A 56423-nucleotide genomic window follows, 5' to 3' on the forward strand; every position below is an offset into this window, starting at 1 on the left:
TCGATGCGGTCTACTCCTGATCGCCGATAGTAGTTCTCGACCGACGCGGAAAACACGGTGGAAAAACCCTTCCCTCTGGCATGCTCCTCCAGCTCCATGATCTCGTTTATGGCAACCAGTTTGCCCTCACTGTCACGTTCGAAGTTGCGGAGCAGCTTGCCCACCTCGGCACCATCGCTGTCGCGGATCTTCGCTTCCATAAACAGATATCTCTTAGCGTCGTCGGTCCAGCCCTCCTCGGACCAGGCGCGCACGTCGGCGACTCGGTAGGGACCGTATTGACGTTCGAGTCCTTTGAATGCGCGGGTCAGTTCGAGGTCGTCGACTTTGCCGGTCTGCGCCTTGTCGAGGAGGTCGCCCAGAGGCGGCATGTGCGACAAGTCGGTGATGCCGTGCGCCGGCGAGGATGCCCGACTGACGGCTGCGGCGCCGCGGGAGGTCTGGTCTCGATCGCCCAGCGCGGCCAAGACTTCGCGCGCGCCATGCTCGTCGCCGCCATGAGCGTCACGCACCACGGAGGTGACCCCGTCGGAGACACCGTGCAACCCGCCTCTAAGCCCACCGGCCTCCAGGTCTGCCAGATTGCTCAAGTGCTGCCGAAGTCTCTGGAGCAGTTCGGCAGCAAGACTGCCCTTCATAGCGGGCACCCTCGATCATCACCGGCACGGGTCTCGAGCATGGGTCTCGCGAGGCGCCGACGGGCGCTGCGGCCCATCGCAGGGACCCGCCCACGCTTTCCCGATCGCTTTTCCATGCACAGCACGACCGATCACACGATTTGCCCGCTACCTGAGGACACAGTGTAAACATGCCGTCCGGCCGGTTTGTTTTCTGGTGTCGGGAGCACACCAAGCCCAGCAACACCCGCGCCGCACCAACGAGCGCGCAGACGGAACTCACCAAAACCAGCACGGCGATCGACCGCTACCTGCGAAGCAGCTGGCCGAGCGGTTCCGGACAGCTACTTCGGGCGTTCATCCTGCCGTGCGCGCTGCATTCCGGTACCTGAAAGTAGTCGGCCATTTGCTGCCGGTTCGCGCACCGTCACCGCCTTCGGCACCGGAGGATTTTCTTGGCGGCACCCAGAGGTCGCCCGTGATCATCCCGGGAGAGTCACCTCGGCGAGGTCCTTGTCACTGCGCAGCCCACGCCAACTCGGATGACGTAGCCCTTCCCCGGTGTACTCCCGGTACTCGATGTCTCCGACCAACTTTGGCCGCACCCAGTGCACGCCTCCGCCCCGGCGGCGGCCACCGGAGGGAGCGTCGAACGGCATGACGGCGGTGGCGAGTTCATCGAGCCGAGCCCGCAGGCTGCGGCGAGTGGCCATGCTGAAGCCGGTGCCGACGTTGCCGATATAGGTGAGCCGCCCATCCTTGTCGTGCGCGGCCAGCACGAGCGACCCGAACGTCGGCGCCATCATTCCGGTGCCGGGGATCCACCCGACCACGATCGCCTCGGCGGTCCTGCGGATCGGGGTCTTGATCCACACCGGCGAGCGTCGACCCGGGTGATAGGCCGCCTCGATCTCCTTGGACACGATCCCTTCGAGGTGGTGCCCACGCGCGACTTCGAGCACGCGGTCGGCGGCCACCTCCAGCCAATAGGGCGGGACGCTCACCAATCGGCCCGGCAGATGCAACCAGTCCAGGCGGGCGCGGCGGGTCAGATACGGCAGCACGGTGACGTCCCCGCCGTCGATGGCCAGCACGTCGAATCCATAGAACTGGACCGGCACCGACGCGATCAGCTGCGCGGTCGGTCGCGTGACATGCATGCGACGTTGCAGCAAACCGAAGGACGGCGCACCCGAGGAGGTCTGTGCGATTACCTCGCCGTCGAGAATCAACGACCGGCCTCGCGCCGACTCGGCCAGCGCCGCGGCGAGCTCCGGGTAGGAGCCGGTGATGTCGCGCTTATTTCTGCTGTACAAGCGACATACTTCGCCTTTGCACATGGCGAGAGCGCGGACGCCGTCCCATTTCATCTCAATGGCCCAGTCAGCCGTGTCCGGTGGCCGCCCTGCGACGGCCAGCATCGGCGCTGGCACTGCCATCACAAGTTCAGCGTATATCCAGCTATCGATAGAGAGGAGCTATCGACATGACAGGACAGGCGTGCCATTATGCGAACATATGTTCGAGACAGTTCTTCTTTCGGAGACCGGCGAGCGGGCCGACAGGCCGCTGGCCAACCTGTCGCGCGCCGCGCAGCTGGACGCCTCGCGGGCGCGGATGGCGACGATCCCCGGCCGAACCGCAGGCGGGCGGACGTGCTGGACAAGGCAGACAGCCGTCACGTCGATCTCCGGCCCCATCACCCAAACCGGATGAGCGAGTTCGACTCCTGGCGTCCGGTGTATCAACTCAGTGACGGCAGGGTAGTTCAACCAGGGCAGCTCTACCGATTGCGCAGCGGCATCTGGGAGGAGCCGGCACCGATGGCCTGTCCGCGCCGACACCGCCTAGGCCCGCAGCGCGCGCTGGTCGGGTGGCTGGCATGCCTTCCGGCAGGCGGCGGGCACCGACTCCACATCTGCCGCCGATGTGGATACGTCATTCACACGCCGCCGGTCACTGCCAAATGTCAGCACCCGAGCACTCGTTCCACCTGACCGGATGAGAACGCCTCGGCGTGCGACCTTACATCTCCGTCGTCAGCTGGCGCGGGGGAACAACAGCGGCTCATCCTCCGCCGCGGCGCAGCGGCAATTTCCGGCGCAGTCGGTGCATGTCGCGCACCCGTCACACCACGCGGTGAGGTGGTGTCCGCAGTCGGGGTTCCATTCGTCATCGAGTGTGACCAGGTGCGCGATCAACGGGCCGCCCTGGTCATATGGGCGAGGCTCCATACCTGAATCATCACCGCACCCACCGACAAACCTGCCCGATCGCGGTCAGGATAGGTAAAACTCTGCTGTCGAACGTGGTTTCGTGGCTGATACACGCACCACTCCCCATCCGACCGCAGGCTATATGGGCGGCGCAACAGGCGTCTCGACAACGATCGTTCCCGAGAAACCCACGCACGCGCGGCTCCGCAAGGAGAAGCGACCGCCGCCGTATGACAGTTCCCGCCAGAACGGCGCTACCAGAACTTTCCACGCCGATATTCCTCGACCCCCCGAGAAGGACACGCTCATGCGGACCTGCAGGGTTGCCGACCTCGATGCCAGCGATCACTGTCCGTCGGTGAGCGGGTCCAATCGGTCGGAATCCGCGTGGTTCTGGTGATCTTGCGCGTACTGTCCTCGGGTCGCGAGAGGACCGCCACCGCACCGGCGCTCGTGATTACGCCCCTCGCGGCGGCGAGCACGAGATTGCGCAGCCCGGGAATCGTCCTTATCGCGACACCTCGAGTCCCGGATTCAGGGCGATCTCCTCCAGCACCGCGAACGGCAGAGGCTCATCGGCGGCATCGGTGGAGCTGACCTGGATCTGCACCCCGGACCGGCGAGTGACGGTGACGGTGCGGGACGGCGAGCTTCCCAGCTCGCTGGACTCGACCACCGCCCCGTCCGGCAGCCGCCGCGTCGCGCCGTCGTACGACGAATTATCTGGCTCCTGCGGGAGGGGTTGCCCGGTGCTGATCACGACGCTCAACCGCGATTGCAGGCCGGACGTGGTTACTCGAACCGCCTGGCACACGCCGCCGCCCCACTCCCCTGGCAGCAGCGCCCCCAATGGCCGGTCCAGGGTCACACCGTCGAGCGGAATCTGCGCCAGCACCGCACCCCATCGACGAGCCTGCGCCTGATCGATCACCGCGCCGGATTTCGAGAAGCGCAGGCAGACCTCGGGCGAGCTCGACGTTCCGGGCGGAACCGGCGCACTGACGCGCAGCCCTGGGTCGGTCACGAACGCGACGAGTTCATCGATGGCCAAGGGGACGGCTCGGGTACGACCGCTGCCGTCAGCGGCTTGATCAGTGGCGTACGCGTGAACGACGGATCCGTCGGGCAGATAAGCGGTGGCGTCGCGCGAAAGGGTGCGGACCCCATTGATCTCGTACCAGGTGTCATCGGTATCGACGATCGTGCCGTCGGGGAGGTGGCGGCGCTCGTCGAGATCGCCGGCGACGCACGATGGAATCGGTGTGGTGGCCTGGCGAACGGTCACCGCCAGCGCGCCCGCTCGGCCACCACGCAGCAGCGTGGCGCGTGCCTCGGTCGAATCGCCGAATCTCTTGTTCTGCGTGGGATCGCCGATGATCGGCTGGAACACCAGCGAGCGCGTTACCGGGGCGAAGGCGATTTCGACATCACCGGGGAGCAGATCATTCAGCGCCTGCGTCATCGCGACAGCCTTGGGACCGGAGAACCATGGATAGGACGGATTGTCGTATCCGTATTTGTCGGAGTACATCACGCCGAACAATTGCGCTTGCCGCGGAGGTTCCACGACATCACAGCCTGGGATCTGCACCGGAAACGTGACCGGCGGGGTGACATAGGAGTTTTCGGCCCGAGCCGTGGGCTCCGACGGCTCCGGCTCGTGCACCAGCCAGGCGATGAGGTAGCCGGTCGCGACGATCGCGGCGCAGGTGAGACCCACCGTCCATCTGTTCACAGCCGGGGAGGGCTGGGGCGCGTCCCTGTCATCACCGTTTTCCATGTTCTGCATTGTGTCTGCCGGTACCGACATGCTGCACACTGGCCGGATACGGACAGAAAATCACCACCCCAGGCCAGCTGGGCTGACTACCTCGCCCACCTCAACCGGGAATGAACACCACCCGCTTGCGCGCGTGTGCTGCGTGCCACCGAATGCGCGGTAACTAGCCGATGTGAGGGTGGTGCGGGGTACGTGGAACCGATCGGTCGGGGCGTGGCTTATTGCATCATCTGGATGTGTGGGTGCTCGTGTGATGTCGGGCAGACTCGGATGATTTGAGCGTTGTCGTCGGAGACACAGATCCGGGTCGGCCTGCTCGGGCTGCCTTGTATAGGAGCCCGCGCGAGGTTGGCGGCCTGGTCCTCGTACGGGATCCAGTGGTGGACGTCGAAGTTCCACTCCGTGCCGGCGATCGTCAGCAGCGGCTCGGTCGGGGTGCCGCAGGTGGGGCAGGGGTTCGGATATGGATCTGTCATGCCCCAATTGATGTAGCCTCCGACCTTGAAGCCGGGCGCGATACACAAGTTGTGGTACTCGATGCCGAGCTCGTCGATGGCCCACCGGTCCAGTCGTTCCCGCATCTCCCGCCCGAGCTCGAGCGAGCTCGGGTATTCGATCACCTCTTCCGGATGGATGAAGCACGGCTCGGGTACATAGGCCACGCCGTCCACTGCCGCCGGTTCCGGTGGGGCGAGCAGGATGTCGGTCACCGCCGCCGCGGACCGCCAGAACACTGCGGTCGTGGGCATTCCGTCGCCGTGAAATTCGAAGGGGCACCACAACACCTGCAGCAGATCCGCACCCTCGGGTGGACGCAGACCGGGCACGTCACGCAGGTACAACTGGGCGACCGGCAGCATCGCGACGGGCCCCTCGGGGACGTCCATCTTCTCGATCCGTTCGAGGAGCGCCTGCTCCTCGGTGGTGTATCCCCACTCCCTGCTTTCTCTGGCCAATTCGATGCGCCGTCGCAGCCTGGCGTCCGCCAACGACATCAGCGGAATCGGTCCCGCGTCGTGGCCGTCCTCGGAACAGTGCGGCCATGGCTCGCTCGCCGGCCACAACAGTGGGCCGCCGATCGAACTGTCTTGGGGCGAGGGGACTCCCGGACGTGGGTGCAGTCGAGTCGCGGTGCGGGCCAGTGGCGCCAGCTCAGGAAAGACGGCCTCGAGATCGACCGGACGTGGCGGGGTAGTGCGAGTCATACAACGACCAGCTCCTCGAGATCTCTGCGGGAGATCCATTCCTCGCTCCACAAATCCAACCACGGTCTACAGTTCATTCCGCGAACGCTACGACCAGCCACCGACAAGTTCGGCATGCGTGCAGGCCGAGAATTGGTGAGAGCAGCTACTACTCCGGCTCTGCTTCGACATGTCCGCAAATGCCGCGACCCGGGCGTTGGTCGGCCGTCCAAACCTGTTGGCCGACAACGCTTCCCAGCGCGCGCTCCTGCCGCTACCTGCCCTCGTCGTGCTGGCTGGGCCGCGCCCTGATTTTGCGTCCGCACATTGCTCTCCGTCACGGCATCGATGGCGGATCGCAGCGGGGTATCCGGCTTCCCCAGTAGCGACCAAGGATCATGCAGGAATCAGTCGTCGGTCAACTGCTTGCGAAACTCCTGCCGCCAATGGGGGTCCTGACGCAGCCCCACGACCAAGCCCAGGGCTTCCCGGGCCGACAGGTTGAGCGCGTCGGCCAGGGCGCGGGCGGCCATGGCGCGGTCCTGCCAGAGGGACCGGTCTTTCCAGTCGGTGTATATCACCTTGGCCTCGGCGTGCACGCGGCGCAGCCGCAGGTCAAGGGCGGAATCGTCGGTAACGCCGGGGTGATCCTCCTCGCTCAGCAGGGACAGTGCGGCAGTGACCTCGTCATAGGTGTCGAGTCCGGTCTCGGTGGCCAGTGACGACATCTGTGTGGCGAGTACGCGGCGCAGGCGCTCGGGCGTCGCGGCGTCGACGAGGGAGGCAAACCGGTCAGGCACGGGTGTCTTGAAGTTGTTCTCCGGGAGCCCGAAGTTGTTGTCCGGGAGCAGGGGAAGGATCCGCGCGCTGTCGAGTTCCCCCTCCAGGCCGGGCGGTGGCAGTGGGATGCCACAGCGGCGAACGACCGCGTCACACACCGCCAGCAGCCGTTCCCGCCGCTGCTCGGGTGTGGGTTCCGGAACGGGCGTCGGCAGACCGGGGAAGACCTCGAACGGGTCGCGCGCGCCGTGGGGGACGGGCGGTCGGGTGTCGTACCTCGTCACCAGTTCGCCGTTGTCGAAAAGGGACACCGAGGTCGTGCCGTCGCCCCAATAGCTTACGGACACCGCGCGGGTGCCACAGGACACACGGCGCAGCACCTCCTCGCGTGTGCCCTCGAAAAGATGAAGACCTTCCTCGATGCCGAACGCCCAACCGCCGTGGGTTCCCACGCGGACCACCGGCAGCAGCACGCGAGGGTCCTGCCTCTGGTCTGGAATTGCTGCCTCCTCCCTCCACCGTGGGCGCCGGGTCTCGGGCAACGCGCCGAACCGGCGCAGAAGTTCGGTCTCGTCCAAGTCCTGCGCGAAGGTCAGGCAGAAATTGTCGTAACCGCTGGGCCAGGTCTTGTTCAGCGTGGCGTGGGAAGTCGTCCGGCCTGGCGCGGCGATGACCGGGCAGGCGAGCGCGAGGTCGAACAGGGACCGAGGCTCGGCTCGCCGTTCGGGAGCGTACTCCCACAGCAGCATCCCGTCGTCGACGACAGGCACATACGTTAGCCCCACTGTTATGGCGGTTCCGCCCTCGAGAGAGTCGGCGATCTGTTCCAGGAAGGCTGCGAGGCTTTCCCAGTTCCCGAAGCTCGTACCCTCGGACTCCACATGCTTGCCTACCGCGCCGAACGACTCGCCTCGCCGGCAGTCAACGACGAGTGCGTCCACACTGGAGGTGCGGGCGAAGGAGACGAAATCCTGGTGCCAGTAGCCCTCGAATGGCAGGTCCTCGCCGTGCCGGCCCCACAGTTCGTGGTGCATCCGGCCCGAGGAGAGGATCTCGGCGAGGGTGTACGGCTGATAGCCGGGGAAGCTGAAACCCCCCTCCTCGGGGGAGACGAAACCCCGCTCCCCGGGCGAGACTCCGTCGTGGTGGCGCAGATACGCGACCAGATCCGCGGGGAACTCCACCCCCAACTCGGTAGCTGCGGCGCTGATGGCCTCCTGCGAGGCGGGTGGACGCAAAGATGAGAAGGTACGCGGCGCATGCGCGGCGAGCCATGAGTCGATCCGTCGCCAGGACTCTTCAATGGGGCTAACGTGCATCGTCCGATCATCACATCCACCTCCGACACCGGTGCCTGCTCGGAGGCCACGGTCGGTAATGCTCACCTACCGGCAGGCATTGGCCTGTCGGCCCAGAACGCACTGTATTAGCCGCATGGCGCGCGTTGTCGGGGAGTCGATGCCAGCTGGACTAGGCGCGGTAACCGGCCCGGCGCCGATTCAGTGCCGCAGTGTCGTGATGGCGATGTCGAGGAATTCGCGCAGGAGCTTGTCGGGGTGGTCCGACGCGACGACCAAGCATGTCTCAGCCCCGGGGGCGTCGGCGACAGGGCGGTGGACGAGGTCAGGGCGGACGTAGGCACGCGCCACACTCAGGGGGGCGAGTACCAGGCCGTGCCCGGAGGCGATGAGCTCGAACTTTTCTTCCAGAGACAACCGCCGCCTGTTTCGGACGTCGAGCATCCGCTCACCATCGAGATCGGCCAGGGCGAGTTCCTGGCGTGACGCCAGCGGATGGGTCGCGGGCATGCAGGCAACCCTGGGTTCGTGACCGACGGGGATGGTGCGCAATCCGGATTCGTCGAAAGGTTTTCGCAGGTAACCGATCTGAGCTCGACCGTCTCGCAGCGGCGCGTCCGGCTCCCACCAGCGCGCCGGGACGACATCGGTTTCGATCTCCGGGTGACGCATCGCGAATTCCCGGATCGCCTCCGATACACGCAATCCGGGTGCGAAGGCGACCACCAGCCGTCGTAGACCGCGGTCGACATCGTGTACGCGCCGCACCGCCGCGTCGACGGCAGCGAGAATCCCCTGCGCCTCCTCGTAGAGCTGCTTCCCGGCGGCAGTCAGCTCCACGTTGCGGGTGGTCCGCACGAGCAGTGCGCAATCCAATTCCTGCTCGAAAGCCTTGATCTGACGGCTCAGCACGGGCTGGGCGATGTAGAGTTTTTCCGCCGCCCGGCCGAAGTGCCGATGCTCTGCCACCGCGGCGAAGTATCGGAGCTTGCGCAGATCCAGATCCATACCTTCACGGTATCAATCTCCGGAAAGGGTCTTGGACGCCGCGACGAACCGTCACCAGACTCGAAGCATGATCGTCATCACCTCACCCACCGGTCACATCGGCAGCCGACTGCTGGACATCCTGTTCGAAACACCCACTTGCAGTGAAGAATTGCGCGTCATTGTGCGCGACCCCGGTAGACTCCCGGAGGCGATCCGCCCCCGTGTCGATATCGTCACGGGATCGCACGGCGATGCCGATATCGTGGACCGGGCCTTCGCCGGCGCGGATGCGGTCTTCTGGCTGATCCCGCCCGACCACTCCGCGCCGAACCTGGACGCCGCGTTTTCCGGATTCACGCGCGCCGCCGCGAAGGCGCTCACCACCCACGACGTCGGGCACGTCGTGGGCGTCTCGGCGCTCGGGCGCGGTACCCCCGTCGCGGGTCGCGCCGGGCACGTGACGGCATCGCTGGCGATGGACGATCTCATCGCGAGTACGGGTGTGGCCTATCGGGCACTGGCGAACCCGACTTTCATGGACAACCTCCTGTGGCAGGCGGTTTCGATCCGAGACGACGGTGTGTACACCGGCACCGTTGCCGCCGACCGGAAGGCGCCGATGGTCGCCACCCGCGATATCGCCGCGGCGGCCGCTCGCCTGCTGCTCGACCGCTCCTGGACTGGAACGAGCGAGGTCGCGGTGCTTGGGCCGCAGGACCTGACGCCGAACGACATGGCGCACACCATGTCCGAGGTGCTCGGTCGCCGCATCCGTTACCAGAGGCAGTCTCTCGACGACTTCCACGCCACACTGACCGCGCGAGGCGTCGGGGGCGCGATCGCGACCGCCTACGTCGACATGATGCGCGCCAAGAACGACGGCCTCGACGACGGCGTGCCGCGCACCGATACGACCGCGAGCCCGACGAGCTTCCGCGAGTGGTGCGAGCAGATCCTCGCGCCGGCGGTCCTGGCATGAGCGCCAAGACCGTCCTCGTCGTCCGGGCGTCGCGCAACATGCCCGTCGCTCCGGGCGGTTGCGACGACGTCCACGCCGATCACTGTTTCGGCGGACACGAGCAGGTGCGGATTCGAGGTCTGTGGCCAGCGGCGTTGCCTGAATTCCAGCCAGGACACCACGTTGTTGTCGGTGAAGTCGGTGAGCCGGTCGGCGGTTCCGGCGATGCTGATCCGCCGCCCTAGTGCGCCCGTAGCGAGCCCGAGCGCACTGCGAAACGTCGCCTCGCGACTCGACGTACTGTGTTCGACTCGCGAAACGATTCGATCACCATCCCCGGCTCCGCCACTCCCCCAGCTGCGGACGCTCGGTACCGAGGTTGGTGTCGTCACCGTGACCCGGATACACGATCGCGTCGTCCGGGTACCGATCGAAGATCTTGCTGGTCACGTCGGCGTAGAGCGAGTCGAAGTCCTTCGGATTTGTTGTCCGCCCAAGACCCCCCGGAAAGAGGGAATCCCCGGTGAACAGGTGCGCGACACCGTTGTCGTCGATGAGGGCGAGCGCAACGGACCCAGGCGTGTGGCCACGGAGGTGGATTGCTTCGAAGGTCAGGTCACCGATCCCGATAGTGTCGCCGTCGTCGAGCAGGCGATCGGGGCGTATCGGCAGGGCATCGGCGTCGAGACGGTGGGCGGCGGTGGGCGCGCTCGTGGCGGCCGCGATGTCCTTCAGCGCACACCAATGGTCGCGGTGCAGGTGGGTCGTGACGATCAGGGCTATCCGACCGGGCGTTTCCTGCGCGATCAGCGCCTCGATGCGTTCGGGCTCGTTGGCGGCGTCGATGAGCAGTGCGGCTCCGGTGGCGGTGCACTGCACGAGGTAACAGTTGTTGTCCATGCCGCCCACGGACATTTTGACGATTCGGCCACCGGGAATATCGCGCTGCTGCGGATTCGATCCCGGGGACACATGGCCGGTGTATGGGAGATCGATCGTCATCACACGTCGATCGTATCCAGGGTGTCTGCGACAGGTGGGTGCTCGCGATACATTCGTGCCATGCTGCTGCCGCATCGTCGAGCTCGCTGGTCTGTCCGGGCGACGATCACCATGCTGCTCGCGGGTATCGCGCTGATCGGCGCTGCGACCGCGGCGGCCGAGCCACCGACCCGGTTGGGTACCTATGTGGTCGACTCGGCGGAGGTGCTCGACCGCGCACAGTTCGACGATGTGCGCTCGGCCGTCGACCAGTTGTACGCCAACCAACAGGTTCGACTGTGGATCGTCTACGTGCAGGACTTCGACGGACTGGGTGCCGAGGCATGGGCCGAGCGCACGGCGACGCAGTCCGGTTTCGGCAGGCGTGACCTACTGCTCGCCGTGGCCACCCAGACCCACGACTACTGGTTCTACGGCGACTTGCCGACCGGTGTCAGCGATTCCGAGCTCGACGGCCTGCTCACTACGCGCGTCGAGCCCGCGCTGCGGGAGAGCAGATGGGCCGAGGCCGGGATCGCGACGGCCGACGGCCTGGATTCGGCCATGCACGGCGACGGCGGTGTCAGCGGCCGCGCGTTGCTGATCGTCGCGCTGATGATCGCGCTCGTCGTCGGCGGGCTGGTGCTGTATTCCCGCAAGCGGCGCAAGGACCGCAGCACCGCCGAACTGCGGGCCGCGCGGCAGTTGGATCCGGATAACAGCGTGGCACTCGGAGCGCTGTCGCTGGGGGTGCTGCAGGTGCGGTCGCGGGAGGTGCTTGTCGAGATCGACAATGCGATCCGGACCAGCGGTGAGGAGCTGGAGCTTGCGACCGGCGAGTTCGGGGCCACCGCCGTCACTCCTTTCAGCACTGCGCTGACCCACGCGAAAACGGCTGCCTCCAAGGCATTTTCGATCCGCCAGCAGCTCGACGACGACATCCCCGAAACCGCCGACCAGCAGCGGACCATGCTCGTCGATCTCATCGGCACGGTCGGCCGCGCCGACCGGGAGCTCGACGCCCAGGTCACCGAGTTCGACGCGATGCGCGACCTGCTCATCAACGCCGCCGACCGGCTGGACGCGCTGACCAGGGATCTGGTCGAACTCACCGGACGCACGCCGGCTTCGGAGACCGAGCTCACCCGGCTCGCCACCGCCTACCCGCCCGGCGTGCTCGCACCGATCCGCGACAACGTGACCATGGCGCGAGAGCGAATCACCTTCGCGGAACACAACATCGACAACGGCCGCGGCGCACTGGCCCAGCCCGTAGGCAGGCAGGGTGGAGCGGTCGCCGCGATCCGCGCCGCGGAGGCGGCGGTCGGCCAGGCCCGCACCCTGCTCGATGCCGTCGACAACGCGGCCGCGAACATCCAGCAGGCGACCGACGGGCTGCCTGCCGCACTGGAGGAGCTGCGCTCCGACCTCGCCGCGGCGAAAGCCCTCGCGTCCTACGGCGGTCCGGAATTCGGCGCCGCCATCAGCGCGGCGGAGGCGGCATTGGCGAAGGCGACCGCCAACGCCGACAACGATCCACTCGACGCCTTCCACGACGCGATAGCGGCCGACGCCGAACTGGACCGCGCCAACGCGGCGGCGACGGATCGCAAACTGGCCGCCGAGGACCTGCGACGCAGGCTGCAGCGAGCGCTGACCGACGCTCGCACGCGGCTCGATGCCGCGACCGACTACATCACCACCCGCCGCGGCGGTATCGACGCCGACGCGCGCACGCGGCTCTCGGAGGCCCAGCGCAATCTCGATGCGGCCCGGCAGCTCGACGCCGCAGATCCCGCGCAGGCGCTCGCGCACGCGCAAGCCGCCGCCGACATGGCCGGGCGCGCGTTGCAGGAGGCCCAGGCCGGTGTGCGGGCCTGGGAGAGCAGTCAGGGACCGTCCGGCACCGGGCAGGCGGGAGCGGTGCTGGGCGGCATCCTCATCGATGGTCTGCTGCGTGGCGCGGCGAGCGGTGGCAGGTCCGGGTCCGGCGGCTATCGCCCGGGCTCCTACGGCGGCTCTTCCGGGTCCCGCCGGACCAGTCGCGGTGGCCGATTCTGACGAACATCGGGTGGTTCCGGCAACACCCTTGACTCTGACACCGTGTCAGGCCATAGACCAGGAGTCGTCATGTTCAGTATCGGAGACTTCGCCAGACACGGACGGGTATCGGTCCGCATGCTGCGGCACTACGACGCGACCGGGCTGCTACGCCCGGATCGGGTCGACGCGGTGAGCGGCTATCGCTACTACGAGGCCGGGCAGTTGGCTCGGCTCAATCGCATTGTCGCGCTGAAGGATCTCGGCTTCACGCTGGAACAGGTGGGCCGGATCCTCGACGACCGGGTCGACAGCGCCGCGCTGCGCGGCATGCTCACGCTGCGCCGGGCGGAATTGGAGCAGCGGATCAGCGACGATCGCGCCCGGCTCGTCCAGGTCGAAACGAGGCTCCGCATCATCGAGAAAGAGGGCGCTATGCCTGCCAATGATGTGGTGATCAAGTCCATTCCCGCTGTGCGCGTAGCCGAATTGACCGGCGTAGCAGGCGATTTCGAGCCACAATCGATCGGGCCTGTCGTAGGGCCGTTGTTCGAGGAAGTGTGCAAGCGCCTGGAACAGGCGGGGGTGGCGATCACGGGCCCCGCGATCGCGTACTACGAGGAGAACACGACGGGCGACGGCTCGGTGCTGGTACACGCCGCCGTGCCGGTCGATATCGAGCCCGATGTCGCGCGCGATTTCGCTGTCGTCGACCTGCCCGCCATCGCGCAAGCGGCGACGGTCGTCCACCGGGGCAGCATGGACGACGTCTTGGAGCCGTGGCAGGCGCTGGGCCGCTGGATCGACGCGAACGGCTACACGTCGGCGGGCTACGCCCGTGAGGTGACTCTTGAATTCACCGACGATCCGAGCGGCTGGGTCACCGAACTCCAGGAGCCGATCACCACCGCGTGACCGTGATCGGCTCGGCCCCGGGGCTCTCGGTGACGCACGTAGTACGCCGCCGACCTCTGCCGGGCGGCGCGATCGCATGTCGGGCAGCACGGTCACACGTCGGACAGCACGGTCACATGTCGGGCGGCGTTCGCCTGCTGAGCTGAACCTCGGGGCCGACTGTCTTCAGCTCAACCGGTCAGTACGGACGACCTGCCTCCGGACGAATGTCGTCCAGAGGCAGGACCTCAGACCCGAACGGTCACGGTGTGGAAGCCGCTCGGTCCGGCAGGGAACGCCGCGCGATCCTCGCCGTCCTGGATCTCGCCGGAGTGGCTGGTCGCGCGCGCCTGCACAGAGTGTTCGCCCGCAGGCAGGTCGATGGTGGTACGCCAGCGACGCCAGGCGGCAGGGGCGAGTTCGGTGCCGAGATCGACCGCGCGCCACTCCCCCTCGTCGACTCGGATCTCGACACCCGCGACACCATGCGGCGGCGCCCAGGCGACACCCGCGACGGTGGTGGCGCCCGCCGCCGCGCGACCGGGCGCGGCGACGTCGATGCGCGCCTGCGGCGTGACCCAGATCGGCTCCGGGGGCCAGCCGCGCCGCACCCAGTAGTCGACGTGGGTGTCGTCGGTGAGTTGCAGTTCGGCAAGCCATTTCGCACCGGTGTACTGGCCGTAGAGACCGGGAACGAAGACACGAGCCGGGAAGCCGTGCTCCGGTGCGAGCGGTTCGCCGTTCACGCCGACCACCAGGTACCCGGGCCATGCCCCGGAGCGCAGCGGCTCGATCGGCAGCGAAATGGTGTAGCCGTCGACGGCCCTGGTCACCAGCTTGGTCGCGCCGGCTTCCGGGATCACATGCTCGAGCAGCTTCGCCAGCGGGACACCGAACCAGCGGGCGTTGCCTGCCCGCCCCGCACCGGGACGATTGTGCACGCAAACCATCACCGCATCGAATTCCACTGCGTCGGAAGCTAATTCGTCCAGCGAGAGCCGCAGCGGATGGGCGACCATGCCGGTGACCGACAGTCGCCAGCGAGTCGGGTCGATCCGGGGCGGACTCGGATTGACGTCGGCCACATAGAAACTGCGGTTGCGGGTGATCAGCGACGACAGCCCCGGCTCGTCCTCGAGCCCGTCCTGCGGCACCGCGGCGAGACTGCCCATCGGGCCGACCTTCCGGATCGCCTCGTCCCGGCGACGGTCGAGGTCACGATGCAGCGCCCGCGCTGTCACGAAGAGCCCGGCACCCGCACCGGCCGTCGCGAGCGAGCCGATCCATCCGCGCGGCCGCATGCGCAGGCCGACACCGAGCACACCTGTGGCCGCGACCGCACCAGCGACGGTGGCCGCGGATCGGGTCGCCCGCCGCAACCCGAGCGCGCCCGCGCCCGCGCCGAACGCGGCGACAGCGGCGGTACGCGTCCGATCGGGCAGTGCGCCGAGACCGACGGCGGCCGCGAGAACGCCCGCACCGACTCCGATCCGAATGACGGCCTTGTCATGCCTGCCGGACAGCGCGACGGTGGCCTCGACAACCGGAACCGGCGCGGTATCGGTCAGCGCCCGGCCGATGGCATCGATCAGCGAATCGCCCCGCGTCGCGGCGATCACTTCGCCGACGCCGAGCGCCCCGGCACCGACGGCGGCGGCACCGAGCCCACCGCGTCTCCGGTCTCTCTTGCTCCGCACCGTCGCCACACCCGCTTCCGTCATTCACCGCCTGTGCTGTGCTATCCAGCATTCTCCACGAACCCGCCGACCCGACAGCCTCTTTCTCCGACGCGACGCCGGTATGAGCCGCACGATCAGATCGCGCGCCCGAGCCGCTTCCGGCACCGAGCACCATCGGCCGAGTTGCCTGGGGATTTGGACGAGGAGCCGATCCGCACCCTCACTAGCGGCCTGCCGAGCGCCTCGGCTCTGCACTGATGCACAATTGCTACTAGCGGTAGCATCGGGGGCATGCCTGGTAGCGCCGCCGATTTGCTGCGCGCCCATGATCTGCATGGTCACAAATACGCGATTGATTCCGCACTCGCGGCAATTGCCCGCGCATCCAGACCACCGGTCACCGTACTGACGTCCGATCCGGACGACCTGACTCTGTTGTGCGGCAACAGAATCAGGATCGTCAAGGTATAGCGCCGGCCTAGAGCTCATACGTCGAGCGCTTCCTCCGACAAGGCTGTCAGTTCTTTGCGGACGGCGGTGAGGAGGCAGTCGGCGGTGGAGCCGCCGCCGAGTAGACCGACGGTGAGGCGACCGGCGAAGGTGTAGACGAGGAAGGTGACGGCGGCGGAGGCGCCTGCCGAGGAGCGCGGGTGGGCCGAGAGGTAGACGATTTCGTAGTCGGAGAGTTCGAGGTTCGCGGGGACCCGGAAGGCGGGGACGACGCCGGTGTTGGTCACGGCGATGTGGCCGGCCAGGGAGTGGACTCTGGCGGGGCCGAAGAAGTCCGGGAAATGGAGGACCGACTGCTGGGTGACGCCCGCGGCCAGGTCGTGGTGCAGTCGGGACGAAATCCGTTGGGCGAGTTCGATGATTCCCGCCGAGACGTCGATGTCGGCGGCGAAGGAGGCCAGGCCCGCCATGTTGGTGCCCGCGGCGGCGGGGACGGGCGGGGTCAGGCGCGAGCGCATGTCCACGGGGTACAGACAACCGACCGGGACCGGATCGCCTGCGGCTCCGTCCTTTTCGGACGCGTAGGCACGCAGCAGTGCGGCAGTGACCAGCCCGTTGACCGTGACGCCCTGGTGCCGGCCGAGTCCGACGATGCGCGTGGTGGCCGCGCGGTCCAGCACGGCCCGCCGGGGTCGGACGAGCACGCTCGGCGCCGGGGTGGCGGGGTCGGCGGGAACCGACCGCTCCTGCGGCGTGAGCGGCCGCGCGACGTCTTCGAACCCGGAGGGCGTGCGCCGGGTGATTCCTCGCGCCGCCGCCCACCATTCCAGCGGTTGCGGATACTCGTGCGGCGCAACGGTTGTCGTTCCGGACTCGACGTAATCGGTGTAGTGGTCCCATAGCCGCGCCAGCAGCTCGACGCAGTGGCCCGCGTCCGCGATGCTGTGATGGGCGAACAACGTGATGCGCGACCGCGCCGCGTCCGTCAGCACGACGTCCACGTAGACGAGCTGGACCGCCGGATCGATCGGCTCGGCGGGCAACCGCACGGTATCGGGATCACCGAGGTTCGCCCAGACGCCTACCGGTGTCCGCGCCCCGGGACGCAGCAGATAGCCCTTGCCTGCCGCATCCTCCACGATGCGGCAGATCGCCACCGGATAAGCCTGCTGCAACGCGGCGAACGCGGCTCTCAGTGCGTTGATATCCAGATCGCCGACCACCGACACGGAGCGACCGGTGTAGGTCCCGTGGCGTACGAATCGCTCCTCCGAAGGTGCCAGCAACCGCACCACATCGTCCTCATCCCGCAACACACCGCAAGCGTGCGGCAACTGCGAGCAGGGCGCAAACCGGAATCCGCGCAGACTGCGAGAGACTGCATATATGAGTCTCGCGGCACATCTGGAGGAACTCGGCCGTCCGCTGGTCGAGAAACAACTCACGCACCCCACGGTCGCCGGCATCGCCACCGGCGACCTGGCCGAACCGATCTTCCGATCCTGGCTCGAGCAGGACTATTTGTTCCTGCTCGACTATGTCCGGGTGTTCTCCCGGCTGGCCTGGCAGGCGCCCGCGGCGCATCTCGGCGACCTGGTGGATCTGGCCCACGCCACCTACCACGAGGAGCTGTCGCTGCACCGTTCGCTGGCCGCCGAGTTCGGCGCCGACCTCGACGGCGCGACGAAAGGCGCTGCGTGCGTTGCCTATACGGCCTTCCTACTGGAGTCGGCCGCCGATTATGGCGAGGGACTTGCCGCGCTGTACCCGTGCATGTGGGGCTACTCGACACTGGGCGGCATCCTCGCCCGCAACCCACCGGCCGAACCTCGCTATCGCCGCTGGGTCGACACCTACGCCGACCCCGGATTCGGCGCGCTGACCCGCCGCTGCGCCCAGATGCTCGACGAGGCCGACATCGAGCAGGACCGCGCCGAAGAGCTCTTCCTGGCAGGCATGAACCACGAGCTCGCCTTCTGGGACGTGCCGCGCTGATCTGCACAACGCCCAGTTCCGAAGTCGCGCATCGTGATGGCCGACTCGCGCGGTGGCCGACTTCGTCGCCGACGTCCGAAGTCGTCCGTATCGACGAGCCGGGCTTTGTGCGCGGCTTCACTCATCGGTTGAACCGGCCGTTCGGCCCTACCCCATGGGCCGGTCAGATTTCGAACGGCTCGAATGATCGGGAGACACCACCTGGTGACCCACTGCGTAGTCGGCCAGTCCATGTTCCAGCACTTCGACCGCGCGCCTGCCCTGAGCGAGTACGTCACCGATCAGGTCGGGGCCGCGGCGACCGGCGAGCACCTCTCGGTGGATGTATTTCTGCATGGCGCGTAGGACACCGATCAGGGCATCGGCCACTACCCATGCGCTGACATCGGCGTCGGTGGCGCCGGCCTCTTCGGCCAGCAGGGTGGCGAGGCTGTCGGCACTGGCGTCGAAGAGTTGTCGTTGGCGGGTTTGCAGGGTGGTGCTGGCGTCGATCATTCGGGCCACCGCGGACAAGCGTTCGATGGCGTCGGGGTCTTCATCGGCCAGCAGGCCACGAGGCTGAACCACGAATTCGGCGAATGCGGCGAATGGCGACATACCGTGTGGGCGTTCCCGGATCGCCCGCAGGAGGGTAGCGCTGAAATCATCCATGCCACTGAAGATCAGGTCTTCCTTGGTGCCGAAGTAGTTGAACACAGTCTTCTCAGAAACATTTGCAGCGCAGGCGATTTCGGCTACCGTGACGCTGTCGAAGCCGCGTTCGGCGAACAGCGCGGCAGCCGTGTCGACGATCTGCTGCCTGGTCTGGAGTTTCTTGCGCGCCCGCAATCCGAGTTCGGTCACCAGCTCACGGTAGCACTTGACGTACAGTCACATGATTTTTACTGTGACAGCAACTAGGCAGAGGAGGGAGAGCAGGACCATGACGGCCACGGATGACATCCCGGAGCCGGGCACTCGCCCGACCGAATCCGTCGATCAGCCCGATCCCGTGCCAACCACCCGCGGGCCGGGTAGCGGTGCGATGCGCGTCGGTATCGGCATGACCACAGGCGGCTTCGCCTGTCCGGTCATACCACCCAGGTGCGCCGATGCATAGTCCGGTAGCGGCGACAATCAAGAAGTCTGCCCAGCGGCTCGAGCACGACGTGTGGCAAGCAGCCGACGCGCTCGCCCACCAGTCGCGAGTCGGCTCGAGAATCGAGAACGTGATCGGGGCGGTGACCGAGTGCGAACACCGCAACTGGGAGGCGCTGGCCGAGATACGCAGAATGCGGTTGGCGGATGAGACCGACCCGCGATGGATCGATAATTTCGGCAAGGTCGCCAACGTGCGCGACTTCGGCGGGCTCGAGACGACCGATGGCAGGAGAACCCGATCCGGTGTCCTCTACCGGTCAAGCACTCCGGAATGCGCCGACGCGGACGACGTCGACAGATTGGTCGACACCCTCGGAGTCCGATCGGTGATCGACCTACGCACAGCTGATGAATTCGCACAACACGGCCATGGGCTGTTGGACAATCGCGCCGATATCGACATCGTCAATTATCCGATCAGCTCCCCCGTTCGGCCGGTCCGCGGCCAGGCAGAATTCGTCAAGCTCTACCAGGAGTGTCTGGAATTCAGTCCGCAGGCGTTCGTAGCGGCCGCGCGCCACATCATCAACGCCGACGGCGCCGCCCTCGTCCACTGCGCCCATGGAAAGGATCGCACCGGCATGCTGATCGCCGTGCTACAGCACGCCGTGGGCGTCCCACGCAAGGCGATCCAGCGCGACTTCGAGCTCACGAATCTACGCCTCGAACAAATCCGGGCGATCGAAGGCATCAGACCACCGCGCGCCGCGGTGCCGCAGGCCATGAAGCAATTCCTCGACACCCTCGAAGGGGTGGGCGGCGGAGCCGGATATCTGCGCACGCATGGCCTGACCGACGGAGAACTCACCAGCCTGCGTGAAGTGCTGACAACCGACTCGATCCGATGACGGTCGCTACCGAATTTCGCGTCCTTGGTGAATCTCACGTCTCACAAACCGTCTCATAATTAGTCCCCCGCCGCGTGCGACTCCCCGCGCACCGACAGGTGCCGATAGAGGGTCGCACGCGAGACGCCCAGCTCAGCGGCGATGTCATCGACGGTATACGCACCGGACGCGCGCATCTTCCGTGCGGATTCGACCATCGCTTCGCTCATCATGCCCGGCCTGCCTCGGAGATTGCGCCGATCCGAACTCGACTGCGGTGTCGCCGCGACGACCGGTGCGCCGGTCGAGATTCCTTGTGGCACAGACATACCGAGGAGAAGGCGTGCCCCGTCCAGGATCGCGGCGCGCAACTCGGCGACCGGCTGATCGGCGAAAATGACCACCGGGTCACTGAGGGCGGCATAGACCTGCGCGGCGTTCACCCGCGCGGCCAAGTCGGCGTCCGCGCCCGCGATCAGCTCTTGCGCGCGCAGGGCCGCATCACGCAGCCTGCCGAAGGTCGCGACGTGCGCCGAGAGCGCCTGGTCTCGCATATGCATCTGGAGCAGCAGGCCATGCGACAGCCACAGATCCAGCAGTCCGACCACGACCGCCCGCCGCGCACCCTCGAGATCGGGCCGCCCGCCTGCCGCCGCGAGCACGGCGTCCATCCCGGTGAGCAGCGGCTCCGCCAGCGCGGGAATGATGTCGCTCTTGCTCGGAAAGTGGTAGAGCACAGCTGTTTTCGTCAAACCGAGATGTTCGGCGATCTCCCGCACGGTGACGGCGTGATAGCCGCGTGCGGCGAACATGTCCAGCGCTGCCCGCAGGATGCGGGCGCGAGTGTCATCGGTCATCCGTGAAATTATAGCCCTTGACTGACCTGCGGTCAGGAGCCTATGGTCACGACTGACCATAGGTCAGTATTTATGAGACGCAGGAGCGGACATGAAGAACGAGCGGATTCTCATCTCGGGCGCCAGCATCGCCGGGCAGACACTGGCGTACTGGCTTGCGCGACACGGGTTCCGGCCCACCATGGTCGAGCGAGCGCCGCATCCGCGTTCCGGCGGACAGGGCGTCGACGTTCGCGATCAGGCCATCCAGGTCGCCGAACGGATGGGCGTCATGCCACAGATCCGGGCGGCGGCCGCCGATGTCGCCGGTATGCGGTTCGTCGACGCGCGGGATCGCGGTCTGGCCCGCATCGATATGTCCGGTATCCAGGACAAGTACGGCAGCGGCGAGGTGGAGATCATGCGCGGCGACCTGGTCGGGATTCTGCACAACGCCAACGCCGATCCCGTCGAGTACCTCTTCGGCGATTCGATCCGATCCCTCGAGCAGGACGACGACGGTGTCGCGGTCGCCTTCGAAAACGGCCGGCCCCGGCGCTTCGACCTGGTCATCGGCGCGGACGGCATGCATTCCAACGTGCGCGGTCTCGTCTTCGGTCCGGAATCGCGGTTCGTGCACCATATGGACCACTACTTCGCTTTCGGCAACGCCGATTCGGCACATGGCCAGGACCGGACGATGACGGTGTTCAACACGCCGGGAACGATGGCGGGCGTCTACCGCTCGGGCAACCACGCCCAGGCCAAGGCGTACTTCATGTTCCGCAGCCCACAACGCGACTACGACCATCGCGATCCCGCTGCCGAGCGCCACCTGCTCACCGACGCGTTCGCGGACCGAACCGAGTGGCGGATACCGGAGCTCCTCGCAGGCGCGCTCGCGGACCCCGACCTCTACGTCGATGCCCTCAGCCAGGTGCGCATGGATTCCTGGACGACCGGTCGCATCGCGCTGGTCGGCGACGCCGCATACTGCGCATCGCCCGCCTCGGGCGCAGGTGCCGAGCTGTCGCTGATCGGCGCCTACCGGCTGGCGGGCGAGTTGGCGGCCGCGGGTGGCGATCATCGAACCGCCTTCCGTCGCTATGAGGAAACCCACCGCGAGTCGGTGGACCGCAAGCAGAAGATCGGCCCGAACCTGCGCCTCATGGCGCCCAAGACGCGGATCGGCATGGCGGTACGCAACACCATCGCGCGATCGCCGCTGCTGGAGTCCCTTGCCGGCCTGGAGCGCATCATGGCGCCGTCGACGACCGCCGCGCTGCCCGAGTATCGGCCAGCGCCCTCGACGTCGGCGATCTGATCGCCGATGCGATGACTTCTGCTCGGCCGCCCGGTCTACATACGCAGACGTGTGTTCATCCGAGCCCGAGGAGAATTGTCATGAATCGTCCGACCGTGGTTTCCCGCGACGAATGGCTGACCGCGCGCATGCGGCTGCTCGCCGAAGAACGGGAACAGACCCACCGCCAGGATGCGCTGGCCGCCCGGCGTCGTGAACTGCCGATGGTCGCCATCGACAAGAGATACGAATTCGAGGGGCCGAAGGGGAAGGTCGGCCTTGCCGAGCTTTTCGAGGGGCAACGGCAGCTGATCGTCTATCACATGATGTGGCGCTGGGACTTGGACGCGGGTTGCCCCAGCTGCGCGCTGCTGCTCGACAACGTCGGGCACACCGAGCATCTCGAATACAACGACACCAGGTTCGTCGCCGTTTCACGCGGGCCGTGGGACACGCTGAACCGCTACCGGGATCGGATGGGCTGGACCTTCCCGATGTACTCGTCCTTCGACAGCGACTTCAACTACGACTTCCACGTGACACAGGACGAGTGCATCGCACCCGTCGAATACAACTACGCGGACAAGGCGGAAATGCAGGCCAAGGGCCTCACCTGGCAGACCGAGGGCGAACAGCCCGGCACCAGCATCTTCTGGCGTGAGGACGACGACGCGGTCTTTCACACCTATTCGTCCTATGCCCGCGGCGGCGACATTCTCATCGGCACGAACAACTACCTGGACCTGACCCCGCTCGGCAGGCAGAAGCACGTCGCGGAATTCCCCCACCACGACAGCTACGGCAGCACCGCGACCCACTGCCACTGACCACGCACCCACCTGGGTCGTCATCGCTTGGAGCACAACCGAATCCATCGCCGGGCCGCCAGCCGACATCTAAACGGCTCGGTCGATTCGGTGACTCCGGCCCGCGGTGAAACCCGCCGATCACCGGGCGCACGAGCCCGTCGTGCCGATGTGCCGCCTGTCGAATCACGCTGCCGCCGAACGCGTCAGCATCTAAGCTGGCCCTCGTGGGTGAGGACAGGCTGCGCGCATCGGACGCAGACCGCGAAAAAATCGTCGAGCAACTGCGGCAAGCGATGGATGACGGGCGGTTGTCCCTGCACGAATACGACGACCGAATCCAGCAGGCCTATGCGGCCAAGACCTACGGCGAACTGACTCCGCTCCTGTCGGACTTACCTGTTCGCCAGAATCCGCCGAAGGCGGCGCAGCGCGTACCGCCGTGGGTCGTCATCATGTGGATTCCGTGGGTCGCGGTCAACGCGCTGTGCCTGACGATCTGGGTGGCGACCGGCGCCGGGTACTTCTGGCCGTTCTGGGTCGCGGCGCCGTGGGGTTTCGCGCTGCTGATCCCGACCGCCATCGGGCTGACCGTCGGATCGCAGTCGGCGTCGAGAAGGTGCTGAAACAGCGAGGCCGCCAGCACCCGTGCTGACGGCCTCGACGGTGCTGCTGGTCTCAGGAACCGATCAGGTGCTGAGCGAGGTAGCCCTCGACCTTGTCCAGCGCGATCCGCTCCTGCGCCATCGAGTCGCGCTCGCGGATGGTGACGGCCTGGTCGTCGAGCGTGTCGAAGTCGACGGTGATGCAGAACGGAGTGCCGATCTCGTCCTGGCGACGGTAGCGACGGCCGATCGCGCCCGCATCGTCGAACTCGACATTCCAGTTCTTACGCAGCTGTGCGGCCAGGTCTTTCGCCTTCGGTGTCAGATCGGCGTTGCGCGACAACGGCAGCACGGCCGCCTTCACCGGTGCGAGCCTGCGGTCCAGCCGCAGCACCGTGCGAATATCCACGCCGCCCTTGGCATTCGGCGCCTCGTCCTCGGCATAGGCATCCACGAGGAACGCCATCAGCGAACGGGTCAGACCGGCCGCCGGTTCGATGACGTAAGGGGTGTAGCGCTCGTTGGTGTTCTGATCGAAGAAGCTCAGGTCGGTGCCGGAGTGCTCCGAATGCGTCTTCAGGTCGAAGTCGGTGCGGTTGGCGACGCCCTCCAGCTCGCCCCACTCGCTGCCCTGGAAGCGGAAGCGGTACTCGATGTCGACCGTGCGCGTCGAGTAGTGCGAGAGCTTGTCCTTGGGGTGCTCGTAGAGCCGCAGGTTCTCCGGGTCGATGCCGAGGTCGGTGTACCAAGCCAGCCGGGTGTCGATCCAGTACTGGTGCCACTGCTCGTCGTCACCGGGCTTGACGAAGAATTCCATCTCCATCTGCTCGAACTCACGGGTGCGGAAGATGAAGTTGCCCGGTGTGATCTCGTTGCGGAAGCTCTTGCCGATCTGCGCGATGCCGAACGGCGGCTTCTTGCGCGCGGTGGTCTCCACGTTCTTGTAGTTGACGAAGATGCCCTGCGCGGTCTCCGGGCGGAGGTAGTGCAGGCCCTCTTCGGACTCGATCGGGCCGAGATAGGTCTTCAGCATCATGTTGAAGTCGCGTGGCTCGGTCCACTTGCCGACGGTGCCGCAATGGGGGCACGCGATGACGTCCATCGAGACGCTGTCCGGGTCGTCGAAGTTGTTCTTCTCGGCGTAGGCCTCCTGCAGGTGGTCCTGCCGGTGCCGGTGATGGCAGTTGAGGCATTCGACGAGCGGATCGTTGAACACGCCGACGTGGCCGGAGGCCACCCAGACCTGGCGCGGCAGGATCACCGAGGAGTCGAGGCCGACGACGTCCTCGCGGCTGGTGACCATCGAGCGCCACCACTGCCGCTTGATGTTCTCCTTGAGCTCGACGCCGAGCGGACCGTAATCCCACGCCGATTTGGTGCCTCCGTAGATCTCACCGCACGGGTACACCAGACCCCGGCGCTTGGCGAGGTTGGCAACGGTGTCCACCTTCGACTTGGGTGCCACGCGAGAATTCTCCATCCACTGCGAGTCGGATTGGTAGTGACGGCGCGATCGCGTAGTCACTACGCTGCAAGTGTCACCAGACTATCGGCATCGGCCAATGGGATTTCCACCGCACAGGCGACACTGAGCGGCGAGCCCGTTTGACATGCGCAACTGTGCATATCAAAATGGAATCGCTTTCCAATAAGGAGTTGGTTCGATGACCGCCGAGACCGCCACCGCTCATCCCCACAACCCGTATCGATCACCCGCACCCGCCGCGGTGCCCGCGCGAACCATTCTGGAGGACGCGGGCGAACTGCTACGCGCCCTCGCGGCCCCGGTCCGCATCGCGATCGTGCTCCAACTACGCGAGTCGCCGCGCTGTGTGCACGAGCTCGTCGACGCGCTCGGTGTCACCCAACCGCTGGTCAGCCAGCATCTGCGCATTCTCAAGTCCGCCGGCGTCGTGCACGGGGAGCGGTCGGGTCGCGAGGTGCTGTACGAACTCGTCGACGACCACCTTGCACACATCGTCGTCGACGCCGTGGCGCATGCCGAGGAAGGGTAACTCGTGACGGACAAGACGGTCTTCTCACAGAAGCCGGTGGGCATCCGCAGTACCCGCCAGCGCAGTGCGATCGCCGCGCTGCTCAGTGACATCGAAGAGTTCCGCTCCGCGCAGGAGCTGCACGACGAGCTGCGCCGCCGCGGCGAGGGCATCGGGCTGACCACGGTCTACCGCACCCTGCAGTCGCTGGCGGACGCCGGCCTCGTCGATGTGTTGCGCACCGACACCGGGGAGTCGGTCTACCGACAGTGCTCCACCGGACACCATCACCATCTGGTCTGCCGCCATTGCGGGCGCACCGTCGAGGTGGAAGGTCCCACGGTGGAGGCATGGGCCGAATCCATTGCGGGCGAACATGGTTTCACCGAGGTCAGCCACACCATGGAGGTCTTCGGCACCTGCAAGTCCTGCGCGTCAGCGGGTCGCACCGTCTGATAAGGATCAGGACCACGTGTCGTTCGTGGTCCCCGGGCGGCCTTCGCCTTGTTCCCACACCGCGGGGGCCGGCGAGAATACAACGGTGCCCACCGATATCGAACTCGTGCCCGGACTTCGGTACATCTCTGGTTGAAGGCCACCAGCACTCGGTGGACCGAGCGGTGGTGACCTTCGGGCTGTGCCGAGCGAGTCAGACGGCCGCGACCGGCTCGGGTGCGACGGCCTGCGGGGTGTCCTCGCGGGTGCCGCGCAGTGCGCCGACACCGAGCAGAACCAGCGCCACAGCAGCCCAGATCAGCAGGACCACAAGGGGTTTCGCGGCACCGGCACCGTCGAAATAGGCGACCGAGCGCAGTAGCGACGCGGCAGCGCCCGGCGGCAGCAGCTGCCCGACGGCGCCCCACGGCTGCGGCAGCAGCTCCGGGGCCGAGGTGGCGGCGGAGAACGGGTTGCCGATAAGCAGCATGGTCAGCGCGGCGAGGCCGATGCCCGGTCGGCCGATGGCGGTGGCGAGGCCGACGACCGTACCCGAGACGGCGAAGGACACCAGCCCCGCGACCGCGGCCAGCCCGAGATAGGGACCCGGCACCACCGACATCCACCCCTGGATGATCGCCATGCTGAGCAGGCCACCGGCGACACCGAAGGTCACCAGACCCGCCAATCGGCCGCCGACCGCCGGAATCAGCAGGCTGAGCAGCACACCCGCCGCGATAGCCGACATGACCAGCGGCAACACCATGGCCCCGAAAGCGGCGCCGCGCGGGTCGTCGGAGTCGGCCGCGACCACGTCCTCGACCTGCGTGGCCGGTGCGCCGGAGAGCTGCTGCGCGATGGCGGTGAGCTGCTGGGCGACGGCGGGGCTCGCGCCGGAGGCGATGAGCACCCGCGGCGCGCCGCCGCCGGTGATGATCGCGCCGTAGACCTCACGATCTTCGATGGCGGCGCGCGCGAGGGCCTCGTCGGCCGGGTTCGAGATGTCGAAGGCATCGGGGCTGTGCTGGCCGAGCTTGTCGGCGACCATGGCGGCCTGCGGTCCGGTGACGGCGAGCGGCACGTCGCGCGGCGCGATATTGGCGGCGGGCCAAGCGAATGCGATCAGCATCAGAGCTTGGAGCAGGGCGGCGCCGAGGCCGACAGCGAGCGCCCGCTGGGTGGTGTTCATGTCAATCTCCCGAAAATCGAATGCTCGTTCTCTTTCGATGAGAACACCGTCGCACGGAGTACGAAAGTTGTCAAGAACGGACATTCGTTTTACTTTAGTGACATGCCCAGAGTCAGCGAAGAACACCTGGAACGCCGTCGGCAGCAGATCCTCGACGCCGCGCAACTGTGCTTTGCCCGAAAGGGCTTCCATGAGACATCCATGCAGGACGTCTTCGCCGAATCCGGGCTGTCCGCCGGGGCGGTCTACCGCTATTTCAAAAGCAAGAACGAGCTGATCTCGGCGCTCGCCACGCAGACCATGGTCGTCCTGCGCGCGACCATGTCGGAACTGATCCACGGCGACCCGCTGCCCACCCCGGCCGAGTTGATCGCCACCATCGCCGAGCTGATCGTCGCGCAGAGCGGACCGGAGGGCCCGATCCGACTTGCTCCGCAGGTCTGGGCGCTGGCGCTGGTGCACCCCGAGGCGTCCGAGTACGTCAAGGACGCCATCCTCGCGATGCGCGGGCTGTGGTACGAATACGCCGAGCTGATGCGCGACGCGGGCTGGCTACCCGCGGACGCCGACACCCACGCGGTAGCGACCGCGATGATCTGCTTCGTGCCCGGATTCATGTTGCAGCACTTGATCATCGGCGATCCGGACCCCGCAACGCTGGCCCGCGGCGTCCAGACGATGCTCCCCTACGGCGAACCTGTCGCACAGCCTGCCACGACCTGACCGACCTCCACCGCTTCGACGCCTCCGCGGGCATCGGTTTCCGGCTCAGCGCCTGCCGAGGCGTTCAGCAGCGCGGACCGCTGCCGTGCGGGTGCTCGTTCCGAGCGCGAAGCACAGCCGCTACGTCCGACCGCCCGACCATGTGCCGACCATGCGGACGCCTGCCTCGGCGATACCCGCCCTGGCGAGCATCTGCTCGACCGGACGCGGTCGCCATGCCAGGTGTCGATCAGTCGCACGCTTTCGGCGACAGTGAGATCGGGCAGCAGGCCGATCAGGGCAGCAGGCCCTGCCTGGCCCGGCCCGCCCCCGACAGCACCAGCAGCAGCATGGTCGCCAAAGCCTGATCGTCCAGGCCCGCGGCCGGGAAGGTGTACCGCAGAATCACATCGGCGAGCTGCCCGTGTGCGATCAGAGTGATCGAGCCGAACTGCAGCGCGCTGTTGCGTTCGGCGACGCGCTTGTGCAGCTGCGTTTTCAGCGGGCGATCCCAGGCCAGCACGCAGGTCAGCGTCAGCACGTCCAGTCCCGGCGCCAAGTTGACCGCGCGCAACGAGCACAGCGCGCCTTCGTACTCGAAACCGAGCGAACCCTCCGGGTCGACGCGTACGTCGACGTCGTAGAGCGACATACAGGCGCCGGCCCGCGCCTGTAGCTCCCGCTCCGGGGTGACCGCTGCGTCCATATCCGTGCCGCCGTTCAGTTGGTGCCGCCGTTCATTTGGTCCCACCGAAGCGGCGGTCACGCGAAGCGTACTGGAGGCAGGCCTCCCACAGGTTGCGCCGGTCGAAATCGGGAAACAGGGTGTCCTGATAGACGAATTCGGCGTACGCCGACTGCCAGATGAGGAAGTTCGAGCTGCGGAACTCCCCCGACGGCCGCAGGAAAAGGTCGACGTCCGGCATATCCGGCTCGTCGAGATACTTGGCGATCGTCGCCTCGGTGACCCGCTCGGGGTCGATCTCGCCCGCCGCGACTCGACGCGCGATTTCCCTTGCCGCATCGGCGATTTCGGCGCGCCCACCGTAGTTGACACACATGGTGAGGGTCATCACCGTGTTGTCCTTGGTGAGTTCCTGCGCGGTCTCCAGCTCGTTGATCACACTGCGCCACAACCGCGGCCGCCGACCGGCCCACCGAACGCGGACGCCCATCTCGTTCATCTCGTCGCGCCTGCGGCGGATGACGTCGCGATTGAAGCCCATGAGGAAGCGCACTTCGTCCGGGCTGCGTCGCCAGTTCTCGGTGGAGAAGGCGTAGGCCGACAGCCACTTCACCCCGATCTCGATGCAGCCCTCGACAGTGTCCATCAGCACCGCCTCGCCGCGCTCGTGCCCGGCGGTGCGCGGCAGCCCGCGCTCCTGCGCCCACCGCCCGTTGCCGTCCATCACCAGTGCGACGTGGGTGGGCACCAACTCCGGCGGCAGCTCCGGCGGCCGCGCTCCCGAGGGGTGCTGCGACGGTGGACGGACGGTGCGCCCGGCATCCGGCCGAGCGCTGTTCGACCTGGTCCCGGAAGAGTCTCGACGGAGGATCACGGCCTCCATCCTGCCTGATGCCGCCCGCGCTCCGGAACGCCCTCCACCATCGCAGGCCGAGAGGCATACGGCTGTGCCGACAGTGGCGTGGCGCACGCCATGCGGTGCCGCTCAGACGGGGGATCCGGAGGGGCCGGGGCGGTCGATCAGCCGGTGTGGCCTGCGGCCGCGGGTTGCGGGACAGGCCCGCCGAGCGCCTGCTGGGTCTGCGAGCGCTCGATGAGGGGCAAGGTGCGCAGTTGACGCTCGAGGTGCCACTGCAGGTGGGCCGCGACAAGACCGCTGGCTTGTCTGCGAACTCCGTCGGAGGTGGTCTCGATGTAGTCCCACTCGCCGCGGCGCAGTGCGATCAGCAGATCGAGCACTCCCGGCGCGGGGGTGGCCGCACCGGGCGGGCGGCAGTGCACGCACACCGCACCACCGGCGGCGACATGGAACGCTCGATGCGGGCCCGGGGTCGCGCACCGGGCGCACTCGTCCAGCGCGGGCGCCCAACCCGCGAAACCCATGGCGCGCAACAGAAATGCGTCCAGAATCAATTCATGCGGCCGCTGTTTGGCCGCGATCGCCCGCAAGGCGGCCGCGGTCAGCGCATGCAACCGCGGCGCGGGTGCGCGCTCCTCACCGGCCAGTCGCTCGGCGGTCTCCAGCACCGCGCACGCCGTGGTGTAGCGCCCGTAGTCGTCGACGATGTCGGAGGCGAAGGCCTCCATTGTGTGCACCTGGGTGACGGTGTCGAGATTGCGTCCCGGATGCAGCTGCACGTCCACGTAGGCGAAGGGCTCCAGCCGAGCACCGAACCGCGACTTGGTCCGCCGCACGCCCTTGGCCACCGCGCGCACCAACCCGTGCTGGCGCGTCAGCAACGTGACAATGCGATCCGCCTCGCCCAGCTTGTGCTGGCGAACCACCACCGCCTCATCCCGATACAACCGCACCCGGCCATCCTCCCACGCCCACCCGACACCCACCCTCCGACGCACCCCACCGCTGCACGCCCGCCGAGCGGGACATGGTGGCCACGGCGTCGCGACGGCGGCACGGCCTCGCGACGAATGCGCGGCCACGTCCCGCTCGGCGCTATCCGTTCTGGATGAGGCCGGCGACAAGCAGCATCAGGGATTGCTGGGCCTGGGAGCGGGCGGCGGCTTTGTCGTCGGCGTGGGCGACGATCAGTCCGGCCTCGCTGACGGCGCTGAGGATCAGTTGGGCGAGCACGGGGATCGAGACGTCGGGGATCAGCCCTTCGGCGCGGGCGCGTTCCAGTTCGGAGATGATCAGTCCGAGTCCATGGCGAGCCTCGAATTCGCGCCAGGCCTGCCAGCCGAGCACGGCGGGGGCATCGAACAACGCGATCCGGATCATCTCGGGGCGCTGGCAGATTTCCAGGAAGACGCCGAGGCCGATGGCCATCGAGGTCATGATGTCGTCGGGGCCTACCGCGCCGATGGCGTTTTCGATCTCCGCGGTGCTCTCGATCTCCAGTTGCTCCAGCACCGCGAGGAACAGACCGCGTTTGTCGCCGTAGTGATGGTGAAGCGCGCCGCGGGTGACGCCTGCTTCGGTGACCAGTTCCTCCGCCGAGGTAGCAGCGAAGCCGCGCTCGGTGAACAGGCGGCGGCCTGCCTGCTCGAGCGCGGCTCTCGTGGTGCGGGAGCGATCCTCCTGGCTACGGCGTGGCATGCAGCCGAGTGAACTCCAGGATCGTTTCGGCGAGCAACTCGGGCTGATCTTCCGGCAGGAAGGTGTAGGAGTCGTCGATGAGTGTCATGGTGGCGTTCGGTAGGTCATGAGCCAGGCGTTCGGCGAAGGAGACCGGGAAGAATTTATCCTCGCGGGCCCAGGCGACCAGAACCGGAATCCGGACCGAGGCGAAATGGGTGGCGGCCTCCAGTGTGTAGCGGCGGTGCACCGATGTGATGAAACGCCGCAGATCCTCGCGGATAGCGGCGGAATTGCGGCTCGGCAGCAGATAGGAATCGACGATCTCGGGTGCCACCGGGTACTTGGCCGCCCACCCGAAGGCGATCGGCAGGCGGTGCAGTGCGCGGATGCGCATCAGCTCGGTCAACGGCCGCAGTGAGCCGGGAATGCGCGCGATCAGCGCCAGTGAGCTGAACGGCTGCGGGAAGAAGCTCTCGTAGGAGTCGACAGAGGCCAGCACCACGCGGCCGATGCGGTCCGGTTTACGGGTCAGCAGTATCTGGGTGATCGCGCCGCCGGTGTCGTTGGCGACGATGGTGACATCGGTGAGGTCGAGCTGTTCCAGAAAGGCGGCGATGAGATCGGCGATGCCGGTCGGGGTGAGGTCCGCGTCGGGGACCGGGATCGAATGCGCGCCGAGCGGCAGATCCGGGCTCAGGCAGCGATAGCCCGCCGCGGCGACGGCCGGGACGACCTCTCGCCAGAGATCGGCATTGACCAGGAGCCCGTGCACGAACACGACGGGCGGCCCCTCCCCGGTGTCGTGATATCGAATGCGGCCGCCCGGCAGATCCACCTCATGCGTGCGGCCGAGTGACGTACTGGTTCCCATGGTTCCTCCAAGGTGCTCGCGGTACCGATTCACTGTTACATACATACCGTATGTATGTCTATAGATTCGCGACGAACCCCTGGTCCCGCGCGCACGTAGACCCGACAGATCGCACCGATATGGACGGTTGACCAGATGCGCGCTACCGTGCATAGGCAGAGAATGAGGAGACGGAGCTCACATGTTCGTAGCAGACCCCACCCAATTGCCGACCGACGACCTCGGACTTGCCGACCTCGCGGCCGCGATCGCCAAGGGCGTCGTCAGCTCCGTCGCGGCAGTTGGTTCGGTCCTCGAACGCATCGAAGCAAGCCAGACGACGCTCAACGCCTTTCGTCACGTGCGCCGTGCGGAGGCACTCGCCGAAGCAGCCGAAGCGGATCGGCGACTGGCCGCGGGCGAGCGCCTGCCGCTGCTCGGTGTGCCGATCGCGGTGAAGGACGACACCGATATCGCCGGTATGCCGACAGCATTCGGCTGCGGTGGCGACTTCGCGCCGAAAACCGAAGACGCCGAATCGGTTCGGCGACTGCGCGCGGCCGGTGCGGTGATCGTCGGGAAGACCAACACCTGCGAACTCGGACAGTTGCCTTTCACCAGCGGCGCGGCCTTCGGCCACACCCGCAATCCGTGGCATGCCGCACACACGCCAGGCGGCTCCTCCGGTGGTTCGTCGGCCGCGGTCGCCGCCGGATTGGTGCCCGCCGCACTGGGTTCCGACGGCGCGGGCTCGATTCGAATCCCCGCCTCATGGACGAATCTCGTCGGCATCAAGCCACAGCGCGGCCGAATCTCCACCTGGCCGGAGGCCGAGGCGTTCCACGGCCTCACCGTGAACGGCCCGCTGGCCCGGACCGTCGGCGATGCCGCACTGCTGCTCGACCTCGCCGCGGGCCCGCATTCCGGCGACAAGCACACCCCCGCGCCATTGCGGGTCTCGGACGCGGTCGGCCGTGATCCCGGGCGGCTGCGGATCGCGCTGTCACTGCGAATTCCCTTCACCGCCACCAGGACTGCGCTGCACCCCGAGGTCGAGGCCGCCGTACAGGGCATCGCCACCGCGCTCCGCAGGCTCGGCCATACCGTCACCGTCGCCGACCTGAACTACGGCGTCATGATCGGCGCGTCGTTCCTGCCACGGTCGATGGCGGGTATCAAGGCGAGGCACGAGCAGATGCCCGGCGCCGTCGTCGACCCGCGCACCAGCGCCAACGTCCGCGTCGGTCAATTGCTCAGCGGCCCGGCCCTGTTCGCGGCCCGCCAGGCAGAACCATTGCTGCACAAACAAATCGGCAGCTTCTTCCGTGACTTCGACGTCGTCCTGTCCCCGACCACCGCCACCCCGCCACCCCGCGCCGAAGACATCGACGGCATCGGCGTCAACGCCACCAACAACCTCATCACCGCGGCCTGCCCCTACACCTGGCCCTGGAACGTCCTCGGTTGGCCGAGCGTGAACGTCCCGGCAGGCTTCACCGACACCGGCTTGCCCGTCGGCGCCCAGCTGATGGGCACCGCGAACTCGGAGCCATTGCTCGTTTCCATTGCCGCCCAACTGGAATCGGAACTCCGCTGGGACCGGCACCGGCCCGACCCCTGGTGGTGAACCAACGCGCGAAGGGGTTTACCGCCGGGGTCCTGCGCCACGACCGGTAGTGACCCCGCCGTGCGCCCCCGCCCGCCGGGTGTGGGCGCACACCGTCAGAAGCCGAGCTTGCCGAGCTGCTTCGGATCGCGCTGCCAGTCCTTGGCCACCTTCACGTGCAGGTGCAGGTAGATGCGGACGCCGAGGATGTGTTCGATCTGGTGGCGGGCATTGGTGCCCACCTCCTTCAGGCGCGCGCCGCCCTTGCCGATGACGATGGCCTTCTGGCTGGGGCGTTCGACGTACAGCAACGCGTGGACGTCGAGCATGTCCTCGTTCTCTTCGCGCGGGAGAACTTCTTCGATGACGACGGCAAGCGAGTGCGGCAGTTCATCGCGGACACCCTCGAGCGCCGCCTCACGGATGAGCTCGGCCATCAGGGTTTCTTCCGGCTCGTCGGTGAGCTCACCGTCGGGGTAGAAGGCCGGGCCCTCGGGCATTTTCGAGGCGATGACGTCGACAAGGACTTCGACCTGCTCACCCTTGACAGCCGAGACCGGCACCACGTCGGCGTCCGGGCCGAGTAGTTGCGAGAGCGCCATCAGCTGCTCGGCGACCTGGTCGCGGCTCACTTTGTCGATCTTGGTGACCACGCCGAGGACGGTGGTTTTCGGCGCCATCTGCTTGATCTGCGCGACGATCCACTTGTCGCCGGGGCCGATCTTCTCATCCGCCGGGATGCACAGAGCGATGACATCGACCTCGGAATAGGTGTCGCGCACCAAGTCGTTCAGTCGCTGGCCGAGCAGCGTGCGCGGACGGTGCAGTCCGGGGGTGTCGACCAGGATCAACTGGGCGTGCTCGCGATGCACGATGCCGCGAATGGTGTGCCTGGTGGTCTGCGGACGCGAGGAAGTGATCGCGATCTTCGAACCGACCAGCGCATTGGTCAGCGTCGACTTGCCGGTATTCGGTCGACCGACGAAACAGACGAAACCGGAACGGAATTCAGCCACCGTGCACCTCGGTGACCGCGGCGTCGTCGACGATGTCGAAGACAGCGCCGTCACGATCGGTGAAGACGATCCGCGCCTCGGCCGATACTTCCCGAACCGCCGAGACTCCGGCGTCGGAGAACCGGCCGCCGACAACCACCGCCGCCTCGAATCCCTGCGCGCCGCTGGAGATCGCGGCGGCCACCGCGGCCTGCAGCGCGGTCAGGCGCAGCGACTGCAGTGCGACCTCACCCGCCGCGTAAGTCCGGCCGTCGGTGTCGCGGATCGCCGCACCCGCACCACCGCCGGTGCGGCCCAGCGCGCCTCGCGCAAGAACCACGAGTTTGGTGTCCTCGGCATCCAATTCAGTCATCGCTGTCTCCATCCTGGTCCCGATCGGGCACGGTCTCCCGCTCCGATCCATTGGCTCTGCGTTTGCCGTTCGATTTCTCGGACTCGGCTTTGTCGCTGCGTGATCTCTCGAGTGCCCTGCGCACCACGACGGTGTTCACCCGCACCCGGCCGCGGGCATCCGGGCCACCTTCACCGCGCAGCATCAGGCCGTGCACCACGACCTTCGAACCGGGCAGCGGCACCCTGCCGAGCGCGTGCGCGAGCAGGCCGCCGACGGTGTCGACGTCCTCCTCCTCGATCTCCATGCCGTAGATCTCGGCGAGGTCGTCCACCGACAGCCGGGCCGACACCCGGTACCGGCCGTCGCCGAGATCTTCGATGGGCGGAGTCTCGTCGGTGTCGTATTCGTCGGCGATCTCACCGACGATCTCCTCCAGCACGTCCTCGATGGTGACCAAACCGGCGATGCCGCCGTATTCGTCGACCAGGAGCGCCATATGGTTGCGCCTGCGCTGCATCTCGTCCAGCAGGCTGTCGAGCGGCTTGGAGTCGGGCATGAAGACCGCCGTGCGCATCACCTCGCGCACGTGCACCTTCTTGCTCCGATCCGCGTACGGCACAAGGTCTTTCAGATAGACGACGCCCAGAATATCGTCGACATTCTCGCCGACCACCGGAATACGGGAGTGCCCACTGCGCACCGCGAGCGACATCGCTTGGGCCGCGGTCTTATCGGCCTCGATCCAGACCATCTCGGTGCGCGGCACCATGACCGCGCGAGCCGGGGTGTCGCCGAGTTCGAAGACCGACTGGATCATCCGGCGCTCGTCGTCGGCCACCACGCCGCGCTCGGAGGCCATCTCGACCACCTCACGCAGTTCGATCTCGGAGGCGAAGGGCCCGTTGCGAAATCCCTTACCCGGCGTAATCGCATTACCGATCAGAATCAGCAGCCTGCTCACCGGGCCGAGCAGCGCGCCGATGAACTGCAAGGGCACCGCGGCCGCCAAGGCGATGGAGTAGGCGTGCTGGCGGCCGAGGGTGCGCGGGCCGACCCCGATCACGACATAGTCGACGAGCACCATCACCGCGGCGGTGAACAGCAGCGCCCAATCGTCGTCCCAGAGCGGGATCAGCGCAGCCGCGAGCAGCACCGTCGCACTGATCTCGCACAGGATGCGCAGCAGCACAAGGAGATTCACGTACCGAGGCCGGTCGGACACGATCCGGCTCAGCCGGACGGCGCCGGCCCGTTCGATACGGACCATGTCGCCGAGGCGAGCGAGTGAGACGGTATTCAATGCCGCATCCACGGCGGCGAACACGCCGCCCACCGGGACCAGCAGGACTGCCAGCAAGATGAGGGTCAGCGAATTCACGCGGGGCCCAGCGCGTCACCCGGTGTAGTGAAACCCGCCTTCCCCAGCAACCTGGCGTCGCGGGCGGCGAGTTCGGCGCGGCGCTGCTCCTCGCGCAAGCTCTCGTACCACTCTTCGAGCAGCCGCGCCTGCAGCGCGAACATCTCTTTCTCCTCCTCCGGCTCGGCATGGTCGTAGCCGAGGAGGTGGAGCACGCCGTGCACCGTGAGCAGCGCTAGTTCGTGGTCGAGCGAATGGCCTGCCTTGCGGGCCTGGCCCGCCGCGAACTCGGGGCACAACACGATGTCGCCGAGCATCGAGGGGCCGGGTTCGGGGCTGTCGGGCCGCCCGCCCGGCTCCAACTCGTCCATCGGGAACGACATCACGTCGGTCGGGCCGGGTAGATCCATCCAGCGCATGTGCAGGTCCGCCATGGTGTCGAGATCGACGAGCACCATCGACAGCTCGGCCGCCGGATGCACGTCCATTTGGGCGATGGCAAAGCGCGCGACACTGACGAGGTCTTCTTCGGGCACATCCATACCCGATTCGTTGGCGATCTCGATACTCACCCGATAAGACTACGGCCCGGCGGTTATGCCGTCGGACCGGAGGCTACGTGGCGCTTCGAAATCACCCGGACACCAAGGCCGACGCCGCCTCGTCGAGGTGGCGTCGGCCTTGGCGCTGACTATCGCCGATCGTTGCGGCCCGCGGCGCGGCGCTGCGCCCGGTTGCCCGCATAGTGCGGAGCGACCTGTGGCCTGTTCTCTTCCTCGAACCGGCCGTAGGCGTCCACGATGTCCGCGACCAACCGGTGTCGCACCACGTCGCTGCTGGTGAGCGTGGAGAAGTGGATGTCGTCGATCTCGGTGAGGATTTCGCTGGCCATCCGCAGGCCGGACCGCGCGCCGCCCGGCAGGTCGACCTGGGTGACGTCACCGGTCACCACGATCTTCGAGCCGAAGCCGAGACGGGTGAGGAACATCTTCATCTGCTCGGCCGTGGTGTTCTGCGCCTCGTCCAGAATGATGAACGCGTCATTAAGGGTACGACCGCGCATGTACGCCAGCGGGGCGACCTCGATGACACCGGCCGCCATCAACTTCGGAATGGCCTCCGGATCCATCATGTCGTGCAGCGCGTCGTAGAGCGGGCGCAGGTACGGGTCGATCTTCTCGTTGAGCGTGCCGGGCAGGAAGCCGAGGCGCTCGCCCGCCTCCACCGCGGGACGGGTCAGGATGATCCGGGTGACCTGCTTGGTCTGCAATGCCTGCACGGCCTTGGCCATCGCCAGATACGTCTTGCCGGTGCCCGCGGGACCGATGCCGAACACGACGGTGTTGGCGTCGATCGCATCGACATAGCGCTTCTGGTTGAGCGTCTTGGGCCGAATGGTCTTGCCGCGCCGGGACAGGATGTCCAGGCTCAGCACCTCCGCGGGCGACTCCGAGGCGCCCTCGGTGAGCATCGAGAAGGTGTGCCGGACCGCCTCCGGTGTCACCACTCGATTACGCCCGGTCAGCGCGACGAGCTGTTCGATGACCCGTTCGGCGAGCGCGACATCGGCCGCCTTGCCGGTGAGGGTCACGGAGTTGCCGCGTACGTGGATGTCCGCATCCAGCAGCCGCTCGAGTTCACGCAGGTTCTGATCAGCCGAACCAAGGAACGGGAACACGGATTCTGGAGCGAGTTCGATGCTGGAACGCACGGTCCGTGCTGCGGGACCCGTACCGTTGTCACCGGCACCGATGCCTGCCGTGGGAGTGGATGGGTCGCCGATCTCGCCTTGTGTTCTCAAAAGTGGCTACAGCCTGCTTTCCGGTCTCGACTGCCTTGATGATGAAAGTTTAACGCGCCCCACTGACAACACACAGTGAATAAGTCGCTACCGCAGGGCACCCGATTACCGCCGCGGTAACTGGATTCCCCGTCTGCGCTCCGCCCAATCCTCGGCGAAATCACGGAACCGTCGCACCGCATCCGAGGACGGACCCGCCGCCGACCAGATCAGCCCGACATCCCGGGCCGAACCCGCGTCGGCCAGCGGCAGGGTGACCAGCCCTGGCAGCGGAGCTGGATCTTCGAGCGGAACCACCGCGACACCGAGGCCCGCCGCCACCAAACCCGCGACGGTGACGAGATCGCTCGATTCGAATGCGATGCGGGGACGGATATCGGCCGCGGCGCACATTTCGTCGAAGATCCGGCGCATACCGAAGCCGGGATGCATCGTGATGAATTCCGCGTCGGCGACGTCGGCGAGCCGGATCTGCCGCCGCCCGGCCAACCGATGGTCGGCAGGTACGGCCAGTACGAGCGGTTGATGCAGCAGGCTGCGCCAGCCGATGCCCGCCTCCGTCGGGCGCGGGGAGACGATGCCGAGATCGGCGTCCCCGTCGAGCACCTGCGCGGTCACCACTTCGGCGGCCGCCTGGCGCAGGGTGACCGTGACGCGGCCGGACCCGTGGCGGAAGCCACCGACGAGCTGCGGTACCAACCAGCCACCGAAAGAATGTAGAAAAGAAAGTCGCACAACACCCTTGGCCGGATTGGCCAGATCGGCGATGGCGTGCGCCGCGGCATCGAGTTCGGCTCGTGCGCGGCGCGCGTGCTCGTAATAGATCCGACCGAAATCGTTGAGCGCGATGCGTTTTCCGTTCCGGTCGAATAATTCCACGCCCAGCCTGCGTTCGAGTCGGCCGAGCATGCGCGAGAGCGTGGGTTGGGAGATGTGCAGTCGCTCGGCGGCAGCGCCTACCCGCTCCATTTCGGCGAGTGTCGTGAACCACTCCAGATCGTCACCCAGCACGGCCCGCCCTCTCTATATGCACCCAGTGCATTATCAGACCAATTATTATTCATTTCCGTTCATAAAGGTGGATGGCAATCCTGGAGGCCAGGAGGAGCCATGACCACGACCGCAATCCCCGGTGTCGCACCGTCGCACGAGCGCCGGATCACCACCGCACTCTTCGCCGCAGGGCTGACCACCTTCGCGTCGATGTACAGCGCTCAGGCGTTATTGCCGAGCCTGTCCAGCGCGTTCGGCGCCACGCCCGCCCGGGCGGCGCTCGCGGTGTCGCTCACCACCGGGTTCCTCGCACTGGCCATCGTGCCGGTGAGCGCACTCTCGTCCCGGATCGGCAGGACCAGGGTGATGATCGGCTCCGCCGTCATCTCGGCCGTCATCGGGCTACTGCTTCCCTTCAGTCCGTCGCTCGACGTGCTGCTGGCCGGGCGGGCGCTCCAGGGTGTCGCGCTGGCCGGAGTGCCGGCGGTCGCGATGGCCTATTTGGCCGAGGAGATCGGCGGCGAGGGGCTCGGCGCCGCCATGGGCATCTATGTCGCGGGGACCTCGATCGGCGGATTGGCGGGTCGGCTGATTCCGGCCGTCACCCTCGACCTGACGTCGTGGCGGTGGGCCGAAGCCGCCGTCTCGGTGGCGGCCGCGGCATGCACCGTCTGGTTCGTGCGCGGCCTGCCGCAATCCCGCGGTTTCCAGGCGCGCCCCGCCGGAATCCGCACCGTCCTGAGCGATCTCGGCACTCCCCTGCGCAACCCCGGCCTGCTTGCCCTCTTCGGCATCGCCTTCGTCCTGATGGGCGCGTTCGTCTCGGTCTACAACTTCCTCGGCTACCGCCTGACCGAGCCACCGTTCGAATTACCGGCCACCGTATCGGGATCGGTGTTCCTGCTGTATCTGGCCGGTACCGCAGCCTCCGCGGCCGCTGGACGATTGGCCGACCGCCTCGGCAGGCACCGGGTGCTCGCCGCCTCGGTGGCCACCATGGGCCTCGGGCTGGCACTGACCGTCCCCAACCACCTGACCGCGGTCATCGTCGGGGTATTACTCTGCACCGCGGGATTTTTCGGCGCGCACACCGTGGCGAGCGCCTGGGTCGGCAGCATGGCGACCGGGAACCGCGGTGCGGCGTCATCGCTCTACCTGTTCTCCTACTACCTGGGCAGTGCGATCATCGGCGGCGCGGTGGGGATCGCCTACGCCGACGCCGGTTGGATCGGCCTCGCCGCGTGCGTCGGCGCCCTCATCACCATCGCCGCGGTCCTGCTGTGCACCTTGGCGACCCGGTCACACCGGACGAACCGCCACCTCGACACCACACCGGGGCTACCAGCGGGGAGTTAGGGCGCCCAAGGCTCCGAGGGCTACGGCGGCGGCAGTCGAAGTGCGCAGGATGGTGGGGCCGAGCAGGGTCACCGCGGCTCCGGAGTCGGCGAACGCCGTGAGTTCGGAGTCGTCGAGGCCGCCTTCGGGACCGACGATCAGCATGATCTCGGCGGCCTCGGCGAAGGGCAGCTCGACGAAGCGGGCCGTGCCGGATTCGTGCAGTGCCACCACTATTGCGCCCGAGTCCACGGCCTTGCGGATCGCTTCTAGGAGGTCGCGGGTGCGATGGAGATTCGCGACCTCGGGGATGTAGGCGCGACGGGATTGGCGGGCGGCCGCACGGGCGGCGGCGCGCCACTTGTCGACAGCCTTACCCGCCTTGCCTTCCCAGTTGGCGATACAGCGAGATGCCTGCCACGGGATGATCGCGTCGACGCCTGCCTCGGTCATCAGCTCGACAGCCAGCTCCGAACGGTCCGACTTCGGCAGCGCCTGCACGACGGTCACCCGCGGTGTCGCCGGCTCGGCGAGCACACGGTGGTGAACCATCAGCTCGAGTCGATCTTTCTGCGCCGCGACGACTTCCGATTCGGCGAGCAGGCCGCGACCATCGGAGAGGGTGATGGGCTCGCCGACCCGGGTCCGGCGCACCGTCGCGGCGTGCCTTCCCTCCGGGCCGTCGAGGACCGCGATGGAGCCGGGCTCCGGGATGTCGTCGAGGTAGAAGACCGTGGCGGCCAACGACTATCGCCCGCTGAAGGACGCCCGCAACCGGGCGAACAGGCCGCTGTTGTGCTCGGACTGGGCCGACATCACCTCGGCGCGCTCCCGCTCGCGGGTGCCCTTGTACTTGCGCAGCAGGTCGGTCTGCTTGGCGTCGAGCTTGGTCGGCACCACGATGTCCAGGTGCGCGAGCAGGTCGCCGCGCGCACCGGAACGAAGGCGGGGCATCCCGTGGCCGCGCAGCACCGAGATCTCGCCCGGCTGAGTGCCTGCCGGGATGGTGAGCTCGGTAGGGCCGTCCAGGATGGTGTCGATGACCACGGTGGTCCCGAGCGCGGCGTCGACCATCGGGAGCCGGACGGTGCAGTGCAGGTCGTCGCCATCGCGAACGAAGACATCATGCGGCTGCTCGACAATCTCCACATACAGGTCACCCGCATGCCCACCGCCGGGGCCGACCTCACCCTGCGCGGCCAACCGCACCCGCATGCCGTTGGCGACACCGGCCGGAATCGGCGCGGCGATTTCGCGCCGCGCCCGCACGCGGCCGTCGCCGCCGCACTTGTGGCACGGGTCGGGGATCGTCTCGCCCGCACCGCGACAGGTCGGGCACGGACGCGACGTCAGCACCTGGCCGAGGAACGAGCGCTGGACCGACTGCACTTCACCCGCGCCGCCACAGGTTTCGCAGCGCACCGGCTTGGAATTGCCGTTGGTGCCCGAACCAGTGCACACATCGCACAGGATGGCGGTGTCGACCGTCAGGTGCTTGGTGACGCCGACCGCGCATTCGGCCAGGCTCAACCTGGTGCGCAGCAGTGAGTCGGCGCCGGGCTGCACGCGGCCGCGCGGCTTGCGGGTAGCGCCGGTGCCGCTCATTCCACCGAAGAACGCCTCGAACACGTCGCCGAGGCCACCGAAACCGGCGCCGGAGTAACCCGCGCCGCCACCGGACTCGAGCGGGTCACCGCCCATGTCGACGATGCGTCGCCGCTCGGGGTCCGACAGCACCTCGTAGGCCGCGGACACTTCCTTGAACTTGGCCTGCGCTACCTCGTCGGGGTTGACGTCGGGATGCAGTTCGCGCGCCAGCTTGCGGTAGGCGCGTTTGATTTCCTGGTCGGTCGCGTTCTTCGCAACACCGAGCAGTCCGTAGTAGTCCCGTGCCACTTGAGTTCTCTAGTCCTTGGTCGCAACAGCATTAGTCGGATGCACTCAACTTTATCCGGCCGAAAGTTCGAGGGTAGCAGCGACGTCGGCGGACGCCGCTCCTCTTCAGCGCTCGGCGAGCACCTCACCGATATACCGGGCAACGGCCGCGACCGAGGCGATCGTTCCTGGGTAGTCCATACGCGTCGGACCGAGCACACCCATGCCGCCGAGAACCGCGCCCGCCGCACCGTAGCCGGTCGACACTACCGAGGTCCCACGCATCTGCTCGACCTGGGTCTCCTCGCCGATGCGCACCGTCACGGTACCGGGGTGCTGCGCGGCGGCCAGCAGCTTGAGCACGATCACCTGCTCTTCGAGCGCCTCCAGCACCGCGCGCAACGAGCCGGGGAAGCCGAAGTCGGCGGCATTGCGGGTCAGGTTGGCGGTGCCGCCGAGAACCAGACGCTCCTCGGGATGTTCCACCAGCGTCTCGACCAGCACGGTCGACACGCGCACCAGCACATCGCGCAATCGCTGTGGAGCCCGCTCGGGCAGTTCGGCGACCGCCGCCGAGGCCACGGCCAGCCGTTTGCCGTCCATCGCCCCGCCGAGCATGCCGCGCAATGCGGCCAAGTCGTCGTCGCCGATGAGCGCGCCGAGTTCCACCAAGCGCTGGTCGACGCGACCGGTGTCGGTGATCACGACCAGCAACAGCCGAGCCGGGTTCAACGCGACGACCTCGATGTGGCGCACCGTGGAGGCGGACACCGTCGGATACTGCACCACCGCGACCTGCCTGGTCAGCTGGGCCAGCAGGCGCACACCACGGCGCAGCACGTCGTCGAGGTCGACTCCCGATTCCAGGAAGTCCATGATCGCCCTGCGCTCGGCTCCGGACAGCGGCTTCACCTCGGAGATCCGGTCGACGAACTGCCGGTAGCCCTTGTCGGTGGGAATGCGGCCCGAGCTGGTGTGCGGCTGCGTGATGTAGCCCTCAGCCTCCAGCACCGCCATATCGTTGCGGACGGTGGCGCTCGACACACCCAGGTTGTGCCGTTCCACCAGGGTCTTCGACCCGATCGGCTCCTTGGTCGCGACATAATCCGCGACGATCGCGCGCAGGACCTCGAAGCGCCGATCCTCGGTGCTCGACATCGACCCCACCTCCTCGCTTCGTCCACGGGTACGCCCCGCACTGGTGGCAGAGCCGGAATTCCGGTTCGCTATTTACCCAGTCTAATTGCCAGGCCGCCGATCGCTCGTTCACGGACCTGGGGATACCGGCCGCGCTCGGCCGATACACCGGCTCCCAGCGTTGCACGGCCGACGAATCGTCTTTCGACGGAAGCCATACGGCTGATACCGTGCCCGACATCGTTCGGATGCACGATGATCAGCAGGGGGATCCTGACTCGCGCCATGCACGTGGTCGAACGTCGACCGCACACCGACCGCCGACTTACGAGCGTTGCAGTGATCCCGTGCAGGCAGCGCGGGCGCTGTGATGGCAACCGGCGGCGCTATGACCGGGACCACTGTGCGGCTCATCGAAGCCATCCCGAGCCGGGGCTCGCACCAGCAGGGCTTGATCCGCGCCTCGACGTCGGCATCGCCGTCTCCAGTCCCCGGAACTCGACGAAGAACCACGCGCGGCCCATGGCCGGCATCGCGGGCAACGGCAGCACGATCGCTACTGACACAGCCGAATTCGAGACAGAGGTCCAGCTATGAGTAATCCCCTTGGTGAGCAACAGAATTGGCAAACCAGCAGGCCAGGTCCGCAGCCACACCAGCCGTACATGCAGCCACATCATCAGCACCAGGAGCAGCAGCAATACCCGCACAACCAGCTCACAGTGCGGCAACAACACCCCCCGGCCGGCCAGTATCGAGCCGGCGCGACGCCGACGTATCAGAGCACTCCCCTGCCCGCCGACTTCGTCATTCCGCACGGCGCGACCCCACAGTCGCCGATCCCGCAATATCAGCCGGAGCCCGGGCCGACGGGGATCGTGGTGGAAACCTCGTACTTCCCATGGACCTTCCCGTACGCGTACCTGCTCGCGCTCACGGGGCCGACGATTCTGGTGAACGGGCAGGTAGTGCCCGAAACACGGTGGGGCACTACGCATATCCCCGTCCGGCCCGGCCTGTATCACGTGCGGGTGTACTTACGTAAATCACGAAGGGCCACACTGTTGGGCGTCGCCCCGATGGGGAGCGATTTCGGTTTCGCAGACGCGATGATCCCGGTAACCGAAGGTCACCGCACCAGCACCCACTACCGCGGGCCCATTGTGCCGATCCTGAACGGCGCACTCGCGCCCCAGCAACCGAAATCGCCGGGTAGGACGTGGTTCCTCATCGTGTGGGCCATCGTCGCGGTGCCCATCCTGCTCGCCGTCGTCGCCATCCTCACGAATTGACGCCGAGTGGCACACCGCTGCGAGCACGCCCGCGGAGGTGTGCCACTCGTCCGCCGAATCAGTGCGCGGCGGTTTCGATAAAGGCCGCCACCTCGGCGGGGCGAGAGACCAAGGACGCGTGGGAAGCGTCGATTTCGCTGGTCTGCGCACCCATACGGCTGGCCATGAAGCGTTGGGACGCAGGCGGAATGATGCGATCGCCGCCGGAGACCAGAAACCAGCTCGGCGTCGACGCCCAGGACGGGGCACCCGACGGTTCGAGATTCGCGACAACGGCGATCGAACGCTGGTGGGCGAGCATGTCGGCAGCGGTCGCGTCACTGACGTCTTGAGCGAAGACCTCGTGGAAGCTGCCGGGCGCGACGTATCCGTCGATGTTCTTGCCCGCGACGCCCTTGGGGTCGTCGACGACCGCGACCTGCAGCACCGGCGGCAGCAATCGGCTGCCGGGGAAGCGGATCGGGTCCAGCTCGGCTTGGGCGATCTCCGACTGCACCGGAGCGAAGGCCGCGATGTAGACCAGCGATTCGACCTTCGGGTCGTGCACGTTGGTGATGACGAACCCGCCGTACGAATGCCCCACGAGCACAACAGGTCCCGAGATGGTATCCAGCGTCCGCTGCACGGCGGCGGCATCATTGGCGGGGCCGCGCAGCGGGTTTTCCGGCGTCACCACCCGGTAGCCGTCGGCGCGCAGCAGAGCCGCGACACCGTCCCAGCTCGTCGCGTCCGCGAACGCGCCGTGCACCAGCACGATCGTCGGCTGGTGCTCGGCGGTCGCTGGCGCGGCCGCGACGACGGGCGTCAGAGCGAGAGTCAGCGCGACCAGGCAGGCGCGCACGCTACGGGAAATGGCCATCAGTCCCTACCTATCCGTTCTTGATGAAGTCGAGCAGGTCGGCATTGAAGAAGGTCTTCTCGAAGTCTCCACACAATCCGTGCGGCGCATCAGGATAGGTCTGCGGCCGGCCGTTGAGTGGTAGCCGCGCCGATTTCGCGACGCCCGCCGCGGTCGGGGTAATTGGTCGTCGTCACCGAGTGCGACCGGCACCCGGGGATACTCCACCAGTCTGTGGTGCACGGGCCGGAGACGGGATTCGGGCCGCGTGGGCAGCGTTCTCGGCCAGAAATTTCAAGAGTGGATCATCAGCCAGCAGCCCGGTCGGGTGCGCGCCGAACTCGCTTGGGTTGACAACAGGCACCGATCGATCGCGATGATCGCGCGCCGATGGAGTGTGCGCGATCCATCGCATTTCGCTCGACGCTTCCGAACTGCCTACGACATGTCACCACGTGGGTGCCGGCGAGCAGCGCTGGAAAACGCCGTCTACCGACCGCTGCGCGCGGAACGGGACACCCGGCCTCGGCCGTGTCCCGTTCGCGGCGAGGGTGGAACTACAGCTCAGGGCTGGTGCTGACCCTGGCGAGCTTGCCGGCGAGAGCATCCAGACCGAGCATCGCAAGGAGGGACACACAGTCGTCGGCGTTCTCGGAATGGCTGGCGACTGTCCTGGCCGCGATCGCGCTCTGTCGCGCGGTTTCTGCCTTTTCCGCGGCCCGCGCTTCAGCGAAGTCGCTTTGTTCGTGAATAAGAGTGATGTGTCGTGCCGGGGGCATAAGACTCCTTGGGTTACCTCGGAGCCTACGCGGGTTGACCGAACCGTGATAGTGCAACCGTCGCGACACGCCCGCGACCGGCAACACGTGGGCAGCGCCGGGTGCTCGGTCCGGTTGATGGCGGCACGGCCTGAAAGGCGCGACGAGCTGATGGCCCCACATCATCCCCGATGACGCGGCGCACACGCCACAACAGCCATGCGGCGGTGATCGGCCGCCACCGCGCCGGATGCCGTCGCAGAACGGACGGTCGATCACCGCACGACTATCCGATGCCGGAAGTCGCCGACCCTCACAACACCGAATCGCCCCGGCTCGCAGACACATCCGGGGCGGTATCGTCACTAAGCCGGCGCCGGCTGCTGCTGCGCATTCTCACTGGGCGTCAGGAGCTTCACGATGGCGTCACCGATCACCTTGGCGAAGCCCGCCAGGTCCGTGAACGCCGTACCCATCTTGGTGAGCAGGGTCGCGATCTTGAATCCGTCCCTGGCGAAGCGGCCCATCACCTGAGCGATGACGGCCGGTGTCGCGCCGCCGAGGGTGCAGGCGAGTTCGATGGTGTAGGCGATCAACGCGCCGACCAGGCTGGCGACGATGTCACCGACCAGAGTTCGGACCGCTTTGACGATGGCGGCCGTCTGGTTCATGGTCTCGCCCATGCTCGCGGCAACCCCACCCGCCGCACTGATGTGGTCGATCAGCTCGGTGGCCTTGGCGCGGTAGGCGTCACCACTGGCACCGGTCCACGTCGCTATGTCCTTTTCCAGCCCGGTCTTTAGTCCTCGACCGTGCTGGCGACGGTGGCGAGCTTGTCCGGCAACTCGGCGACCTCACCCGCCAGCTTGCGGATGGCCTCGACCGCGCCCTGCTGGTTGTCGTCGATCACCATCTTGACGAACGGGCGCGGTATCGAGCCGAAGCCGTCATCGGCGGCGCCGATATAGCTCGCGGCTTCGAGCGCCGAGGTCATGCTCTCCAGCAACGTCTTGACCTTCTCGGCGTGGCTGCGTACCTCGTCCGGATCGATCGATATCGCGGTCGCCGGGGATGTCATCGCCACACCACCCCGGACGTGCACCGGTTGGTCGATATCTGGCCGGAATCGGCACCGAACATTGCCTGCCTCCTAATTTCTCAACCTTCAGTCATGGGATTCGACGTAACTCGACGCCGTTCGGTTCCATCGATGTGCCCCGCCCTCGACTGCGGTCACCCTAGGACGCGCCGTGACCGCTGTCCAACACCCACGATGGCCACAGCCCGATGCCCACGGAGACAATGGATTCCGATGCCGGAAACGACGCGGCGCATGCGAACAGCGGCGGCGTGCTCAGTCCAGCAGCGTCCGCACCACGCCGTCGGCGAGCAGGCGACCGCGATCGGTGAGGACCAGATGGTCGCCCGAACGGACGGCGAGGCGGTCGGCGACAACACGTTCGGCCGCCGCGGTTTCCGCCCCGCTCAGCTCGGCCAATGGCAGTCCGCTGCGCAGCCGGACCGCCAGCATCACGCGTTCGGTGTGGCGCTCCTGCTCGGTCAGTTCCTCCCAGCCCGCGGCGGGCAGGCCGCCGAGTGCGACGCGATCGGCATACCGCGCCGGGTGCTTCACGTTCCACCATCGGACGCCGCCGACGTGGCTGTGCGCGCCGGGACCCGCGCCGAGCCAGTCACCGCCGTCCCAGTAGCCGAGGTTGTGTCTGCAGCGCGCGGAATCGCCTGCGGCCCAATTGGATACCTCATACCAGGTGAGTCCGGCCGCACTCAGTCGCGCATCGATGCGTTCGTACCGGGCGGCGAGCACGTCGTCGTCGGGCGCGGGCAGTTCGCCGCGGCGGACACGCCGCGCGAGGGCGGTGCCGTCCTCGACAATGAGCGAATACGCCGAGACGTGGTCGACGCCCGCGCTGAGCACCGCGTCGAGGCTGGCGTCGAGGTCGCCGTCGCGCTCGCCGGGGGTGCCGTAGATCAGGTCGAGGTTCACGTGGTCGAACCCGGCCGCGCGCGCTTCCCTGGCAGCGGCGACAGCCCGGCCGGGAGTGTGCGTGCGGTCCAGCACTTTCAGCACATGCTGTGCCGCCGACTGCATGCCGAGCGACACCCTGGTGAACCCGGCCGCGCGGATCCGCTCGAAGAATTCGGGCGAGGTCGACTCCGGATTCGACTCGGTGGTCACCTCGGCATCGGACTCGAGGGTGAAGTTCGCCCGCACCGCGTCGAGGACCGCGGCGAGCCCGTCGCCGCCGAGCAGCGAGGGCGTCCCGCCGCCGACGAAGACGCTGGCCACCTCGGGAGTCGCCGTCGGCAGCGCGGCAAACCGCTCGGCCGCTGTGGCCAGTTCACCGCGCAGCGCCTCCAGCCAGGACTGCGGCGAGGCCGAGGTACCGAGCTCGCCCGCCGTGTAGGTGTTGAAGTCGCAGTACCCGCACCGCGTCGCACAGAACGGCACGTGCACATAGATCCCGAACGCCCCGCCCCCGAAATCACGCAGCACGAGGTCAGCGGTCTCGGCATCGGTCGCGGTAGCAGCAGAACTCACCCCACCAGTGTGAACGCCGCTTCCTCGGCCGCCGCCTCCGGGCAGCCCGACCGGCCCGCCTGGGGGTGCCGGGATGAGGTCGGGTCTCGAGACAAGTGCGCCCGCGCACCCGGCGTTGACGGTGTCAGGAATCGGCGACCACGGTGTTCTGGTTGGCGGTGAGCAGCCAGCGGCCGTCTTCCTTGGACATGACATACATGGGGCTGCCCTGGCCCGCCTGCCTGCCGTCCTCGTCGAAGTAGCGCTGGACCACTTTGACAGCGGCGACGTCAGGGCGGATGAACAGCACGTGTTCGACCTCGTAGGTCGCGGTGCCCGCACGCATCGCGCCGGGCAACACCTCGGCCGTGAATTCGTCGATGGCGGCGCGGCCGAACAGGCGTTTGCCGCCGCCGGTGGTCCAGAGGGCGTCTGCGCGGAACAGGCCGACGAATTCGTCGACGAGTTCGTTCTGCTGGGAATGCTGGATGGTGGCGACCACCTGGCGGATCGCTGCGATGTCGGTGTCTGCGCCGACGGCTGCTGTACTCATGACACCGAGCCTGCTACCTCGAGTTAACTTCAGGTCAATGACCGTGCGGTAGCTCACAGCGGACCCCCATGGCACATCACCGCCCGCAATCGCGTCGCGAACTATGACAGCCATCACAGTTGCCGCCATCGGTCCAGGGAATTTCCCTCGAATCTGCGGGAAATATGTCCGCACGGTCGGAACGTCCACTCTGACATGGCACAATAGGCGCATGCGCGGATCCGGAGTACGACTTGTGGCACGTCGCCACGTCGACTTCAAGCGCGTCTGTAGCGCCTGCTGTCTGCCCGGTTGTCCCCGGTAGTTCAGCGGCGCGCATTCCCGGGTCTCCCCGGCGATCTTCCGATTTCGATGACATCGGCCCGCTGACACCACAGGCGTGAGTCAGCCCCTCGCGCCTTCAGCACGGATGTTCACCCACCCCGCAGGAGCGACCCCATGACGTCGAGCACCGACGCCGGTCCGACCGATCAGCCTTCGCCGGAGTCCCGGCCCGGGCATCACACCCGTCCGGACCGCCCGGCCTCCGAGCGACGCGTTCGGCCGGACCGGCCACGCGCCGAGGCCGGTGCGGCCCCGCGCGCCCGCACCGGTAAGCCCGTTCGCCGCAAGGCGGAGGGCCAGTGGGCGCTCGGCTACCGCGAGCCGCTGAACCCGAACGAGCAGTCCAAGAAAGACGACAATCCGCTCAACGTCCGAGCCAGGATCGAGAACATCTACTCGAAGCAGGGCTTCGACAGCATCGATAAGGGCGACCTGCGCGGGCGGTTCCGCTGGTGGGGTCTCTACACCCAGCGCGAGCAAGGCTACGACGGCAGCTGGACCGGCGACGAGAACATCGACATTCTCGAGGCCAAGTACTTCATGATGCGCATCCGCTGCGATGCGGGCGCACTCAATGTCGAGCAGCTGCGCACCCTCGGCCAGATCTCCACCGAGTTCGGCCGCGACACCGCCGACTTGTCCGACCGCGAGAACGTCCAGTACCACTGGATCGAGGTGGAGAACGTCCCCGAGATCTGGAAGCGGATCGAGGCGGTCGGGCTGAAGACCACCGAGGCGTGCGGCGACTGCCCGCGTGTGGTGCTCGGTTCCCCGCTGGCCGGTGAATCGCTGAACGAGATCATCGACCCGACGCCCGCGATCGACGAGATCGTGCGCCGCTACATCGGCAAGCCGGAGTACTCCAACCTGCCGCGCAAGTTCAAGTCCGCGATCTCGGGCCAGCAGGACGTGGTGCACGAGATCAACGACATCGCCTTCATCGGTGTGCACCACCCCGAGCACGGACCGGGTCTCGACCTCTGGGTCGGCGGCGGCCTCTCGACCAACCCGATGCTGGCGCAGCGGGTCGGCGCGTGGGTGCCGCTCGACGAGGTGCCGGACGTGTGGGAGGCCGTTGTCTCGTTGTACCGCGACTACGGCTACCGCAGGCTGCGCACCAAGGCCAGGCTGAAGTTCCTCATCAAGGACTGGGGCATCGAGAAGTTCCGCCAGGTGCTCGAGGACGAGTACCTGAAGCGCAAGCTGATCGACGGTCCCGCGCCGGAGCAGCCGACCAAGCCGATCGACCACGTCGGCGTGCAGAAGCTGCGCAACGGGCTCAACGCCGTTGGCTTCTCCCCCATCGCGGGCCGGGTGTCGGGCACGATCCTGACCAAGGTCGCCGACGCGGCGGCGAAGGTCGGTTCGGATCGCATCCGGTTCACGCCGTACCAGAAGCTGATCGTGCTCGACGTCGCCGACGACAAGGTCGACGAACTCATCGATGAGCTGGCGCCTCTCGGCCTGCAGGCCCGCCCGTCGCTGTGGCGGCGCAACCTGATGGCCTGCTCCGGCATCGAGTTCTGCAAGCTCTCCTTCGCCGAGACCCGCAAGCGGTCCCAGGTGCTCGTTCCCGAGCTCGAGGAGCGGCTCGCGGATCTCAATGCGCAGCTGGATGTTCCGGTGACCATCAACATCAACGGCTGCCCGAACTCGTGCGCGCGCTCGCAGATCGCCGACATCGGGTTCAAGGGTCAGCTCGTCGATGACGGCAGCGGGAATCACGTCGAGGGCTTCCAGGTTCACCTGGGCGGCAGCCTCGGATTCGACAGCGCTTTCGGCCGCAAGCTGCGCCAGCACAAGGTGACCAGCGACGAACTCGGTGACTACATCGAGCGGGTAGTGCGCAACTTCATCAAGCACCGCGAGGACGGCGAACGGTTCGCGCAGTGGGCGGTTCGCGCCGACGAGGCCGACCTGAAGTGATGAGCGCGGCGAACAGCAGCGATCGAGCAGAGCTGTGCGACGGCTCGGTACGGGAGATCTGACATGACAACACAGTTGGCGGGCAAACTGTCCGAGGGCGAGCTGCGGGCGATCGCCGAGCGCGGCGCCGCGGAGCTCGACGGCGCTTCGGCCGCGGAACTGCTGCGGTGGACCGAGGACAACTTCGGCACCGGGTCGAACGGAGCGCAGGGCGATCGCGCCGGCTACATCGTCGCCTCGAACATGCAGGACGGCGTGCTGGTTCACCTTGCCGCGCAGGTCCGTTCGGGAGTCGAGGTGTTGTTCCTCGACACCGGATACCACTTCGCCGAAACCATCGGCACCCGGGACGCGGTCGAGGCCGTGTACGGCGTGAACGTGATCAATGTGCGGCCCGAGCAATCGGTGACCGAACAGGATCAACTGCTCGGCAAGGATCTGTTCGCGCGCGATCCGGCGGAGTGCTGCCGGCTGCGCAAGGTGGTGCCGCTGAAGAAGTCGCTCGGCGGCTACAACGCCTGGGTCACCGGCATCCGCCGGGTGGAAGCACCGACTCGGGCCAACGCGCCGCTCATCTCGTTCGACGAGGCGTTCGGCCTGGTGAAGATCAATCCGCTCGCCGCCTGGTCCGACGACGAGATGCAGGCCTACATCGAACAACACGGCATCCTCGTCAATCCCCTGGTGGAAGAGGGATATCCGTCCATCGGCTGCGCTCCGTGCACACGGAAGCCGGAGCCGGGTTCCGATCCGCGAAGCGGCCGCTGGGCCGGCCTCGCCAAGACCGAATGCGGGTTGCATCAGTCATGACCGAAACCATCGTGGGTGAATTTGTGAACGAATCATCGAATACCGCCGAACGCGCCCTTGGCATCACCGAATTCGACACTCTCGCGGCGCTCGAATCCGAGTCGATCCATATCTTCCGTGAGGTGGCAGGCGAATTCGAGCGGCCGGTGATCCTGTTCTCCGGCGGCAAGGATTCGACGGTGCTGCTGCATCTGGCGCTGAAGGCCTTCTGGCCCGCACCGCTGCCGTTCGCGCTGCTGCACGTGGACACCGGGCACAACCTGCCGGAGGTGCTGGAGTTCCGCGACAAGATCGTCGAGAAGTACGGTCTGCGGTTGCATGTCGCGAAGGTCGAGGACTATCTCGCCGACGGACGGCTGACCGAGCGCCCCGACGGCATCCGCAACCCGTTGCAGACCGTCCCACTGCTGGACGGCATCGCCGAGCACCGCTTCGACGCGGTATTCGGCGGCGGCCGCCGCGACGAGGAGCGCTCCCGCGCCAAGGAGCGCATCTTCTCGCTGCGCAACGCCTTCGGACAGTGGGATCCCAAGCGGCAGCGTCCCGAGCTGTGGAACCTGTACAACGGGCGGCACGCACCCGGCGAGCACGTGCGGGTGTTCCCGCTGAGCAACTGGACCGAGCTCGACATCTGGCGCTACATCGCGCGCGAGGACATCGACCTGGCGAGCATCTACTACACCCACGAGCGCCCGGTGTACCAGCGCGACGGCATGTGGATGACGCCCGGCGTGTGGGGCGGCCCGCGCGAGGGCGAGGCGCTGGAGACCCGCTCGGTGCGCTACCGCACCGTCGGTGACGGCTCCAGCACCGGCGCGATTCTTTCCGAGGCGGCTGACAACGAAGCGATCCTCGCCGAGGTGGCCGCCTCCCGATTGACCGAACGCGGTGCTACGCGCGGTGACGACCGAGTGTCGGAAGCCGCGATGGAAGACCGCAAGCGAGAGGGTTATTTCTGATATGTCCGACCTATTGAGGCTGGCCACCGCCGGTTCTGTCGACGACGGCAAGTCCACTCTGGTCGGACGCCTGCTCTACGACACGAAGTCCGTGCTCGCCGATCAGATCGACGCCGTCACCCGCGCGTCGGTGGACAAGGGTCTGGCCACCCCGGATCTTTCGCTGCTCGTAGACGGGCTGCGGGCCGAACGCGAGCAGGGCATCACGATCGATGTCGCCTACCGCTACTTCGCTACGCCGCAGCGGTCTTTCGTGCTCGCGGACACCCCAGGGCATGTGCAGTACACCCGCAATACCGTGTCGGGCGCGTCCACCGCACAGCTGGTGATCCTGCTCGTGGATGCCCGCAAGGGCGTCATCGAGCAGACCCGGCGCCACGCCGCGGTGCTCGCACTGCTCGGCGTGCCCAAGCTGGTGCTGGCGGTGAATAAGATCGACCTGGTCGATGACGCCGCGACCGTGTTCGCCGAGATCTCCGCCGAGTTCAATCAACTCACCAGCACGCTCGGGTGGGCCAGCGAGGACGTGCAGGAGATCCCGGTGTCCGCGCTGAACGGCGACAATATCGCCACCCGCTCGGCCAACACCCCGTACTACGACGGACCTTCGCTGATCGAGCATCTGGAGTCGGTGCCGGTGGACGCCGACAGCTCGGGTACGCACGCGCTCGGGCTGCGTTTCCCCGTGCAGTACGTGATCCGGCCGCGCACCGCCGAATACCCCGACTACCGCGGCTACGCCGGTCAGATCGCGGCGGGTTCCGTCGCTCCCGGCGACGAAATCGTGGTGCTGCCTTCGGGTATCCGTTCCACGGTCGAGCGGATCGACACTCCCGATGGCGAGCTCGCGGTGGCACAGACCGGGCGCAGCGTCACGCTGATCCTCGCCGACAATGTGGACATCTCCCGCGGCGACATCATCGCCTCGGTCGCCGATGCCCCCGAACCCATCGACGCCTTCGATGCGACCGTGTGCTGGTTGGGCGACCGGCCGCTGCGCCCCGGCGCCCGGCTGCTGCTCAAGCACGGCACCCGCACCACCCAGGCCATCGTCGGCGGCCTGCTGGAGCGGTTCGACGAGCAGCGCCTGATCGCGGACCCGAACCCGGAGTCGCTGGAACTCAACGACATCGGCCGCATCTCCCTGCGCGTCGCCGAGCCCGTCGCGGCCGATGACTACCGCGTGAACCGGCACACCGGCAGCTTCCTGCTCATCGACCCCGCAGGCGGCAACACCCTGGCCGCAGGCCTGGTCGGCGACGTACTGTCGGCGGTCGAGGTCGGTACCGGGGTCTGATATGCGGTCCGCGCCAGCTCTTTTCGACCCCGCGCAGGCGCGGACCGCTGCCACACCTCACGTGTTCGGTCTCCCCGTATCGACGGACGCCGCCACAGCCCTCGGCGCTTGCGAACCGATCGGGCCAACGCCACCGCGGGCCGCCGCAACGTCCTCGGCCGATTCCACCCTTGCCGTGTCGACACCAGTGTGGACCGCCGAGACCCACCGGCCGCCGCCCGACGTCGACCTCTCCACCTCAACCCGGTCCGCGAAACCTCCCGCACCCGCGGCAGCGTTCCCGACGGCCGCGTGGACGGCGGCGCCGCGACCGGCACTGATCGCCGTTGCCCACGGCAGCCGCGACCCGCGCTCGGCCGCGACCATGTCCGATGTCGTCGCGCTGATCGCCGCCGCGCGCCCGGATGTCGACGTACGGCTGGCGTTTCTCGATCTGAGCACACCTTCGGTCGAGCAGGTCGTCGATGCCGTCGCGGCAGACGGCCACACCCACGCCGTGGTCGCACCTCTGTTGCTCGGCAACGCCTTCCACGCCCGAATCGACCTACCCGGCCTACTGGACAGCGCCCGCAGCCGCCACCCACGCCTGCGCCTCACCCAGGCCGACGTCCTCGGCCCCGACCCCCGCCTCGTCGCCGCCCTCCGCGACCGAGCACTGGAGGCCCTCGCGTCCCATCCCGCCAGCGCCGCGCACCTCCCCGATGGTCACTCGGTGAGTGGCACGTGGCTGCGACGTATCGCGAGAGACGCCCACGATCGTCTGCCACTGGGCACCCGCACGGAGCCACTCGAGCGGGTCGGAATTGCGGTGGCGGCGGTGGGGTCGTCGTCGGGGGCCGCCAATGGACGTACGGCGCTGGTTGCGCAGCGGCTGGCCGCTGTGACGGGGTGGCGCACCGAGATCTGCTTCGCCACGACCGAACCCGGTGTCACCGAGGCGGTTTCGCGTCTGCGGTCACGCGGGGCGGACCATGTCCTGGTAGTTCCCTGGTTCCTGGCCCCAGGCCTGCTCACCGACCGACTGGCGGACAGCGCACCGGAACTCGTCCACGCCGACGTCATCGGTGCGCACCCCGCCCTCGCCGACATCGTGTGGAACCGCTACGACGCCGCCTTCGCGTCCACACTGACCCTCTCGGCCTGAATCAGGCTCGCCGACGCCGACCTCAACGGCAGGCACTTGCTCTCGCAGGCAAGTAGGGACTCCGCGCACCAGTGATGTACTCCGTTGCGCCGACCACTGATCGATAGTGCGACCTGCGCGGCCGACGAGGCAGACCCCGCGTGAGCCACCTCACATGAGCCAGCCTTGCTTGATACCCCTAGGGGGTATACTTTCGGTTCTGTCGGAACGAAGGACAAGATCAGAGAGGCCGAGCAATGAGCACTCAGGCGAACACCGCGCAGCACAACACCCCCATCGACCACGAGGCCACTGCCGACCATTCGACGCACGCGACCTCCGGCGCTCACGCGGGTCATGACATCCACGCGGGTCATGACATCCACGCGGGTCACGACACTCTCGCGGATCACGACGCTCACAGCGCTCATGCAGCGCACGGCGCGGCGGGGATCAGCGGGCAGCAGATCACCCAGAACGAAATTCACGCGGACCACGCAGCCGACGGCGACCACGCAGGTCATGGCGACCACGCAGGTCATGGCGACCACGCAGGCCACGGGGACCACAGCGCTCATGCGGCGGCGGGACCCGGTGGGCTGCAGATCACTCAGGATGGGTACACGCTGGAGTTGGCGCACACGATTGTGCGGGCGGGTGAGATCGACTTCCGGTTCCGGATTGCCGGGCCCGACGGGCTGGCGGTCACCGAGTACGCATCAATCCATGACAAAGAGCTGCATCTGATCGTTGCGCAGCGGGAGCTGACCGGGTTCT

Annotated in this window: 57 protein-coding genes (2 of these 57 only partly in view); 24 read left to right on the plus strand and 33 right to left on the minus strand. The window is 67.1% G+C overall.

What is annotated here, in order from left to right:
• Both ACFU4Z_RS14165 and ligD read right to left on the minus strand, forming a co-directional pair.
• On the minus strand, positions 1–638 hold the 5' portion of the coding sequence (locus tag ACFU4Z_RS14165) for a hypothetical protein (RefSeq protein WP_379062772.1). It extends 304 nt beyond the left edge of the window; only the first 638 of its 942 coding nucleotides appear in the window; the start codon lies at positions 636–638; the stop codon falls past the left edge of the window.
• Positions 639–1099: 461 nt separating this feature from the next.
• Positions 1100–2038 carry a non-homologous end-joining DNA ligase gene (ligD, locus tag ACFU4Z_RS14170; RefSeq protein WP_379063455.1) on the minus strand — a complete coding sequence of 313 codons (939 nt, stop codon included), beginning with the start codon at positions 2036–2038 and terminating at the stop codon, positions 1100–1102.
• Between the two features lie 97 nt (positions 2039–2135).
• Here ligD and ACFU4Z_RS14175 point away from each other — a divergent pair, with 97 nt between their 5' ends.
• Positions 2136–2333 (plus strand): hypothetical protein, encoded by a 198-nt coding sequence (locus tag ACFU4Z_RS14175; RefSeq protein ID WP_379062774.1) that lies wholly within the window; start codon positions 2136–2138, stop codon positions 2331–2333.
• 1008 nt (positions 2334–3341) lie between these two features.
• Here ACFU4Z_RS14175 and ACFU4Z_RS14180 read toward each other — a convergent pair.
• The 4 genes from ACFU4Z_RS14180 to ACFU4Z_RS14195 all read right to left on the minus strand — a co-directional run bounded on the left by ACFU4Z_RS14180 (position 3342) and on the right by ACFU4Z_RS14195 (position 8883).
• Entirely contained in the window at positions 3342–4613 is a 1272-nt protein-coding gene (locus ACFU4Z_RS14180) for a hypothetical protein (RefSeq protein ID WP_379062776.1), read from the minus strand.
• A gap of 218 nt (positions 4614–4831) precedes the next feature.
• Positions 4832–5818, minus strand: coding sequence for a hypothetical protein (locus ACFU4Z_RS14185; protein WP_379062778.1), 987 nt, complete (start codon positions 5816–5818; stop codon positions 4832–4834).
• A gap of 386 nt (positions 5819–6204) precedes the next feature.
• Positions 6205–7815 carry an SMI1/KNR4 family protein gene (locus tag ACFU4Z_RS14190; protein WP_379062780.1) on the minus strand — a complete coding sequence of 537 codons (1611 nt, stop codon included), beginning with the start codon at positions 7813–7815 and terminating at the stop codon, positions 6205–6207.
• A 261-nt stretch (positions 7816–8076) separates the two neighbouring features.
• Entirely contained in the window at positions 8077–8883 is an 807-nt protein-coding gene (locus ACFU4Z_RS14195; protein ID WP_379062782.1) for a LysR family transcriptional regulator, read from the minus strand.
• Positions 8884–8950: 67 nt separating this feature from the next.
• Here ACFU4Z_RS14195 and ACFU4Z_RS14200 point away from each other — a divergent pair, with 67 nt between their 5' ends.
• Together ACFU4Z_RS14200 and ACFU4Z_RS14205 are read left to right on the plus strand one after the other, a co-directional pair.
• Complete coding sequence (locus ACFU4Z_RS14200; protein ID WP_379062785.1) at positions 8951–9844, plus strand: NAD(P)H-binding protein; 894 nt, start codon at positions 8951–8953, stop codon at positions 9842–9844.
• Positions 9841–10068 (plus strand): hypothetical protein, encoded by a 228-nt coding sequence (locus ACFU4Z_RS14205; protein WP_379062787.1) that lies wholly within the window; start codon positions 9841–9843, stop codon positions 10066–10068. Before ACFU4Z_RS14200 ends, ACFU4Z_RS14205 begins: the two co-directional genes overlap by 4 nt.
• An 82-nt stretch (positions 10069–10150) precedes the next feature.
• Here the strand turns inward: ACFU4Z_RS14205 and ACFU4Z_RS14210 are convergent, their stop codons facing one another.
• Entirely contained in the window at positions 10151–10825 is a 675-nt protein-coding gene (locus ACFU4Z_RS14210) for an MBL fold metallo-hydrolase (protein ID WP_379062789.1), read from the minus strand.
• 60 nt (positions 10826–10885) lie between these two features.
• Here ACFU4Z_RS14210 and ACFU4Z_RS14215 point away from each other — a divergent pair, with 60 nt between their 5' ends.
• Complete coding sequence (locus ACFU4Z_RS14215; RefSeq protein ID WP_379062791.1) at positions 10886–12865, plus strand: TPM domain-containing protein; 1980 nt, start codon at positions 10886–10888, stop codon at positions 12863–12865.
• 69 nt (positions 12866–12934) lie between these two features.
• Positions 12935–13759, plus strand: a complete 825-nt coding sequence (locus tag ACFU4Z_RS14220) for a MerR family transcriptional regulator (RefSeq protein WP_379062793.1) — start codon at positions 12935–12937, stop codon at positions 13757–13759.
• Between the two features lie 227 nt (positions 13760–13986).
• Here ACFU4Z_RS14220 and ACFU4Z_RS14225 read toward each other — a convergent pair whose 3' ends face one another.
• Entirely contained in the window at positions 13987–15435 is a 1449-nt protein-coding gene (locus ACFU4Z_RS14225; RefSeq protein WP_379062795.1) for a molybdopterin-dependent oxidoreductase, read from the minus strand.
• Between the two features lie 273 nt (positions 15436–15708).
• On the opposite strand from ACFU4Z_RS14225, the gene ACFU4Z_RS14230 reads away from it, so the two are divergent.
• Complete coding sequence (locus ACFU4Z_RS14230; RefSeq protein WP_379062797.1) at positions 15709–15888, plus strand: hypothetical protein; 180 nt, start codon at positions 15709–15711, stop codon at positions 15886–15888.
• A 14-nt stretch (positions 15889–15902) separates the two neighbouring features.
• Here ACFU4Z_RS14230 and ACFU4Z_RS14235 read toward each other — a convergent pair whose 3' ends face one another.
• Positions 15903–17183 carry an acyltransferase gene (locus ACFU4Z_RS14235; protein ID WP_379062799.1) on the minus strand — a complete coding sequence of 427 codons (1281 nt, stop codon included), beginning with the start codon at positions 17181–17183 and terminating at the stop codon, positions 15903–15905.
• A 70-nt stretch (positions 17184–17253) separates the two neighbouring features.
• On the opposite strand from ACFU4Z_RS14235, the gene ACFU4Z_RS14240 reads away from it, so the two are divergent.
• The gene (locus ACFU4Z_RS14240; RefSeq protein WP_379062801.1) at positions 17254–17862 is read left to right on the plus strand and encodes a TenA family protein; all 609 of its coding nucleotides are present in this window, start codon (positions 17254–17256) and stop codon (positions 17860–17862) included.
• A 147-nt stretch (positions 17863–18009) separates the two neighbouring features.
• On the opposite strand, the gene ACFU4Z_RS14245 is transcribed toward ACFU4Z_RS14240, so the two are convergent.
• Positions 18010–18705 carry a TetR/AcrR family transcriptional regulator gene (locus tag ACFU4Z_RS14245; RefSeq protein WP_379062803.1) on the minus strand — a complete coding sequence of 232 codons (696 nt, stop codon included), beginning with the start codon at positions 18703–18705 and terminating at the stop codon, positions 18010–18012.
• 248 nt (positions 18706–18953) lie between these two features.
• Here ACFU4Z_RS14245 and ACFU4Z_RS14250 point away from each other — a divergent pair, with 248 nt between their 5' ends.
• Entirely contained in the window at positions 18954–19850 is an 897-nt protein-coding gene (locus ACFU4Z_RS14250) for a tyrosine-protein phosphatase (RefSeq protein ID WP_379062805.1), read from the plus strand.
• Between the two features lie 59 nt (positions 19851–19909).
• Here the strand turns inward: ACFU4Z_RS14250 and ACFU4Z_RS14255 are convergent, their stop codons facing one another.
• Positions 19910–20686 (minus strand): TetR family transcriptional regulator, encoded by a 777-nt coding sequence (locus ACFU4Z_RS14255; protein WP_379062807.1) that lies wholly within the window; start codon positions 20684–20686, stop codon positions 19910–19912.
• 91 nt (positions 20687–20777) lie between these two features.
• Here ACFU4Z_RS14255 and ACFU4Z_RS14260 point away from each other — a divergent pair, with 91 nt between their 5' ends.
• The 3 genes from ACFU4Z_RS14260 to ACFU4Z_RS14270 all read left to right on the plus strand — a co-directional run bounded on the left by ACFU4Z_RS14260 (position 20778) and on the right by ACFU4Z_RS14270 (position 23400).
• A complete protein-coding gene (locus ACFU4Z_RS14260; protein WP_379062809.1) occupies positions 20778–21989 on the plus strand; it encodes an FAD-dependent monooxygenase in 1212 nt (403 codons plus the stop codon).
• A gap of 80 nt (positions 21990–22069) precedes the next feature.
• Positions 22070–22795 (plus strand): DUF899 domain-containing protein, encoded by a 726-nt coding sequence (locus ACFU4Z_RS14265; RefSeq protein ID WP_379062811.1) that lies wholly within the window; start codon positions 22070–22072, stop codon positions 22793–22795.
• Positions 22796–23001: 206 nt separating this feature from the next.
• A complete protein-coding gene (locus ACFU4Z_RS14270; protein WP_379062813.1) occupies positions 23002–23400 on the plus strand; it encodes a DUF1707 domain-containing protein in 399 nt (132 codons plus the stop codon).
• Between the two features lie 52 nt (positions 23401–23452).
• Here the strand turns inward: ACFU4Z_RS14270 and ACFU4Z_RS14275 are convergent, their stop codons facing one another.
• Positions 23453–24844 (minus strand): glycine--tRNA ligase, encoded by a 1392-nt coding sequence (locus tag ACFU4Z_RS14275; RefSeq protein ID WP_379062815.1) that lies wholly within the window; start codon positions 24842–24844, stop codon positions 23453–23455.
• 199 nt (positions 24845–25043) lie between these two features.
• Here ACFU4Z_RS14275 and ACFU4Z_RS14280 point away from each other — a divergent pair, with 199 nt between their 5' ends.
• Both ACFU4Z_RS14280 and ACFU4Z_RS14285 read left to right on the plus strand, forming a co-directional pair.
• A complete protein-coding gene (locus tag ACFU4Z_RS14280) occupies positions 25044–25394 on the plus strand; it encodes an ArsR/SmtB family transcription factor (protein ID WP_379062817.1) in 351 nt (116 codons plus the stop codon).
• 3 nt (positions 25395–25397) lie between these two features.
• A complete protein-coding gene (locus ACFU4Z_RS14285; protein WP_379062820.1) occupies positions 25398–25829 on the plus strand; it encodes a Fur family transcriptional regulator in 432 nt (143 codons plus the stop codon).
• Between the two features lie 193 nt (positions 25830–26022).
• On the opposite strand, the gene ACFU4Z_RS14290 is transcribed toward ACFU4Z_RS14285, so the two are convergent.
• Entirely contained in the window at positions 26023–26997 is a 975-nt protein-coding gene (locus tag ACFU4Z_RS14290; RefSeq protein WP_379062822.1) for a hypothetical protein, read from the minus strand.
• 102 nt (positions 26998–27099) lie between these two features.
• Between ACFU4Z_RS14290 and ACFU4Z_RS14295 the strand changes: the two genes are divergently transcribed.
• Entirely contained in the window at positions 27100–27720 is a 621-nt protein-coding gene (locus ACFU4Z_RS14295; protein ID WP_379062824.1) for a TetR/AcrR family transcriptional regulator, read from the plus strand.
• A gap of 274 nt (positions 27721–27994) precedes the next feature.
• Here the strand turns inward: ACFU4Z_RS14295 and ACFU4Z_RS14300 are convergent, their stop codons facing one another.
• From ACFU4Z_RS14300 to ACFU4Z_RS14320, 5 genes are all read right to left on the minus strand, one after another.
• The gene (locus ACFU4Z_RS14300) at positions 27995–28351 is read right to left on the minus strand and encodes a YbjN domain-containing protein (protein ID WP_328412832.1); all 357 of its coding nucleotides are present in this window, start codon (positions 28349–28351) and stop codon (positions 27995–27997) included.
• An 85-nt stretch (positions 28352–28436) separates the two neighbouring features.
• Complete coding sequence (locus tag ACFU4Z_RS14305) at positions 28437–29267, minus strand: isoprenyl transferase (protein ID WP_379062826.1); 831 nt, start codon at positions 29265–29267, stop codon at positions 28437–28439.
• 137 nt (positions 29268–29404) lie between these two features.
• Positions 29405–30196 (minus strand): DNA repair protein RecO, encoded by a 792-nt coding sequence (gene recO, locus ACFU4Z_RS14310; protein ID WP_379062828.1) that lies wholly within the window; start codon positions 30194–30196, stop codon positions 29405–29407.
• A 142-nt stretch (positions 30197–30338) separates the two neighbouring features.
• Positions 30339–30941 carry a TetR/AcrR family transcriptional regulator gene (locus tag ACFU4Z_RS14315; RefSeq protein ID WP_379062830.1) on the minus strand — a complete coding sequence of 201 codons (603 nt, stop codon included), beginning with the start codon at positions 30939–30941 and terminating at the stop codon, positions 30339–30341.
• Positions 30928–31794, minus strand: coding sequence for an alpha/beta fold hydrolase (locus ACFU4Z_RS14320; RefSeq protein WP_379062832.1), 867 nt, complete (start codon positions 31792–31794; stop codon positions 30928–30930). Before ACFU4Z_RS14320 ends, ACFU4Z_RS14315 begins: the two co-directional genes overlap by 14 nt.
• 181 nt (positions 31795–31975) lie before the next feature.
• On the opposite strand from ACFU4Z_RS14320, the gene ACFU4Z_RS14325 reads away from it, so the two are divergent.
• A complete protein-coding gene (locus tag ACFU4Z_RS14325; RefSeq protein ID WP_379062834.1) occupies positions 31976–33400 on the plus strand; it encodes an amidase in 1425 nt (474 codons plus the stop codon).
• A 95-nt stretch (positions 33401–33495) separates the two neighbouring features.
• Here ACFU4Z_RS14325 and era read toward each other — a convergent pair whose 3' ends face one another.
• The 6 genes from era to ACFU4Z_RS14355 all read right to left on the minus strand — a co-directional run bounded on the left by era (position 33496) and on the right by ACFU4Z_RS14355 (position 38898).
• On the minus strand, positions 33496–34395 hold the full coding sequence (gene era / locus ACFU4Z_RS14330) for a GTPase Era (protein WP_328410667.1): 900 nt from the start codon (positions 34393–34395) through the stop codon (positions 33496–33498).
• Positions 34388–34747 (minus strand): cytidine deaminase, encoded by a 360-nt coding sequence (locus tag ACFU4Z_RS14335; protein WP_379062837.1) that lies wholly within the window; start codon positions 34745–34747, stop codon positions 34388–34390. The genes era and ACFU4Z_RS14335 overlap by 8 nt, the downstream gene beginning before the upstream one ends.
• Positions 34740–36107 (minus strand): hemolysin family protein, encoded by a 1368-nt coding sequence (locus ACFU4Z_RS14340; RefSeq protein WP_379062839.1) that lies wholly within the window; start codon positions 36105–36107, stop codon positions 34740–34742. The genes ACFU4Z_RS14335 and ACFU4Z_RS14340 overlap by 8 nt, the downstream gene beginning before the upstream one ends.
• Complete coding sequence (gene ybeY / locus ACFU4Z_RS14345) at positions 36104–36658, minus strand: rRNA maturation RNase YbeY (RefSeq protein WP_366528234.1); 555 nt, start codon at positions 36656–36658, stop codon at positions 36104–36106. Before ybeY ends, ACFU4Z_RS14340 begins: the two co-directional genes overlap by 4 nt.
• Before the next feature lie 119 nt (positions 36659–36777).
• Positions 36778–37839, minus strand: coding sequence for a PhoH family protein (locus ACFU4Z_RS14350; protein ID WP_379063458.1), 1062 nt, complete (start codon positions 37837–37839; stop codon positions 36778–36780).
• Between the two features lie 153 nt (positions 37840–37992).
• Positions 37993–38898: a LysR family transcriptional regulator gene (locus ACFU4Z_RS14355; protein ID WP_379062841.1), complete on the minus strand. Its 906-nt coding sequence runs from the start codon at positions 38896–38898 to the stop codon at positions 37993–37995.
• Between the two features lie 99 nt (positions 38899–38997).
• On the opposite strand from ACFU4Z_RS14355, the gene ACFU4Z_RS14360 reads away from it, so the two are divergent.
• Positions 38998–40236 carry an MFS transporter gene (locus ACFU4Z_RS14360; protein ID WP_379062843.1) on the plus strand — a complete coding sequence of 413 codons (1239 nt, stop codon included), beginning with the start codon at positions 38998–39000 and terminating at the stop codon, positions 40234–40236.
• On the opposite strand, the gene ACFU4Z_RS14365 is transcribed toward ACFU4Z_RS14360, so the two are convergent.
• From ACFU4Z_RS14365 to hrcA, 3 genes are all read right to left on the minus strand, one after another.
• Positions 40219–40959 (minus strand): 16S rRNA (uracil(1498)-N(3))-methyltransferase, encoded by a 741-nt coding sequence (locus ACFU4Z_RS14365; RefSeq protein WP_379062845.1) that lies wholly within the window; start codon positions 40957–40959, stop codon positions 40219–40221. The genes ACFU4Z_RS14360 and ACFU4Z_RS14365 overlap by 18 nt on opposite strands.
• 3 nt (positions 40960–40962) lie before the next feature.
• A complete protein-coding gene (gene dnaJ / locus ACFU4Z_RS14370) occupies positions 40963–42111 on the minus strand; it encodes a molecular chaperone DnaJ (protein WP_379062847.1) in 1149 nt (382 codons plus the stop codon).
• Between the two features lie 105 nt (positions 42112–42216).
• Positions 42217–43248, minus strand: coding sequence for a heat-inducible transcriptional repressor HrcA (hrcA, locus tag ACFU4Z_RS14375; protein ID WP_328410654.1), 1032 nt, complete (start codon positions 43246–43248; stop codon positions 42217–42219).
• 572 nt (positions 43249–43820) lie between these two features.
• Here hrcA and ACFU4Z_RS14380 point away from each other — a divergent pair.
• Positions 43821–44519: a hypothetical protein gene (locus tag ACFU4Z_RS14380; protein ID WP_379062849.1), complete on the plus strand. Its 699-nt coding sequence runs from the start codon at positions 43821–43823 to the stop codon at positions 44517–44519.
• 58 nt (positions 44520–44577) lie between these two features.
• On the opposite strand, the gene ACFU4Z_RS14385 is transcribed toward ACFU4Z_RS14380, so the two are convergent.
• The 6 genes from ACFU4Z_RS14385 to ACFU4Z_RS14410 all read right to left on the minus strand — a co-directional run bounded on the left by ACFU4Z_RS14385 (position 44578) and on the right by ACFU4Z_RS14410 (position 49207).
• Entirely contained in the window at positions 44578–45378 is an 801-nt protein-coding gene (locus ACFU4Z_RS14385; RefSeq protein WP_379062851.1) for an alpha/beta fold hydrolase, read from the minus strand.
• Between the two features lie 536 nt (positions 45379–45914).
• Positions 45915–46136, minus strand: coding sequence for a hypothetical protein (locus ACFU4Z_RS14390; protein ID WP_379062853.1), 222 nt, complete (start codon positions 46134–46136; stop codon positions 45915–45917).
• Positions 46137–46480: 344 nt separating this feature from the next.
• Positions 46481–46798, minus strand: coding sequence for a hypothetical protein (locus tag ACFU4Z_RS14395; protein ID WP_379062855.1), 318 nt, complete (start codon positions 46796–46798; stop codon positions 46481–46483).
• A 116-nt stretch (positions 46799–46914) separates the two neighbouring features.
• Positions 46915–47193 (minus strand): type VII secretion target, encoded by a 279-nt coding sequence (locus tag ACFU4Z_RS14400; RefSeq protein ID WP_379062857.1) that lies wholly within the window; start codon positions 47191–47193, stop codon positions 46915–46917.
• 276 nt (positions 47194–47469) lie between these two features.
• Positions 47470–48630, minus strand: a complete 1161-nt coding sequence (gene hemW, locus ACFU4Z_RS14405) for a radical SAM family heme chaperone HemW (RefSeq protein WP_379063460.1) — start codon at positions 48628–48630, stop codon at positions 47470–47472.
• Between the two features lie 169 nt (positions 48631–48799).
• Entirely contained in the window at positions 48800–49207 is a 408-nt protein-coding gene (locus ACFU4Z_RS14410; RefSeq protein WP_379062859.1) for an SgcJ/EcaC family oxidoreductase, read from the minus strand.
• A gap of 211 nt (positions 49208–49418) precedes the next feature.
• Here ACFU4Z_RS14410 and ACFU4Z_RS14415 point away from each other — a divergent pair, with 211 nt between their 5' ends.
• The 7 genes from ACFU4Z_RS14415 to ACFU4Z_RS14445 all read left to right on the plus strand — a co-directional run.
• Complete coding sequence (locus ACFU4Z_RS14415) at positions 49419–49511, plus strand: Ms4527A family Cys-rich leader peptide (protein WP_366528244.1); 93 nt, start codon at positions 49419–49421, stop codon at positions 49509–49511.
• Positions 49512–49645: 134 nt separating this feature from the next.
• Positions 49646–51457, plus strand: a complete 1812-nt coding sequence (locus tag ACFU4Z_RS14420; protein WP_379062862.1) for a nitrite/sulfite reductase — start codon at positions 49646–49648, stop codon at positions 51455–51457.
• Between the two features lie 63 nt (positions 51458–51520).
• Positions 51521–52267 (plus strand): phosphoadenylyl-sulfate reductase, encoded by a 747-nt coding sequence (locus ACFU4Z_RS14425; protein ID WP_379062864.1) that lies wholly within the window; start codon positions 51521–51523, stop codon positions 52265–52267.
• Entirely contained in the window at positions 52246–53226 is a 981-nt protein-coding gene (cysD, locus tag ACFU4Z_RS14430) for a sulfate adenylyltransferase subunit CysD (RefSeq protein ID WP_379062866.1), read from the plus strand. The genes ACFU4Z_RS14425 and cysD overlap by 22 nt, the downstream gene beginning before the upstream one ends.
• A 1-nt stretch (position 53227) precedes the next feature.
• On the plus strand, positions 53228–54523 hold the full coding sequence (locus ACFU4Z_RS14435) for a sulfate adenylyltransferase subunit 1 (RefSeq protein WP_379062868.1): 1296 nt from the start codon (positions 53228–53230) through the stop codon (positions 54521–54523).
• Between the two features lie 364 nt (positions 54524–54887).
• Positions 54888–55667 (plus strand): sirohydrochlorin chelatase, encoded by a 780-nt coding sequence (locus tag ACFU4Z_RS14440; RefSeq protein ID WP_379063462.1) that lies wholly within the window; start codon positions 54888–54890, stop codon positions 55665–55667.
• Positions 55668–55903: 236 nt separating this feature from the next.
• Positions 55904–56423: the 5' portion of a hypothetical protein gene (locus ACFU4Z_RS14445; RefSeq protein ID WP_379062870.1), read on the plus strand. It continues 536 nt past the right edge of the window; the window shows 520 of its 1056 coding nt (coding positions 1–520); the start codon lies at positions 55904–55906; its stop codon lies off the right edge, out of view.

Origin of the sequence: Nocardia sp. NPDC057440, assembly GCF_042802915.1 — a bacterium.
In the GTDB taxonomy this organism is placed as follows: Bacteria; Actinomycetota; Actinomycetes; order Mycobacteriales; family Mycobacteriaceae; genus Nocardia.

Bases quoted from the DNA above. Each gene is read 5' to 3' on its own strand.
- ligD (WP_379063455.1), bottom strand. From the start codon at position 2,038: ATGCTGGCCGTCGCAGGGCGGCCACCGGACACGGCTGACTGGGCCATT.
- ACFU4Z_RS14395 (WP_379062855.1), bottom strand. From the start codon at position 46,798: ATGGGCGAGACCATGAACCAGACGGCCGCCATCGTCAAAGCGGTCCGA.
- ACFU4Z_RS14215 (WP_379062791.1), top strand. From the start codon at position 10,886: ATGCTGCTGCCGCATCGTCGAGCTCGCTGGTCTGTCCGGGCGACGATC.
- ACFU4Z_RS14425 (WP_379062864.1), top strand. From the start codon at position 51,521: ATGACAACACAGTTGGCGGGCAAACTGTCCGAGGGCGAGCTGCGGGCG.
- ACFU4Z_RS14380 (WP_379062849.1), top strand. From the start codon at position 43,821: ATGAGTAATCCCCTTGGTGAGCAACAGAATTGGCAAACCAGCAGGCCA.
- ACFU4Z_RS14360 (WP_379062843.1), top strand. From the start codon at position 38,998: ATGACCACGACCGCAATCCCCGGTGTCGCACCGTCGCACGAGCGCCGG.
- ACFU4Z_RS14295 (WP_379062824.1), top strand. From the start codon at position 27,100: ATGCCCAGAGTCAGCGAAGAACACCTGGAACGCCGTCGGCAGCAGATC.
- ACFU4Z_RS14410 (WP_379062859.1), bottom strand. From the start codon at position 49,207: ATGAGTACAGCAGCCGTCGGCGCAGACACCGACATCGCAGCGATCCGC.
- ACFU4Z_RS14250 (WP_379062805.1), top strand. From the start codon at position 18,954: ATGCATAGTCCGGTAGCGGCGACAATCAAGAAGTCTGCCCAGCGGCTC.
- ACFU4Z_RS14290 (WP_379062822.1), bottom strand. From the start codon at position 26,997: ATGAACACCACCCAGCGGGCGCTCGCTGTCGGCCTCGGCGCCGCCCTG.
- ACFU4Z_RS14195 (WP_379062782.1), bottom strand. From the start codon at position 8,883: ATGGATCTGGATCTGCGCAAGCTCCGATACTTCGCCGCGGTGGCAGAG.
- ACFU4Z_RS14385 (WP_379062851.1), bottom strand. From the start codon at position 45,378: ATGGCCATTTCCCGTAGCGTGCGCGCCTGCCTGGTCGCGCTGACTCTC.
- ACFU4Z_RS14325 (WP_379062834.1), top strand. From the start codon at position 31,976: ATGTTCGTAGCAGACCCCACCCAATTGCCGACCGACGACCTCGGACTT.
- ACFU4Z_RS14220 (WP_379062793.1), top strand. From the start codon at position 12,935: ATGTTCAGTATCGGAGACTTCGCCAGACACGGACGGGTATCGGTCCGC.
- ACFU4Z_RS14185 (WP_379062778.1), bottom strand. From the start codon at position 5,818: ATGACTCGCACTACCCCGCCACGTCCGGTCGATCTCGAGGCCGTCTTT.
- hrcA (WP_328410654.1), bottom strand. From the start codon at position 43,248: ATGTCGAGCACCGAGGATCGGCGCTTCGAGGTCCTGCGCGCGATCGTC.
- ACFU4Z_RS14260 (WP_379062809.1), top strand. From the start codon at position 20,778: ATGAAGAACGAGCGGATTCTCATCTCGGGCGCCAGCATCGCCGGGCAG.
- ACFU4Z_RS14205 (WP_379062787.1), top strand. From the start codon at position 9,841: ATGAGCGCCAAGACCGTCCTCGTCGTCCGGGCGTCGCGCAACATGCCC.
- ACFU4Z_RS14335 (WP_379062837.1), bottom strand. From the start codon at position 34,747: ATGACTGAATTGGATGCCGAGGACACCAAACTCGTGGTTCTTGCGCGA.
- ACFU4Z_RS14230 (WP_379062797.1), top strand. From the start codon at position 15,709: ATGCCTGGTAGCGCCGCCGATTTGCTGCGCGCCCATGATCTGCATGGT.
- ACFU4Z_RS14305 (WP_379062826.1), bottom strand. From the start codon at position 29,267: ATGGAGGCCGTGATCCTCCGTCGAGACTCTTCCGGGACCAGGTCGAAC.
- ACFU4Z_RS14320 (WP_379062832.1), bottom strand. From the start codon at position 31,794: ATGGGAACCAGTACGTCACTCGGCCGCACGCATGAGGTGGATCTGCCG.
- cysD (WP_379062866.1), top strand. From the start codon at position 52,246: ATGCGGGTTGCATCAGTCATGACCGAAACCATCGTGGGTGAATTTGTG.
- ACFU4Z_RS14315 (WP_379062830.1), bottom strand. From the start codon at position 30,941: ATGCCACGCCGTAGCCAGGAGGATCGCTCCCGCACCACGAGAGCCGCG.
- ACFU4Z_RS14415 (WP_366528244.1), top strand. From the start codon at position 49,419: ATGCGCGGATCCGGAGTACGACTTGTGGCACGTCGCCACGTCGACTTC.
- ACFU4Z_RS14390 (WP_379062853.1), bottom strand. From the start codon at position 46,136: ATGCCCCCGGCACGACACATCACTCTTATTCACGAACAAAGCGACTTC.
- ACFU4Z_RS14265 (WP_379062811.1), top strand. From the start codon at position 22,070: ATGAATCGTCCGACCGTGGTTTCCCGCGACGAATGGCTGACCGCGCGC.
- ACFU4Z_RS14200 (WP_379062785.1), top strand. From the start codon at position 8,951: ATGATCGTCATCACCTCACCCACCGGTCACATCGGCAGCCGACTGCTG.
- ACFU4Z_RS14210 (WP_379062789.1), bottom strand. From the start codon at position 10,825: ATGACGATCGATCTCCCATACACCGGCCATGTGTCCCCGGGATCGAAT.
- ACFU4Z_RS14180 (WP_379062776.1), bottom strand. From the start codon at position 4,613: ATGGAAAACGGTGATGACAGGGACGCGCCCCAGCCCTCCCCGGCTGTG.
- ACFU4Z_RS14175 (WP_379062774.1), top strand. From the start codon at position 2,136: ATGTTCGAGACAGTTCTTCTTTCGGAGACCGGCGAGCGGGCCGACAGG.
- ACFU4Z_RS14420 (WP_379062862.1), top strand. From the start codon at position 49,646: ATGACGTCGAGCACCGACGCCGGTCCGACCGATCAGCCTTCGCCGGAG.
- ACFU4Z_RS14440 (WP_379063462.1), top strand. From the start codon at position 54,888: ATGTCCGATGTCGTCGCGCTGATCGCCGCCGCGCGCCCGGATGTCGAC.
- ACFU4Z_RS14255 (WP_379062807.1), bottom strand. From the start codon at position 20,686: ATGACCGATGACACTCGCGCCCGCATCCTGCGGGCAGCGCTGGACATG.
- ACFU4Z_RS14400 (WP_379062857.1), bottom strand. From the start codon at position 47,193: ATGACATCCCCGGCGACCGCGATATCGATCGATCCGGACGAGGTACGC.
- ACFU4Z_RS14435 (WP_379062868.1), top strand. From the start codon at position 53,228: ATGTCCGACCTATTGAGGCTGGCCACCGCCGGTTCTGTCGACGACGGC.
- ACFU4Z_RS14240 (WP_379062801.1), top strand. From the start codon at position 17,254: ATGAGTCTCGCGGCACATCTGGAGGAACTCGGCCGTCCGCTGGTCGAG.
- ACFU4Z_RS14300 (WP_328412832.1), bottom strand. From the start codon at position 28,351: ATGTCGCTCTACGACGTCGACGTACGCGTCGACCCGGAGGGTTCGCTC.
- ACFU4Z_RS14280 (WP_379062817.1), top strand. From the start codon at position 25,044: ATGACCGCCGAGACCGCCACCGCTCATCCCCACAACCCGTATCGATCA.